Origin of the sequence: Kitasatospora sp. NPDC127035 (genome assembly GCF_042726075.1) — a bacterium.
Taxonomy (GTDB): domain Bacteria; phylum Actinomycetota; class Actinomycetes; order Streptomycetales; family Streptomycetaceae; genus Kitasatospora.
Window position 1 is genome coordinate 68,462 of record NZ_JBHXDN010000006.1, and the last position, 55,756, is coordinate 124,217.

A 55,756-nucleotide genomic window follows, 5' to 3' on the forward strand; every position below is an offset into this window, starting at 1 on the left:
GGGGCGTGGGCCGTTTGCTTTGGTTCCCCCACGTGCGCTCCGGGGGTTGGGGCGGGCCGGCGGCGGGGTCCGCGGTGTACCCCCCCCCCCCCCGCCGCCTCCTCACCGGTCCAGCAGGTACTCCACGGCGACCCGCACGACCAGCAGGTCCTCCTCGGCGGGCAGCAGCTCGCCGAGGAATTCCGCGTGCGACTTCCCGGTGTACCGGCGCGACATCTCGTCCATCAGCCCGTCGTGCAGCTTCACCGGCTCGATCGACGCCGTCCCGCGCACCGCCAGGTAGGTGTACGGGGCGTCGGCCGGGTGCAGCAGCACCGAGATCCGCGGATCGCGCCGCAGGTTGCGCTCCTTGTGGCTGCCCCGCTCGATCCCGAAGAGCAGGTCGGTGCCGTCGTGGCCGACCCAGACGACGGACTGGTGCACCGTGCCGTCCGCGCGGAGGGTCGCCACCACGGCGAACACCGGCGCCGCCAGCACGGCCCTGGCGTGTTCGGTCAACGGGACGCGGGCCATCACGCCTCCCGCCGGGGAGCGGTGCGCCGACGGCGCAGCGAGGGGTCGGTCAGCGACTGCGGCACCCAGTGGTGGTCGGCGCGGTTGAGGTCGACGCCGGGCGGCACGATCGCGTCGATCCGGTCGAGCACCCCGTCGTCGAGTTCCACCCCGGCCGCGCCCAGCAGGTCGGTCAACTGCCCCGGCGTGCGCGGGCCGAGGAGGACGGAGGTGACGGCGGGATGGGACTGGACGAAGGCCAGCGCGAGGTGCGCCGGCGACAGCCCCGCGTCGGCGGCCACCTTGCGCAGCTCGGCCACCGCCTTCGCCTTGGCGGCGTTCTCCGGGACGGAGAGGTCGAACTTGCGCTGTTCCAGCACGGCCCGCCCGACGCCCGGCCGGATCTCCCGGCCGGTGAGCCAGCCCGCCCCCAGGGGCCCCCAGGGCAGGACGCCCATGCCGTGCCGCTGTGCGGTCGGCAGGACGTGGGTCTCCGCGGAGCGGGCGAGGGCGGAGTACTGCGGCTGCTCGCTGCGGAACCGGACGTGTCCGCGCCGTTCGGAGACCCACTGGGCCTCGACGATCTGGTCCGCAGGGAAGTTGGAGGTGCCGACCGCGCGGACCTTGCCGGAGCGGACGAGGTCGGAGAGCGCGGAGAGCGTCTCGTCGATGTCGGTGTCCGGGTCGATCCGGTGCACCTGGTAGAGGTCGATGTGGTCGGTGTCGAGGCGGCGCAGCGATCCCTCCACCGCCCGCGTGATCCAGCGCCGGGAGTTCCCGCGGTGGTTGGCGTCCGGGCCCATCGGGCTGTGGAACTTGGTGGCGAGGACGACGTCGTCCCGGCGGCCCCGGATCGCCCGGCCGACGATCCGCTCCGATCCGCCGTCGCCGTAGATGTCGGCGGTGTCCACGAGGTTGATGCCCGCGTCCAGGGCCAGCCGGATCGTCCGGACGCCCTCCTCCTCGTCGGTGTTGCCCCAGGAGCCGAACATCATGGCCCCGAGGGCGAATTCGCTGACCGATATGCCGGTGCCGCCCAGAATCCTGTGTCTCATGCGACGTGTGCCCTCCGTCGTCGGACCGGTCGGATGAACGGTTCCACTCTGACCCAGCGGCCACGGGCACGCCAGGGGACGTGTGCGAGATGTCCGTTTTCTCTCCAGGTCGGCTGGTATGGTACTTCTCGCCCGATGACTGACGCTCCGTCAGTACCCTTTCTGCACAACCTCGGGAGGCCCCGCGTGCGTACCGTCCTCGAACGCGCCGAATGGTTCGTCTGGCTCTCCGCCCGTCCGCTGGAGCAGCACCGCTTCGCCCACCACTTCCTCGGCGGCGGCGCCGACGCCGTGGAGACCGCGCTCGCCGCCTACGTCCGCCCCGACGGCGGCTACGCGTACGCGCTGGAGGCGGACGTGCGCGGGCCGTCCTCGCAGCCGCTGGCCGCGGCCGCGGCGCTCAACGTCCTGGACGAGATCGGCCGGTGCGACGCCGCCCGCACGGCTCGGCTCCGCAGTCACCTGCCGAGTCTGACCTCGCCCGACGGGGGCCTGCCGACGCTCCATCCCGGCATCGCCGGCTACCCGTCCTCGGCCGTCCTCACGGTGCGGCCGAACCCGCCCGGCAGCCTGCTGGCCACCGGGGTGATCGTCGGCCGGCTGCACCGCAACGGCATCGAGGACCCGTGGCTGGACGCCGCGACCGAGTTCTGCTGGCAGGCCGTCGACGGTCTGACCTCCTCCCACCCGTACGAGGTGGAGGCCGCCCTCGCCTTCCTGGACGGCGTTCCGGACCGGGGGCGGGCCGCCAAGTCCGCCCAGCGGCTCGGCGAACTCGTCCGCGACCAGCGGCTGGTGGTGACCGACCCGGCGCGGGCCGAGGAGTTTCCGGTCCACCCCGCGTACGCGGCGGGGGAGTACCACTACGTCACCGACGTCCTGCGGAGCCCCCGTTCGCTCGCCCGGGAGTGGTTCACCGAGCGGGAGGTGGCGCGTTGCCTGGACCACCTGGCCGCCGTGCAGCAGGAGGACGGCGGCTGGCCCGTGCTGTGGCGGCTCTGGGCCCCGGGCTCGGCGGCCGAGTGGCGCCCGATCGTCACCCTGGACGCCCTGCGCACCCTGCGGGCCCACGGCCGGCTCTGACCGTTCCCGCCGGACGGACCCCGGACCCGGACCCCGGATCTCGGATCCCTGATCCCGGACGCCGCCGGGTCCGCCGGTGTCCGGGGTCCGCCGGTCCGCCGGCGCCTAGGGTCCGTCGGGCGCGGCCGGGCGGCTCCCCTCCGGCTCGCGCTCCATCGCGTCCAGGGTGCGGGCCACCACCTGCTCGGGCACGTCCGGCACCAGCTCGACACCGCGCGGCCCGTCCAGCACGAACGCGAGCCCCGTGCCCGACAGGGCCTTCTTGTCCTGCCGCATGAGGGCGATCAGGGCCGCCGTTTCCACTCCGGCCGGCAGCCGCTCGCGCAGCCCGTACGCGCGCACCGTCGCCAGGTGCTCGGCCACCCGCTCCGGGCCGATCCGGCCCAGCGCACCGGCCAGCCGCCCGGCGAACACCGTGCCGATCGCGACGCCCTCGCCGTGCCGCAACGCGAAGTCGGTGGCCCGTTCCAGGGCGTGGCCCAGGGTGTGTCCGTAGTTGAGGATGTGCCGCAGCCCGCCGTCCCGTTCGTCGGCGGCCACCACCGAGGCCTTCAGGGCGACGCTCGCGGCGATCTGCTCGTGGACGGGCAGCCCGCGCAGGTCGCCGGCGCCGATGAAGTGGCAGCGGGCGATCTCGCCGTACCCGTTCGCCCACTCCACCGGCGGGAGGGTGCGCAGGTGGTCGGTGTCGCACAGCACGGCCCGGGGCTGCCAGTAGGCGCCGACCAGGTTCTTCGCCTCGGGCAGGTTGACCGCGGTCTTCCCGCCGACCGCCGCGTCCACCTGCGCCAGCAGGGTGGTCGGCAGATGGATCACGGCCACCCCGCGGTGGTACAGCGCCGCGGCCAGGCCGACCGCGTCGGTCGTGGTGCCGCCCCCGCAGGAGACCACCACGTCGTGGCGGGTCAGGCCGTATCCGGCGAAGGCCCGGCAGAGCTCCTCCACCGTGGCCAGGGTCTTGCGGTGCTCGCCGTCCTGGGCCGGGACGAGCAGGGACGGCACGCCCGGGTCCGGGACTTCCTCCGGCGGGCGGGCCGACACCACCACGGCCCGGGCCGCGCCGGTGGCGGCCACGACGGAGGGGAGCAGGTGCCGGACCCCGGGGCCGATGTGCACGGGGTAGGAGCGGTCACCCAGCCGTACGTCGATCCGTCGAGGAGTCGTCATGTCCACAGGGTGCCGACTCCGGATGCCCGTGAACAGAGCGCCTCCCGGGTGCCTCCCGGGTGCCTCCCGGGCCCCTTCCGAGCCCCTCGCCCGACCGTCCGCGCTCGGGAGGCGGGGCCGCACGGCCTGTGTTTGTGTGGGGGCGCAGCCCGCTCGGGAGAGGTGAACCACCGTGACCATGCCGCCGTTCGGATCGAACGACCCGTTCTCCGACCTGCTCAGCCGGTTCTTCGGCATGAGCCCGATGGCGTCCCCACCCAACGTGCAGCGGGTGCCGATCGGTCGGCTGCTCAGCGAGTCGGCGCAGGAGCTGCTCGGCCTGGCCGCGCAGCGTGCCGCCGAGGACGGGAGCAGCGATCTCGACACCGCGCACCTGGTGTGGGCATCCACCCGGGTGGATCCGTCGCGCCGGATGCTGGAGCGGGCCGGGATCGACCCGGACCGGCTGGCCGGCGACCTGGCGGAGGCGCTGCCGGTCGGCGCGGAGACGCCCACCGGGGACGGCCGGCCCGCGTTGACGCCGGCCGCCAAGCGGGCGCTGCTCGCCGCGCACGCCCGTTCGCAGGCGGCGGGTGCCTCGTACATCGGGCCCGAGCACATCCTCGGGGCGCTGCTGGAGGAGGACCGGTCGGGCGCGGGGGCGGCCCTGCGGAACGTGGCCCCGTCGCGGGAGGCGCTGCGCACGGTGCTGGACGGCCGCAGCTCCGGTGGCGAGCGCAGCTCCGGCGGTGCGCAGCCGAGCCGGACGCCCACCCTGGACGAGTACGGCCAGGACCTCACCGAGGAGGCGCGGGCGGGCCGGCTGGACGCGGTGGTCGGCCGGGCCGAGGAGATCGAGCAGACCGTCGAGATCCTGTCCCGCCGGACCAAGAACAATCCGGTGCTGATCGGCGAGCCGGGCGTCGGCAAGACGGCGATCGTGGAGGGGCTGGCGCAGCGGATCGTCTCCGGTGACGTGCCGCAGAGCCTGAAGGAGAAGCGGGTCGTCACCCTGGACCTCACCGGGCTGGTGGCCGGCTCCAAGTACCGCGGCGAGTTCGAGGAACGGCTGAAGAGCGTGATCGACGAGGTCACGGCGGCCGAGCAGAGCGTGATCCTGTTCCTCGACGAGCTGCACACGGTGGTCGGGGCGGGCTCCGGCGGCGAGGGTTCGATGGACGCGGGCAACATCCTCAAGCCGGCCCTGGCCCGCGGCGAGCTGAGCGTGGTCGGCGCCACCACCCTGGACGAGTACCGCCGGCACATCGAGAAGGACGCCGCCCTGGAGCGCCGCTTCCAGCCGGTGCTGGTGCCCGAGCCGACCGTCGAGGAGACCGTCGAGATCCTGCGCGGCCTGCGCGACGCGTACGAGGCGCACCACCAAGTGCGCTTCACCGACGAGGCGTTGGACGCCGCCGCGACGCTCTCCGACCGCTACGTCAGCGACCGCTTCCTGCCGGACAAGGCGATCGACCTGCTGGACCAGGCGGGCGCGCGGGTCCGGCTGCGCAGCCTGAGCGGATCGACGACGGCGATGCCGGTGCAGGACCGGATCACCAAGCTGCGACGCGAGCTGGAGGAGGCGGTGGCGGACGAGGAGTTCGTCCGGGCCGCCAACCTGAAGGCCGAGCTGCGCCAGACCGAGGACGAGCTGGCCGCGCTCGCCGAGGACCGGGAGGAGGTCGTCGCCGTCACCGCCGAGGACATCGCGCAGGTGCTCTCCCGCCGTACCGGCATCCCGGTGGCCGAGTTGAACGCCACCGAGCGTGAGCGGCTCCTGCGGCTGGAGGAGCACCTGCACGAGAAGGTGATCGGGCAGGACCAGGCGGTCACGGCCGTCGCCCAGGCGGTGCGCCGCGGTCGGGCCGGAATGGGCGACCCGGACCGGCCGACCGGCTCGTTCCTCTTCCTCGGGCCGACCGGTGTCGGCAAGACCGAGCTGGCCAAGGCCCTGGCCGCGCTGCTCTTCGGCGACCCGGACCGGATGATCCGCTTCGACATGAGCGAGTTCCAGGAGAAGCACACGGTCTCCCGGCTGGTCGGCTCCCCGCCCGGGTACGTCGGCTACGACGAGGCGGGCCAGCTGACCGAGGCGGTGCGCCGCAAGCCGTACAGCGTGCTGCTCTTCGACGAGGTGGAGAAGGCCCACCCGGACGTCTTCAACCTGCTGCTCCAGGTCCTGGACGACGGACGGCTGACGGACGCGCAGGGCCGCACGGTCGACTTCCGCAACACCGTGGTGATCATGACCAGCAACATCGGGTCGCAGCGGATCCTCGACCACGCCGGCGACGTCGACGAGATCAAGGACGACCTGATGCGGGACCTGCGGACGCAGTTCCGGCCGGAGTTCCTCAACCGGATCGACGAGGTGATCGTCTTCCACGGGCTCACCCGCAAGGACCTGCTCCAGGTGGTGGGCCTGCTGCTGGACCGCAGCCGGCGCCGCCTGAAGGCGCAGGACGTCCGGCTGGAGGTGACGGACGACGCCAAGGAGTGGCTGGTGAACCGGGGTTACCAGCCGGAGTTCGGGGCCCGGCCGCTGCGCCGGACGATCCAGCACGAGCTGGACAACCGGATCTCCAACCTGCTGCTGGACGGCAGCGTGCAGGAGGGCGACACGCTGGTGGCGAAGGTGTCGGGCGGCGAACTGGTGGTGGTGACGGAACGGCCGGAGCCCTCGGCGACCTTCGCGGAGGCCGAGGAGAAGGCCGAGGAGAAGGCCGAGGGGAAGGCGCCGGAGTAAGGGCGGCAGGGTCGGGAGGCGGCGCGTCGGGAGTGACCGGCGCGCCGCCCGCGCGTTCAGGACTGCGGGAAGACCTCGCGCAGCAGCGGGTCCGGCAGGCCGCGCTTGCCCCACTCGCGCGGGTAGCCGAGCGAGACCTCCTCGAACCTGACGCCGTCGTAGCTGGTCCGCCGGGGGATGTGCAGGTGGCCGTAGATCATCGCGGCGGTGTTGAAGCGGCGGTGCCAGTCGGCGGTCAGCTCCGTGCCGCACCACTGGGCGAACTCGGGGTACCAGAGGATCTCGGTGGGTTCCCGGACCAGCGGGTAGTGGTTGACCAGGACGAGCGGCAGCTCCGGGTCGTGCCCGGCCAGCCGCTTCTCGGTGAGCCGGACGCGCTCGCGGCACCAGGAGTCGCGGTCCGGGAACGGGTCCGGGTGGAGGAACCGCTCGTCGGCGCAGACCACGCCGGACTCGTAGGCGGCGGCCAGCGACTCCTCCTTGGTCGTGGTGCCGGGGGCCCGGAAGGAGTAGTCGTACAGCACGAAGAGCGGCGCGACGGCGACCGGGCCGCCGGCGCCGGTCCAGACCGGGTACGGGTCCTCGGGGGTCACCACGCCGAGTTCGCGGCAGAGCCGGACCAGGTACTCGTACCGGGCGACGCCGCGTAGTTGGACCGGGTCGTTGGGGTGCGTCCACAGCTCGTGGTTGCCGGGCGCCCAGATCACCTTGGCGAAGCGCTCGGCGAGCAGGCCCAGCGCCCAGCGGATGGTGGTGGTGGACTCGGCGACGTCACCGGCGACGATCAGCCAGTCGTCGGGGGATTCCGGGCGTAGCTGCTCCACCAGGTCGCGGTTCTGCTGGTAGGAGACGTGCAGGTCGCTCACGGCGAGCAGGCGGCCGGCCCGCCCGGGCCCGGTGTCGCCGCGCCCGGCGGTGGTCCTGTCGGTCGCTCCGGTCACTTCGGTCACTTCAGCCCCCATGTCGTCACCCGGCCTCCGGCCAACAGTACGGGGGGCGGACGGGTGTGTGCCCGCAGAGTGGCCGGATCTCGACCACCGGAGGCGGGGACCGGACCCCGGAGGACCCCGGTCGGCGCCGGGTCGGACCCCGGAGGACCCCGGCCCGGCGCCGACCCGAGCCCGGTCGACCCCGGCCCGGCGCCGGAGGCCGAACCGCCGGAGCACGCCGTGGTCGGCCGACCCGGGGCGCGAGCCGGCGGGTTGCGGCCACGGCCCGGCTCCGGCCGCGGCTGATCAGCGTCGGCCGCCGGCACTGTCCGGTGGACGGCGCCGAGGCCAATAACCCTCAGGGGTAGGCGAGTTGACGCTACGGCCGTTCGGCCGGTGCGTCGGGGTCGGTCGGGGCGGCCGAAATCGTCGCCCCGGTCGGGGCGTCCGGATCCGGACGCGGCGCGACTCTTGACAACACGTCATGTCCGCGACAGCTTTGGTGCACCCCCACACCGAGAGGTCTCTCATGAAGAAGCCGCTCATAGGCACGCTCGCCACGCTCCTGTTCGCCGGGGCCACCGCCCTGGCCGGAGCCCCCGTGGCGACCGCCGCCCCCTCCGTGACCGCCCCGACCGTCGCGACCGCCGAAGCCGCGGCCCGGACCGTCGCGGCGGCGCCCGAGGGTCAACAGGCGCTCGCCGCGGTCACCTTCGCCGGTACCGTCGCGCTCAACAACTGTTCCGGCTCGCTCGTCCGGCTCCCCAACTCCACCGCCAACGACCCGGCCCTCGTGCTCTCCAACGGCCACTGCCTGGAGACCGGCATGCCCGGCCCCGGCCAGGTGGTCGTCAACCGGGCGTCCAGCCGCACCTTCACGCTGCTCAACGCGAGCGGCGGATCGCTCGGCACGCTCCGTGCCACCAAGATCGTGTACGGCGCCATGACCGACACCGACGTGTCGATCTACCAGCTGAACACCACCTACGCCGCGATCCAGTCGCAGTACCGGATCGCCCCGCTGACCGTCGCGGCCACCCACCCGGTCCAGGGCACCCCGATCAAGGTCGTCTCCGGGTACTGGAAGAAGATCTACTCCTGCTCCGTCGACGGGTTCGCCTACCGGCTGAAGGAAGCCGAGTGGACGTTCAAGGACTCCGTCCGCTACACGTCCAGCTGCAACGTCATCGGCGGCACCTCGGGCTCGCCGGTCGTCGACGCCAACGGCACCGTCGTCGCCGTCAACAACACGATCAACGAGTCCGGCCAGCGGTGCACCCTGAACAACCCCTGCGAGGTCGACCAGAACGGCGCGGTCACCGTCCGCCGGGGGATCGGCTACGCCCAGGAGACCTACACCATCCCGGCCTGCTTCGCCTCCGGGAACCGGCTCGACCTGACCCTGCCCGGCTGCACCCTGCCGCGCCCCTGACCAGCACGTTCACCCCGATGGGCCATCCGCGACCTGCGGGTGGCCCATTCGGCCGTCTACCGGACGGCCGGTCCGTACGGCAGCCGCCCGCCGGCTGTCGGAGAGTACGGACAGAGCATCGAACAGTTCCGTTGACCCGATGGAGAGTTGATGACCAAGAAGCTCAGAGGGCTGCTGGTGGCCGTCCTGCTGATACCGCTGTTCGGCCTCGGCCTGGCCACCCCGGCGCTCGCCGAGAGTGCCGCCGCGGGCGCGTCCTCCGTCGCCGACGACCCGTCGGCCGACATCAAGGACCGCCTGGCGGCGATCCGCGGACTGACCGTGACCGAGGAACGGCCCACCACCACCGGCCACCGCTACTTCCTGCTCACCTACACCCAGCCGATCGACCACGACCGCCCCTGGCTGGGCAGCTTCCAGCAGCGGCTGAGCGTGCTGCACCGCGGCTACGACCGCCCGACCGTCTACTTCACCAACGGCTACGCGCTGCGCACCACGCCCTCGCGCACCGAGCCGGCCCGGCTGGTCGACGGCAACCAGGTCTCCGTCGAGTACCGCTACTTCACGCCGTCCCGTCCCGTGCCCGCCGACTGGAGCAAGGCCGGCATCCGTCAGGGGGCCACGGACTCGCACCGGATCATCACCGCGCTGAAGCGGATCTACCAGGAGGAGTGGCTCTCCACCGGCGGTTCCAAGGGCGGCATGTCGTCGACCTACCACCGCCGCTTCTTCCCGGACGACGTGGCCGGCACCATCGCCTACGTCGCGCCGAACGAGGTCGACGACCGTGAGGACTCCGCCTACTCCCGGTTCTTCCGGAACGTCGGCACGCCCGAGTGCCGGGCCGCGCTGACCGCCGCCCAGCGCGAACTGCTGGTCCGCCGCGACCGGCTGTTCGCCCGCTACACCGCCGACAACGCCGCCGCCGGCTCCACCTTCACCACCACCGGCAGCGCCGACCGGGCGTACGAGTCCGGCGTGCTCGACACGGTCTGGGCGTTCTGGCAGTACAGCCTGGCCGCCGACTGCGCCAAGGTCCCGGCCGCCACCGCCACCGACGACGAGCTGTACGCCTGGTTCGACGCCCAGTCCGGCATCACCGGCAACAGCGACCAGTCGCTCGCCAACTACACGGCGTACTACTACCAGGCCGGCACCGAGCTGGGCGCGCCCAGCTTCGACGTGTCGCACCTGAAGGGCCTGCTGCACTACGACTACAAGGAGCTGTACTCGCCGCGCACCTACGTGCCGAAGAACATCGCGATGCGGTTCGACCCGTCCGCGATGCGCGACATCGACCGCTGGGTGCGGAACTCCGCCGAGCGGATCATCTACGTCTACGGCCAGAACGACCCGTGGGGTGCCGAGCCGTTCCGGCTGGGCCGGGGCAGCGAGGACAGCTACGTCTACACCGTGCCCGGCGGCAACCACGGCGCCAACATCGAGAAGCTGCCGGCCGCCGAGTCGGCGGCGGCCACCGCCAAGGTGCTGGAGTGGGCCGGACTCGGCGGGGACGCCGCGGCCCGTTCGCTGAGCGGGCAGTACCGCGTCCCGCCGATCGGCCCGCTCGACGAGGAGGGGCTGAAGCAGGACCGCGTCCGCCTGTAGGGCACGCGCCTGACCGCGTCCGCCTGTAGGGCGCGGTGGCCGAGCACCACCCCCGGGGCCGCGCGCCTCTCCCCGAAGCAGTGAATCGGTGCTTCAATTCTTTCATGGCCTACCGACGCACGCCCGCCGTACAAGCCCGCCTGGACGCCCAGCGCGAGGCGGTGCTCCAGGCCGCGGTCGGGCTGCTCGCCGAGCGCGGCTACGGCGGCTGCACCATGGCCGCGGTCGCGGACCGCGCCGGGATCGCCACCGGCTCGATGTACCAGCACTTCGCGAGCAAGGCCGAGCTCTCGGTCGAGCTGTTCCGCCGGGTCGTCACCCGGGAGGTGGCCGCCGTGCACGAGGCCGTCGCCCGGCACGACACCCCCCGGACGCGCATCGCGGCCGTGGTCGAGACCTTCGCCGCCCGCGCCCTGCGTGCGCCACGGCTCGCCCACGCGCTCCTGGTCGAGCCGGCCGACACCGTGGTGGACGCGGAACGCCTGGTGTTCCGGCGGGCCTTCCGCGACGTGATCGCCGCCGAGATCACCGCCGCCCTCGCCGCCGGCGACGTGCCCGGCCAGGACCCGGAACTGACCGCCGCCGCGATCGTCGGCGCGGTCGGCGAGGCGCTCGCAGGTCCGCTCGCGGCGGCCCGACCGCCGGACACCCGGACCGCCCCGCCCGAGGTGGTCCCCGCCCTGGTCTCCTTCACCCTGCGTGCCCTGGGAGGACGCGATGACAGCGACGCATGAGGTCACCAACCAGGTACCCCTGCCGTACGGACACGACACCGCGGCCGATCCGGCCCTGCTCGCCGCCCTGCACCGGGCCGGCGCGGGCTGGGCCGAGCCGGAGCTGCACGAACTCGGCCGGCTGGCCGGCTCCGAACAGGCCGCCGAGTGGGGCCGGCTGGCCAACGAGCACCCGCCGGTGCTCCGCACCCACGACCGTTTCGGCCACCGGATCGACGAGGTCGAGTTCCACCCGTCCTGGCACGAGCTGATGCGCACCGCCGTCGGCCACGGCCTGCACGCCGCGCCGTGGCGGGACGACCGGCCCGGCGCGCACGCCGCCCGCGCCGCCAAGTTCCTCGTCTGGGGCCAGGTCGAGGCCGGTCACACCTGCCCGGTCTCGATGACCTACGCCGCCGTGGCCGCCCTGCGCGCCGCCCCGGCGCTGGCCGCCGAGTTCGAGCCGCTGCTGACCTCCACCACGTACGACTTCGGGCTGCGGGCACCGCAGGGCAAGCGGGGCCTGATCGCCGGCATGTCGATGACCGAGAAGCAGGGCGGCTCGGACGTCCGCACCAACACCACGGCCGCCGCCCCGCGGCCGGACGGCAGCTACCGCCTCACCGGCCACAAGTGGTTCACCTCGGCGCCGATGTCCGACCTCTTCCTGACCCTCGCCCGGGCGCCCGGCGGGCTCAGCTGCTTCCTGCTGCCGCGGGTCCTGCCCGACGGCACCCGCAACCGGATCCACCTCCAGCGGCTCAAGGACAAGCTGGGCAACAAGTCCAACGCCTCCGCCGAGATCGAGTACGACGACGCGGTCGGGTGGCTGGTCGGCGAGGAGGGCCGGGGCGTCCCGACCATCATCGAGATGGTCAACATGACCCGCCTCGACTGCACCACCGGTGCCGCCTCCGGCATGCGGCTCGGCGCCACCCGGGCCGTCCACCACGCCCTGCACCGGCGGGCGTTCGGCAGGGCACTGGTCGACCAGCCGCTGATGCGCAACGTGCTCGCCGACCTCGTCGTCGAGTCCGAGGCGGCCACCACGGTGGCGATGCGCCTCGCCCAGGCCACCGACGCGGCGCTCGCCGGGGACACGGGCGAGGCGCTGGTCCGCCGGCTCGGCCTGGCGGTGGCCAAGTACTGGGTCTGCAAGCGCGGTCCGGCGCACGCCGCCGAGGCGCTGGAGTGCCTCGGCGGCAACGGCTACGTCGAGGAGTCCGGGATGCCCCGGCTCTACCGCGAGGCGCCGCTGGTCTCGATCTGGGAGGGATCCGGCAACGTCGCCGCCCTGGACGCGCTGCGCGCCATGGCCCGGCGCCCGGAGACCGTCGAGGCCCTCCTCGGCGAGCTGGACGCCGCCGCCGGCGCGGACCGCAGGCTGGACGCCGCCGTCGCCGGGCTGCGCAAGGAGCTGGCCGGCCCGGAGGACCCGGAGTTCGGCGCCCGCCGGCTGGTCGAGTCGATGGCACTGGCCTTCCAGGGTTCGCTCCTGGTCCGGTACGGGGACCGGGCGGTGGCCGACGCGTTCTGCGCCTCCCGTCTCGGCGGCGACCACGGAGCGGCCTTCGGCACGCTGCCGGCCGGCGTCGACGCGGGCGCGATCATCGACCGCGCCCGCCCGGTGCCGGCATGACGGGTCCGGCCGAGCAGGCCGAGCAGGCCGTGCAGGCCGCTCGGGAGGCCCGGGACGCCGAGACGGCCGGGGTCCGCGCCTTCTGGCAGGGCCTCGGCCTGCCCGGACTGATCGACGTGCACACGCACTTCATGCCGCAGAACGTCCTCGACAAGGTGTGGGCGTACTTCGACGCGGCCGGTCCGCTGGTCGACCGGCCGTGGCCGATCACCTACCGCGAGGCCGAGGACCGGCGGGTCGGGTGGCTGCGGGAGTTCGGTGTCCGGGCGTTCACCGCGATGCTCTACCCGCACAAGCCCGGCATGGCCGGGTGGCTCAACGGCTGGGCCGCCGAATTCGCCGCCCGCACCCCGGACTGCCTGCACACCGCCACGTTCTTCCCCGAGCCCGGGGCACCCGGGTACGTGGCCCGGGCGATCGAGGGCGGCGCCCGGGTCTTCAAGGCGCACCTCCAGGTCGGCGGCTACCACCCGGCGGACGAGCGGCTCGACGAGGTCTGGGGCCTTCTCGCCGAGACCGGTACGCCGGTGGTGACGCACTGCGGATCGGGGCCGGTCCCCGGCAAGCACACCGGTGCCGGGCCGATCGGCGAGGTGCTCGCCAGGCACCCCCGGCTCGTCCTGGTGGTCGCCCACCTCGGCCTGCCCGAGTACACCGACTTCCTCGACCTCGCCGAGCGGTACCCGGAGGTCCGGCTCGACACCACCATCGCGTTCACCGACTTCGTCGAGCGGGACACCCCCTTCCCGCCCGCCGAACTGCCGCGCCTGGCCGGGCTCCGGGACCGCGTCCTGCTCGGCAGCGACTTCCCCAACATCCCCTACCGGTACGTGCACCAGCTGGACGCGCTGGAGCGGACCGGGCTGGGGGAGGACTGGCTGCGCGCGGTCTGTCACGACAACGCGGCCCGCCTCTTCGGCATCTGACGATACGTCAATACACGGCGCGGGCTGCGGCGCGGCCCTCCCCGGGCGGCCGGGCCCGACCGGCGGGGAGGCCATGACCTCGGAGGTAATCGACGCCTTCCGGGCGGCCCGCCAGAGTGGGCGGTACCGGGTCGCGGGACCGCGGCCCGGGATCCGTTCCGACCACCGGAGGCCGATCCGCCATGTCCGCGAACACCCTTGCCGCCGCCCGTCCGACCGCCCCCGCCTCCCCGAAGGCCCTGCGCGGCTACCTCGCGCTGGACGCCGTCGTGACCGGCGGCAACGGCCTCGCCTACCTGGCCTTCTCCGGCCCGCTCGGTGACCTGCTCGGCGTCGGCCGCTCGACGCTGGTCGAAATCGGTGTGCTGCTCACGGTGGTCGGCCTCGCCGTCGGCCTGCTGGCAGCCCGTCCGCAGCCGCCGCGGCTCGCCGTGCAGGCGGTGATCGAGGTCAACCTGGCCTGGACGGTGCTCAGCGTCCTGGCGATGGAGCTCTGGCTGGAGCCGACCACCGCCGGTCTCGTCTGGATCCCGCTTCAGGCCGGCACGGTGCTCCTCTTCGCCGTCCTCCAGTTCACCGCGCTGCGCCGCCGGGCCGTCGCCCGCTGAGGGGTCACCGCTCCGGTCCCACGGCGGCCTGGAGGAACGCGACCGTCTCCGCGTCGGCCGGGAGGAAGGCCTCCAGGGCGAGTTCGGAGACGGTCACGTCCATCGGGGTGTTGAACGTCGTGATCGTCGACAGGAACGACAGCACCCGCCCCCCGAAGGCGATCCGCAGCGGCAGCGCGAAGGGGAACAGGGCGGTGGCGTCGTCGTCCGCGCCGTCGTCCGCCGCGCCGCCCACCGGGTCCGGATAGGCGCCGACCTCGTCGAGCAGCGCCCGCAGCGGCTCGGAGCGGACCAGCCCGACCTGCTGTTCCATGCGCTCCAGCAGGTGCCGCCGCCACTGCCGCAGGTTGACGATGAGCGGGGCCAGGCCCTCGGGGTGCAGGGTGATCCGCATCGCGTTGAGCGGCGGTTCCAGCAGGTGCGGGGCGACCCCGGCGAGCAGCATCCCGAGCGAGCGGTTGGCCGCCAGGACGCGGAAGGTGCCGTCGACCACCAGCGCCGGGTACGGGTCGTGCGAGGCCAGCAGCCGCTCCATGCCGGAGCGCAGCGCGTCCATCGCGGGGTCGTCCAGCTGCTTCTCGGGGTAGTGCGGCGCGTACCCGGCGGCCAGCAGCAGGGTGTTGCGCTCGCGGACCGGGACGTCGAGGTGCTCGGCGAGCCGGAGCACCATCTCCTGGCTGGGCCGGGCGCGTCCGTTCTCGACGAAGCTGATGTGCCGGGCCGAGGAGTCGGCCAGCAGGGCCAGTTGCAGCTGGCTGAGCCGGCGCCGCTCCCGCCAGCCGCGCAGCAGGACGCCCACGCCCGAACCGGTCTCCGGCCCCATCCCCGCGATGATCGTCATGGGCGGGACAGTAGTACGGAGGCCGTACCGGCGGGGGTGGCGGGGTCAGGCGCCGGTGGTCGATCCCGGTCGGATGATCATCAGGACCACGACCACCGCCCAGAGCAGGTTGAACACGCCGGCGGTCATCGGAAGCAGCTTCAGTCCCCGGACGGCCCTGCCGTGCTCGGCCGTCTCGGCGTCGAGGTCGAGCGCGTCCACCGCGGCCTGCTGCGCGGGCAGGACGAACAGCAGCAGGGACAGCGCCGCGACCGCGGTGAGCACCATCGAGACGATCAGCCAGGACTGGTCCAGCACGTCCATCACCTGGGCGACCCCGATGCCGAGCACCGGGACGGCTATCCCGAGCAGCGCGTAGACCTGGGTGATCCGGTGCAGCATCCGGAGCATGCCGGCGTCGGCCGCCTTGTCCGGGCCGCCGGCGAGTGCCGCCGACGCCCGGCGGGGGAACATGCTGACGGCCACGGCCACCGGACCGATGAACAGCACCGAGGCGAGGACATGCAGGCTCAGCAGGAACTTGGCCATGGCGGGGCACCCTAGGGACTCAACGGGGGCTGCGCGGGCGATCGCGGCGCGGACAGCCGGGGCGTCCGGTTCCTCCGCCCTGGTCAGGACGCTAACACCGCTTATCCGGAGCCCCTCCGGGCGGGTGGATCCGCGGCCGGTCAGCCGGCCGGCGGCGCCAGCACCACCACGCGGGGCGGCACGGCGCTCACCGCCGCGACGGCCGCGCCGTGCGCGTCGTCCACCCAGTCGAGCAGGTACAGCTCCTCGAATCGGCTGAGCAGCGGCCCGCCGGCGGGCAGGTCCAGGGCGAGGCCGGAGAGGTCGACGCCGGCGAGTTCGTCCAGGCTGGTGCGGCCGATCTTGATCAGCGACTCCTTCCGGACCCAGAACCGCAGGAAGGCCGACGCCGGGTCGGCGTGCGCCTCGACCTGCCGCAGCTCGGCGGCGGTGAGCACCCGCCCGGCCACGTCGAGCAGGCTGCCGCTGCGGGCGTTCAGCTCGACGTCGACCCCGATCGGCCGGTGTCCGGCGGCGGCGGCGACCACGCCCTTGGTGTGCGAGAGGCTGACCGAGACGTCCGGGTGGTCGGGCAGGTACGGCTTGCCGTGGTCGCCCTTGCCGCAGTCGGGGCAGTTCTGCGCCAGGGTCAGCCCGGCGGCCGGGACGCCGAGCAGCCGGGCGGCGCAGAGCCGGACCAGGATGTGCGCGGCGGTGAAGTCGACGCGCGCGGCCTCGTGGCGGAACCGGGCGGCGCGCTCCTTCTCGACGGCGGTGAGCAGGTGCTCGCCGGCCTCGGGGTGGCGCAGCACGTCGGCGCTGGCCGCGACGGTGGCGAGTGCGGCGTCCGTGCCCGTGTCCGCCCCCGTGCCCGTGCCCGTGTCCGCGTCCGGGCGGGTGTCCGGGTTCTCGTGCGTCTGCTGGGGCTCGGAAGTCATGGTCACAACCTAGCGGGGAGGGGCGGCCCACGGGGCCGGTCGGCCGTTCGACGGATTGTCGGATCGCTACTGATGGTCTGTAGGGTGTGGATCGTCCGATTTGATATTTGATGTCCCGGATCTGAGGGAATCAGGTGGGATGATCCTGTATCAAACGGAACGAGGCAGGTTGTGCAACCTGCCCTTTTCTCTGCGCGGAGGAATGTGTCGATGGATCAGGGCACCGGTACGCCGGATCACAGAAGAACCGCCGTGGAGCGCGCGCCGGCCGCCGGCCGGCGACGGACCGTCCGGGTCGCGGTGGCGACCGCCGTCGCGGCACTGCCGCTGGCGGCGGTGCTGACGGTCGGCTCCGCCGCGCCGCTGGCTCCGCCGCTGGGCGCCTGCAGCGGGCCGGACTGCCCGGCCACCTGGCCGCCGCCGAACAACGGCGACTTCCCCGGCCGGGACGCCACGATCAACGTCTTCACCGGCGGCGACTACACCGTGAACGGGCGGGCCGCCGAGGCCGAGGGCAAGATCGTCGCGCTCGGTGACTTCACCGTCGACAAGAGCGAGGGCGGTGGCGCCTACAACGCGGGCGTGGTCGGCGTCGGCTCCCGCGTCGTGCCGCCGAACGGCAGCGACTTCCTCACCGTCGGCGGCAACGTGACCATGCTGCCCGGCAACTCGCTGCTGATCGGCGGCAGCGACTCGCAGGGCCAGGCCTTCGGCAACCTGCGCTACGCGGGCACGCTCACCGGCACGGTCTCCATCGACCCGACCGGTCAGGCGATCCAGGACGCGAACGCCGCCGCGCCGTACCAGTCGGTGCTCACCCAGATCGAGGACGTCTCCGCCTGTGTCGGGCGGGCGACGGCCACCGGCACCGTGGCGGTCACCATGACCGAGGCGACCTTCACCGGTGACGGCACCAGCATGAAGCAGGTCTTCAACGTCACCGGGAGCCTGGGCGCGGCGGCCCGGCAGATCGGCCTGGTGTTCAACAACATCCCGGCCGGTGCCACCGTCGTGGTCAACATGCTGTCCGACGACGCGAACATCAACACCTACACCGGGACGGGCCTGCCGGGCGACCCGACCACCGAGATGCGCTCCAAGCTGTTGTGGAACTTCCCCACGGCCACCTCGGCGCAGATCCTCGGCAGCGCGCAGTTCCAGGGCTCGGTGATGGCCGGCAACCCGGCCGGCACCACCACCATCGCCATGCCGGGCATGAACGGCCGGGTCTACCTGGCGGGCAACCTGATCCAGACCGGCAACGGCGGCTACGAGATCCACAGTTACCCGTTCGACGGGGACCTGCCGGACTGTGAGGTGACGCCGAGCCCGTCGCCCACCTCGCCGACCTCCTCCCCGACGTCGCCGACCGCGAGCCCCACGTCCCCGACCGCGAGCCCGACCTCGCCGACGGCCTCGCCGACGTCCCCCACCGCGAGCCCGACGTCGCCGACCGCGAGCCCCACGTCCCCGACCGCGAGCCCGACGTCGCCGACGGCCTCGCCGACCTCGCCCACCTCCTCGCCGAGCTCGTCCAGCGCGGCGCCGACCAGCCACGGGCCGACGAGCCACGGGCCGGGCGGCCACGGATCGGGCAGCCACGGTCCGACCGGCCACCACCCGGCCCCCGGCAAGCCGGGCGGCGGGGGCGGTGAACTGCCGTCGACCGGCGCGGGCAACGGCCCGGTCGTCCTCGGCCTGGCCGGCGTGGGCCTGCTGGGCCTCGGCGGCCTCGCCGTGCTCGCCGCCCGCCGTCGCGGACGCCACAGCTAGCCGCGTCCCGCAGTCGGCCCCGGGCCGCCCGGTCACCTCGACCGGGCGGCCCGGTCCGTTCCCGCCGGGACCGGCGCCCACCCGGGGTGCGCGGCCCGGCGGCCGTTCACCGGGCGGGCGGCCACCCCGCGAGGCCCGACCCCAGCAGGCCGAACCCCGCGGTCACCGCGGCTTCCACCCTCGTGCGGACCGCGTCCACCGGCTCGCCCGCCACCATGCCCCGCCGGATCTCCGCGAACACCGCCCGGTGCGCCCCGGCGATCGCGCCCGCGACCAGCCGGGGGAGCGGGGCGTCCGCGGGTGTCCCGGCCTCCTCGGCCAGTGCCGCCGCCAGCGCCCGCTCGGCGCGCTCGCCCAGATCGAGCAGCCGTGCGCGGAGCGCCGGGCTCTCCGCGACCAACCGCCAGAACACCGCCGCCTGCGGGCTCAGCCCGTACGTCGGCTCGCCCGCGTCCAGCCCGGCCAGCAGGTCCGTCCGGACGGCGTCCACGACGGACGCGCCCGCCGGACGCTCCCGCACCACTCGCGCCAGGTGACCCTCCACCTCGTCCTGCCGGTCGAAGAAGAGGTCCTCCTTGGTGGGGAAGTAGTTGAACACCGTGTTGGGCGAGACCCCGGCGGCCCGGGCCACCTCGACCACGGTCACCTGCTCGAACCCGCGCTCGGCGAACAGCCCCATGGCGGTGTCGGCCAGCAGGGCGCGGGTCCGGTGCTTCTTGTCCTCGCGAAGTCCCATGCCGAAATCATAGTGCCGCACCAAACTTGCAGTGACACCAATAATGTCGGCTACGGTGAGGCATGACCTTCACCTTCGGCATCTATCCCGGCGGCCTGCTCGGCGACGACACCGGCACGGTCGCACCCGTGAGCCCCGACGACCCGGACCGGATCACGGCCGCACTGCGTGACCTCCAGGGCGGGGCGCCCACCCTGCTCGTCCGCGCCTACCGCTCGTACCCGGAGGGGCCGGCCACCCCGCCCACCCCGGCCGGGCCGGAGCGCTACGCCGTCGAGGGCCGCCGGCTCGACCTCGTCCTGCAGTTCCGCGAGCCGACCGGACGGCTGGACGGCTGGCTCGACTTCGTCCGGCGGACCGTCCGCACCGAGGGCCACCGGATCGGCGTGCTCCAGATCTGCGAGGAGCCGAACGCCGACTCGCCGGTGCTCGACGGCTCCGTCCCGAACGTCCGGCAGGCCCTGGTCCAGGGGGTGGTGGCGGCCAAGGAGGAGGCACTGGCCTGCGGCCTCGACCTCGCGGTGGGGTTCAACGCGGTGCTGACCTTCGACCCCGCCGACACGTTCTGGCCGGACCTCGGCGCGCTCGCCGACGAGCGGTTCCACCGCGCGCTCGACTACGTCGGTCTGGACTTCTTCCCCGACGTCTTCCGCCCCGTCCCGGCCGAGCGGCTCGCCGAGGTGGTCGCGGCGGTGCTCGCCGGCTTCCGGAAGGAGAGCGTCGCCGCGGCCGGCATCGGCCCGGCGGTGCCGATCCGGATCTGCGAGCACGGCTGGCCGACCGGGCCGGACCGCTCGGAGGGGCGGCAGGCCGAGGTGGTGGAGGAGGTGGTCCGGACGGTCGCGGGCCTCGCCGCCGAGCTGAACGTCACCGGCTACGGGCACTTCGGCCTCCGGGACGCGGACAGCGCCGGCCCCGGTCCCTTCCACCACTTCGGCCTGCTCCGGGACGACTACACGCCCAAGCCGGCCTTCGGGGTCTACCGGCGGCTGATCGCCGAACTGACGGCGGTCTGAAGCCGGCCCGACGGCGGCCCCGACGGAGGTCCGGCGGCGGCGGCCCCTCGCCCGGTCCTGCGGGGGAGGGGCCGTCCGGGCCGGTCAGGTCACCTCGCCGCGGCGGGCGAAGCGCTCGTCCTTCCACTCGCCGCTCTCCAGCACCTCCGCCAGGTGCCGCGCGGCGTCCCACACGTCGGTGTACGAGAGGTAGAGCGGGGTGAAGCCGAACCGCATGAGGTCCGGCGCCCGGAAGTCCCCGATCACCCCGCGCGCGATCAGCGCCTGCACCACCGGGTAGCCGTCGGCGTGCCGCAGCGCGACCTGGCTGCCCCGCCGGGCGTGCTCCCGCGGGGTCGCCACCTCGATCCCGTCCAGCCCCTCCACGAGCGAGACGAACAGGTCGGTCAGCGCCAGGCTCTTGGCCCGGACGGCGGCCCGGTCGACCCGCTCCCAGACGTCCAGCGAGGACTCCAGCGCGGCCTGTCCGAGCAGCGAGGGCGAGCTCGTCAGGAAGCGGCCGATGCCGTCCTTCGGCGCGTAGCCCGGCTCGAAGGCGAACGGGCGGGCGTGTCCGAACCAGCCGCTCAGGGGCTGCTCCGGGCCGGCCTCCAGGTGCCGGCCGGCCACGTAGAGGAAGGCCGGCGAACCGGGTCCGCCGTTCAGGTACTTGTAGGTGCAGCCGACCGCGAAGTCCGCGCCGCTCGCGCCGAGTTCGACCGGGAGCGCGCCGACCGAGTGGCAGACGTCCCAGATCATCAGCGCCCCGGCGGCCTGCACCCGGGCGGTGATCCCGGGCATGTCCAGCAGCTCGCCGGTGCGGTAGTCGACGTGCGAGAGGACGACCGCGGCGACGTCCGCGTCCAGGTGGGCGTCCAGCTCCGCCGGGTCCACCAGCAGGCTGCGGGCGCCGGGGACGAGCCCGGTCACGCCCTCGGCGATGTACAGGTCGGTCGGGAAGGCCGCGCCGTCGCCGAGCACCGTCCCCCGACCGGGGCGCAGCCGCAGGGCGGCGGTCAGCACCTTGAACAGGTTCACCGAGGTGGTGTCGCAGACCACCACCTCCTCCGCAGCGGCTCCGACCAGCGGCGCGATCCGCCGGCCCAGCCGGTACGGCTGCTCGAACCAGCCCGCGTCGTTCCAGCTGCGGATCAGCTCCCGGCCCCACTCCTCCTCGACGACCTGCCGCACCCGCCCGGGGGTGCGGACCGGCAGCGCGCCGAGCGAGTTGCCGTCGAGGTAGACCACCCCCGGCGGGAGGGCGAACTCCCCGCGGAACGCCGCCAGCGGGTCGGCGGCGTCCAGCGCCCCGCACTCCTCGCGCGTGATCATGCCCAGCCTCTCGTTCGTTCTGCCCGTGCCGCCGGCCGCGCCGGTCACAGCTCGTTCCGGACGGTCCACAGCTCCGGGAAGACGTCCTGCTCGGCCGCGCGGCGCAGCCAGGTCAGGCCGCTCGAACCGCCCGAGCCGGGCTTGGCGCCCATCGACCGCTTCACCGACGCCAGGTGGCGCTGACGCCAGCGGGTCACCCGTTCGGCGACGTCCAGCAGCGCCTCGGCGAGCGGCAGCAGCCCGGCGAACTCCGGCTCCGTGTAGACCCGCCGCCAGGCCGCCGTCACCGCCTCGTCCTCCTGGTACCGCTGGTCGGACGCCTCGTGCGGCACCACCAGGCCGCGCCGGGCCAGCAGCGCCAGCGCGTCGTCGTACAGGCCGGGAGCGTGCAGCGCGCCGGTCAGTTCGGCGAGCGTCTCCGGGGTGTCCCGGTACATCCGCAGCAGCGCGGCGTTCTTGTTGCCGATCAGGAACTCCAGGTGCAGGAAGGCCGACGACTGGAAGCCCGAGGCCTCGCCGAACACCGAGCGGAAGGCGTTGAACTCCTGCGGGGTCAGTGCGGCCAGCAGGTCCCAGGACTCCACCAGCACGTCCTGGGCGTGCGTGCCGCGCCGCAGCGCGGCCAGCGCGGTCGGCAGGTCGTCCTCGCGCATCGCCTGCTGGGCGAGGGTCCACTCGTGCCGCAACAGGTCGAAGAGCAACTCCATCACCTGGGTGGTGACGATGAACGAGAGTTCCGCCGGGACCTTGCTGAGCGGGTGCTGCAGGCTGTGCAGTTCCTCCAGCCGGGCGTAGCGGGCGTACGGGGTGCCCCGACCCGGCTCCCCGCCCCGACCGAACGACAGGCTGGGTGTCTCCACCGTGTCGTGACCCATGCCGATCCCTTCTGGTTCTGCGGCGACGGACATCCAGGGGTCCGACAGCCGGACGGCCGATAACCGGACGGGCCCGGAATTCGGTCCTGCCGCCCCGGACGTCGCCGCGGCCCCATTGTGCGGCGGCCCCGGCCCGCATTTGAATGGGTGGCGGGCACGGCAACCGCGACCGGGCCTGTCGTACGAGAGGCGTTTTCCCGATTCTCCTCACGATCGCAAAGCAGCGGGATCCAGCCACTCGAAACCGATCCGCGAGGAGCCGTGATGGACGCCGTCGACCGCCGTCTGCTGGCCGAGCTGCAGGCCGACGCCCGGCTCTCGTACAACGAACTCTCCCGCCGTGTGAGCCTCTCCGCACCCGCCGTCGCCGAACGCGTGCGCCGTCTGGAGGCCGACGGGGTGATCACCGGCTACCACGCCCACGTGGACCTGACCCGCTCCGGGCTGCCGATCACCGCCCTGGTGCAGATCCAGTGCTACGGACCGCGCTGCCTGCTGCGCGACCCCGCGGTGGCGGCCTGGCCGGAGGTGCTCCAACTGCACCGGGTGACCGGAGGGGCCTGCTGCGTCCTGCTGGTCGCGGTGCCGACGATGGCCGACTTCGAGGCGCTGACCGACCGGCTCGGCGGCTACGGGCAGCCGTCCAGCTCGATGATCCTCTCCAGCCCGGTGCCCTGGCGGCCGGTGGAGGTGCCGTAGCCCGGGGCGGAAGCGGTGCGCAGGCGGCCGGGCGGCGTGAACGGCCCGGCGGCGGACCGGGGCCGGCGGAGGGAGTAGGTTCCTCGCCATGCCGAACGACCCGAACGACCGTCACATCCTGCTGCTCCCGGGCAGCCTGCGCGCCGGATCCGCCAACGAGACGGTGCTGCGCACGGCCGCCGCCGTCGCGCGCTTCACCGAGGGCATCACCGCCACCTACTACACGGGTCTGGGCGGGCTGCCGCACTTCAACCCGGATCTGGACACCGACCCGCTGCCGGAGCCGGTCACCGGGCTGCGGGCCGCGATCGAGGCCGCCGACGCGCTGCTGATCTGCGCCCCCGAGTACGCGGGCACCCTGCCGGGCGCCTTCAAGAACCTGTTGGACTGGACGGTGGGCGGCATCGAGATCGCGGAGAAGCCGGCTGCCTGGATCAGCACGGCCGGGCCGGGCCGGGGGCTCGGTGCGGAGGAGGCGCTCCGGACCGTGCTCCGGTACACCGGGGCGGTCGTGGTGGAGGAGGCCTGCGTGCGGGTCCCGCTGGCGCGCGGGGACGTCGGGCCGGACGGGCTGGTCGCGGACCCGCTGGTGCGGGACCGGATCGGCGAGGTGATGGTCCGGCTGACCACGGCCGGCTGAGCGGGGCGGGCCGACCGCGGCCCCGCCCGCCCGGCCGGCGCCGTGCCGGCCGCCTCCCACGCCGGGCCGCCTCCCACGCCCGGCCGCCGCCCTGCCCGTCGGGGCTCAGTGCCCGTCGGGCAGGTGCAGGCCCAGCCCGGCCAGTCCGTTCAGGAACAGTTCGACGCCGACCGCCGCCAGCAGCAGGCCGAGCAGCCGGGAGACCACCTCCAGCGAGGTGCGGTGGGTGTGGCGCATCAGCGGGGCGAGGACGGACACGCAGACGTAGTTGATCAGCACGACGGCGAGGTACGCGCCGGCCACGGTGACCCGCCAGCCCCAGTCGTCCTTGGTGAGCGAGCCGACCAGCACCGCGGTGACCGCCAGCGGGCTGGCGATGTAGGGCAGCAGCAGTTCGCGGATGCCGTCCACCATCGGGTTGGCGAGGTGCTCGTCCTCCTCGTCGGTGCCCCCGCCCAGGTGGACGCCGAAGACCAGTGCCATCGCGTAGGTGAAGAAGATCGTCCCGCCGGCCAGCTGCAACGACTGGTCGCTGATGTGGAACAGCGACGTGACGAAGTCGGCGCTGAAGGCGAGCACCACGCCGATCACCGCCGAGATGATCGTGCTCCAGGCGGCCAGCCGACGCAGCTCCGCGGTGGACCGGGTGCCGGCCAGCCGGGCGAAGGACAGCAGGACCTTCGGCGGGCCCACGACGGCGAAGAAGGCGATGAAGGCGCTGCTCAGGTTGAAGACGAACATGGGCCAAGCATCCCTTCGGCGGTCGGCGCGGTCCGGCCGCCACGCCCCCGGGCACGGTGTCGTCCGGCGCCGGCCACGCCGGTGGCGGTTCATTCCCGGCCGGGCCTGAAATCGCCCGGATGGCGGTCCCGAGTCGAGCCGTCGGGCGTCGTCCGGTGCTATGGAAACCGGATCGTCCCTCCGCTGGTGACTGGAAGAGGATGCGACATGGCTCTGAACCGTATCGACCTGGGCCTGCTGGCCCTGCGCGGTGCCGTCGGCGGGGTGTTGATCGCCCACGGCACCCAGAAGCTGTTCGGCTGGTTCGGCGGCGGTGGCCTGGACGGCACCGCCAAGGCGATGGAGGCGATGGGCTTCCACCCGGCCCGGCAGAGCGCCCTGGCGGCGGGGCTCGGCGAGGCGGGCGGCGGCGCGCTGCTGGTCGCCGGTCTGGCCACGCCCGCGGCCGGCGCCGTGGTCGCTGGCACCATGGCTGGCGCGGTCGCCGTGCACGCCCCGGCCGGGTTCTTCATGACCTCGGGCGGCTACGAGTACCCGGCCTTCCTGGGGGCGGCCGGTCTGGCGCTGGGGCTGGCCGGCCCCGGCCGGTACTCGCTGGACCATCTGACCGGGCACGTCTTCAACCGGCCGTGGGTCGGCGTGCTGGCCTTCGCCGGCAGCGCGGCCTCGGCGTACGGGGTGGTGGCGCGGCGCCGGCACGTCGTCCGGTTGCAGGAGGAGCGGGCGGCGGTGGAGGCGCAGGAGCAGGAGGGCGCGGGGCTCTCCTGAGCACCTGCGGGCGCTCCCCGGGGGCGTGCCGGGCCGACCCCCGGCCGCCCTCCGGGGCGCGCCGGGCGCCGCTCCGGCCTCCCGCCCGGGCACCGCGGCCCCGGGTCTGCGGCCCCGGGCACCGCCGGGCTCCCGCCCGGGTGCCCCGGGGGCGGCTCCGGAGGGTGCTCACCCGAACGCACCAGCCCTGATGGCAGGCCCGCCCCGGCCCCCGGAGGGTGGGCGGGAGGCGTGCCGGGCCCTCCGGCGCAGGCCAGAATCGAGGACCCCGATGGATCGCCAGCCGCTCAGCCGCACTGCGGCTCCGTCCCGCCGGACCGTCGCCCGGCCCGGGCCGACCGCGCGGGACCGGGCCGCCCCGCCCCGGCCCACCGTCCAGGACCAGGCCGCGCCGGCCGTCCGCCGTCCGCGCCGGGCGCTGGCGGCGGTGCTGGGCGCCGCGGTGCTCGGCGGGGCCGCACTGGCCGGCTGCTCCTCGGACTCCGCGCCGAGCAACGCCGTCTCCTCGGCCGCCGCCGCGGTGCAGTCGGGGATCGCGGGCGCCGCCTCGGCCGCCGCGTCGGCGGCGAGCTCGGCGCTGTCCTCGGCGGCGGGTGGGCTCTCCTCGGCGGCCGCGTCGGTGGCGGGCGGGCTCTCGTCGTCCGCCGCGTCGGCGCAGGCCGCGGCGTCCTCGGCGATCGCCGGGATCAAGGGCGGCCTGGATGCCAAGGGGGACACGTCGCTGGGTGCGGTGACCACCGCCTCGGACGGCAAGGTCGAGGTGCCGGTCACCGTGAACAACCACGAGCAGCAGGCCAACCGGTACGTGGTCCAGGTCAACTTCACCGACGACTCCGGCAACGTGCTGGACGCGGCGGTGGTCAACATCTCGGACGTGGCGGCCGGACAGAGCGGCCAGGGGACCGCGCGCAGCAACCGGGACCTCACGGGCTCGGTCAAGGCCGTAGTCGCCAATGCCGTGCGGTACTGAGCCGCCGGCGGCCGGTACCGGTCGCCTGCTCCGGCCCGGCCGACCCCGCTGACCCGCAGGTCAGCGGGGTCGGCCCGGTCACGGGGGAACCTTAAGGGCGGCTCAAGCCTCAACATCACCCCTTGACGGGGTAGTTGGTCTAGTCCATTTTAGTGCCCAGGTGCAGGGAGCCCCTGAACCGGCGTCAGTGGTTCGCCACTGGCGCCGGTTCGGCTTCTCCCGGCGTCCGTCGAAGGCATGCTCTCGCTCGATTCCCCATCCCGTTCTGTCATGTCCTGGTCGTACGGCCCCACCCCGTACGAGCGCCCGGGACGGACGGAATCCCCCACACCAGGAGTCACGCACCCATGCTCCGTTCACGCATCGAAAGGGCCGGGGCCCCGGTTCAGGAGGGCGGCCGTCGTCGGCGGTCCAAGAGCCTGACCGCGATCGCCGCCGGTACCACGGCCTCCCTGCTGCTCGGCGCGGGCCTCGCCCTCTCCGGCGGGACCGCGGCCAACGCCGCCGTCACCAACACCACCGGCGCGCCCGCCACCAGCGGCGGCATCAAGGTCGCCTACTTCGACCAGTGGTCGATCTACGCGAACGCGTACTACCCCAAGACGATCCAGGACACCGGCGTGGCCGGGAAGCTGGACTACCTGGTCTACTCGTTCGCCAACATCCACCCGACCAACCTCTCCTGTTTCCAGGCCACCAAGGCGGCCAACCAGGACGACAACAACCCGAACGCCGGTGACGGCGCGGGCGACGCGTTCGCGGACTACCAGAAGAGCTTCGGTCCGGACATCTCGGTCGACGGCGTCGGCGACGCCTGGGGCCAGCCGATCGCGGGCAACTTCAACCAGCTGAAGAAGCTGAAGGCGAAGAACCCCAACCTCAAGATCCTGATCTCGCTGGGCGGCTGGACCTACTCCAAGTTCTTCTCGGCGGCGGCGGCCACGGACGCCTCCCGCAAGAAGCTGGTCTCGTCCTGCATCGACATGTTCATCAAGGGCAACCTGCCGGTCGACGCCGGCTACGGCGGCCCGGGCTCGGCGGCCGGCATCTTCGACGGCATCGACATCGACTGGGAGTACCCGGGCGGTGGCGGCCACGCCGGCAACCTGGAGAGCCCGAACGACAAGCAGAACTTCACCCTGCTGCTGAAGGAGCTGCGTGAGCAGCTCGACGCCCAGGGCAAGGCCGACAACAAGACCTACGCCACCGCGGCGGCGGTCGGCGCCGGCCAGGACAAGATCCGGAACGTCGAGACCGACAAGATCGGTCAGTACCTGACGTTCCTGGACATCATGACCTACGACATGCACGGTGCGTGGGACGCCAAGGGCCCGACCAACCACCAGGCCCCGATCTACTCCGGTCCGAACGACCCGATGACCCCGGCCAAGCCGGGCAACGGCAAGTACTCGGTCGACGCGGCGATCAAGGCGTACACCGCGGGTGACCCGGACTACGGCATCCCCGGCGGCTTCCCCGCCAAGAAGATCAACGTGGGTGTCCCGTTCTACTACCGTGGCTGGACCGGCGTCCAGAACAACGGCAAGAACGGCCTCTTCCAGCCCGCCACCGGCCCCGCCGCGGGTGCCGCGCTCTCGGGCAACGTCCCCGGCATCCAGATGTACAAGGAGCTGGCCGGCTTCGTCGACAACCCGGCGAAGACCTTCTGGGACGACACCGCGAAGACCACGTACTTCTACGACGGTTCGACGTTCTGGTCGGGTGAGGACGCCCGTTCGATCCAGGCGAAGATCGACTACGCCCACTGCAACGGCCTCGGCGGCTCCTTCGCCTTCTCGCTGTACGACCTGGGCACCAAGACCGCGCTGTTCGACAAGATGGTCGAGGCCACCAACGGTTCCGCCGCCGCCTGCCCGGCCGCGCCGACCACGCCGCCCACCACGCCTCCGACCACCCCGCCGACCACGCCGCCGACGACGCCTCCGACCACCCCGCCGACGACTCCTCCGACGACGCCGCCGACCACTCCGCCGACCACCCCGCCGGGTTGCGCCGCTGCCCCGAGCTGGGACTCGGCCACCACCTACGCCACCCCGACCAAGGTCTCCTGGAAGGGTCGCTACTACACCAACAAGTGGTGGACCAAGGGCGACGACCCGTCGCTGGCCGGCCAGTGGGGCGTCTGGACCGACAACGGTCCCTGCTGAACCCCCCGGTTCGACCACCTGAGCACCTGAGCACCTGAACGCCCGTGCACCTGGAGATCCGCGGAGCGGAGACCCGAGTGCCCGAGTGTTCGAGGGCCTGACGGACCCTCGCACCGCAGTGCACCGCAGTACACAGCAGTCCGGCCCGCCGGGGGAGTCTCCCCGGTGGGCCGGACTGCTGTCGTTGCGGGCCGTCAGCCCAGGTCGGCGGTGCGGCCGAGGGCGTCCGGCTGGCTCTCCTCGATCCGGCGGAGCATCCGCGCCAGGATCCCGGAGAGGACGGTGCGGTCCTCGCCCACGACGTCCTGGAGCAGTTCCTCCTCGAAGCCGGCGGCCATCCGCATCGACTCCAACCACTTGTCGCGGCCGAGGTCGGTCAGCTCGATGATCACCCGGACCCGGTTGGCCTCGTCCCGTTCCCGGGTGACCAGGCCCTCGGTGACCATGCGGTCGATCCGGTGGGTCATCGCGGCCGGCGTGAGTCCGAGCCGCTTGGCCAGCTCGCCGGGCCCCAGCTGGTACGGACTGCCCGAGACCACCAGTGCCTTGAGCACCTCCCACTCCGCCGAGGTGATTCCCAGCACAGTGAGCTGCCGGTCGTAGGCGACGGTCATCCGCCGGGCGACCCGGGAGAGCGTCTGCACGATGGTCTCCACCTGCGGATCCACCATGGGGAATTCCCGCTGGTAGACGGCCACCTGCTCGGCGATGCCCAACTCGCGGTCGGTGGCCGGCGCGGGCTTCTCTGCAGTCATGCCGACCAGTGTCGCATGAAGAGGTGCACTCCTTAAGCCTTTGACTCAGCACTCTTCCAGTGCTAAGACTTTAGGGTCAAACTTTAGCTCTTAAGTCTTCCGGCCTTAAGAGTATCCAGTGAAAGCCAACGGATCCTTGACGGATCCGGCCTTGGCGGAGCTCGACGAAGGGGTGTGCACGGTGACCGGCACGGTGAAGCAGCAGAGGCAGCAGCGTCGCGGGGCGGGCGGCCCGCTGCGCCGCGTCCAGATCGGCAACGCGCTCAGCGCGTTCGGCAGCGGGTTCACGATGCCGTACATGTTCGTGTACGTGGACCAGGTGCGGGGACTGGGGTCGCTGGCCGCCGGGATGGTGTTCACCGTCTTCGCGCTGGCCGCGCTCGCCGTCCTGCCGTTCACCGGCCGCGGCATCGACCGGTACGGCCCGCGTCCGGTGCTGCTCGCCGGTGCCGCGCTCGCCGCCACCGGCGCGTTCGCCTTCGGTCACGCCACCGACACCCCGGCCCTGCTGGTCTCCTCCTTCCTGTTCGGCGCGGGTGTCACCACCTGCCAGCCGGCGCTCGCCACGATGATCGTCCGCTGCTCGACGGCCGCGACCCGTTCGCACGCCTTCGCTCTGCAGTTCACGCTGATCAACCTGGGCATGGGCATCGGCGCGCTGGTCGGTGGACAGATCGTGGACGTCGCCGACCCGGCCAGCCTGACCCGGCTCTTCACCATCGAGGCCGCGACCTTCCTCGGCCTCGCCCTGGTGACCGGCACCGCCCGGATCCCGAACGCCGCGCCGGTGGCGGTCCAGGGGAAGGCCGGCGGTCCGCAGGGCCTGCGCGCCCTGGTCGCCGACAAGGCGATGTTCCGGCTCTGCCTGCTCGCCGGGCTGATCTTCTTCACCTGCTACGGCCAGTTCGAGTCCGGCGTCGCGGCGTTCGCCACCGACACCGTCGGCACCGCCCCCTCCACCCTGGGCATCGCGATCGGCGCCAACGCGCTGACCATCGTGGTGCTGCAGATGTTCGTGGTGCGGATCACCGCCCGCCGCCGGCGGACCACCGCGATGGCCGCCGCCGGAGTGGTCTGGCTGGGCGCCTGGACGATGGCCCTGGTCGCCGGTCTGATCCGGACCGAGACGATGGCGGCCACCGTCGCGATCGTCTCGATCTACGCCCTGTTCGGCGTCGGCGAGTCGCTGCTCGCGCCCACCCTGGGCCCGATCGTCGCGGACCTCGCCCCGGCCCGGCTGCTCGGCACCTACAACTCCGGCTACGCCCTCGTGAAGCAGATCGCGATCGCCGTCGGCCCGGCCGTGGGCGTGCTGCTGGTCGGCTCCGGCACCTGGCCGCTCTACCTGGCGGCGATGGCCGGCTGCACCGTGCTGATCGTGGTGATGGCGCTGCGCCTGCGGCCGTACCTCACCGCGGCCCAGGACAACGCGGCCCCGGCCGTGGTCCGCACGCCGGTCCCGGTGGTCCGGGAGCTCCAGACCGCGGCGTGACGCCGGGCGCGCGACCGGCGTCCCGACCGCGGGGCGCGGGCCGCGCGCGACGGCAGCGGCGACGGGGGCGGGCGACGGCAGCGGGCGATCACGACGGGTGACCGCCGGGGGAGCCCGCCACCGGGTGGGACAGGTGTACGAAACGGGCGCCGGACCAGGATCGAGCAGGTCACCTGGACGGAGCCCGTCGCGCTTGGCTTCGCGACCACCGGCACATAGTGTCAGTGGCTGTTGACCGCCCGGCCCCGGCCGGCACAGGCGAGACAGGCGAAATCGGCGAGGCTATGACGCAAGTGGCGCTCACGCACCCACCCGCACCACCAGCCCCCGCAGCCCCGGAACCGGGGCGGCGGGGGCTGCTGCGCAAGGCGGCCGACCGGGCCGACTGGCTCGGCCCGATCGGTGTGGCGCTCTTCGCCGGACTCCTGCGGTTCTGGAACCTCGGGTACCCCAACGCCTTCGTCTTCGACGAGACCTACTACCCCAAGGACGCCTGGTCGCTGCTGCGACAGGGCTACGAGGGCACCTGGCCGGAGAACGCCAACTCCGAGATCCTGGGCGTCCCGCAGCACATCCCGCTCACCGCGGCCCCCGAGTTCATCGCCCACCCGCCGCTCGGCAAGTGGGTCATCGCCCTCGGCGAGTGGGCCTTCGGCCTGCACCCCTTCGGCTGGCGGTTCATGACCGCGCTGCTGGGCACGGTCGCCGTGCTGATGCTGGCCCGGATCGGCCGCCGGCTCTTCGGCTCGACCCTGATCGGCTGCACCGCCGCCCTGCTGATGGCGGTCGACGGCCTCCAGCTGGTGATGAGCAGGGTCGGCCTGCTGGACGGCGTCCAGATGTTCCTGGTGCTCGCCGCCTTCGGTTCGCTGCTCGTCGACCGCGACCACGCCCGGGTCCGGTTGGCCGCCGTCCGGGACACCTACGGCGGTGACGCCGTCCGGCTCGGCCTGCGCCCGTGGCGGATCGCCGCCGGCGTGTTCCTCGGCGGCGCCTGCGGGGTCAAGTGGAACGGCGCCATGGTGCTCGCCGCCTTCGGCCTGCTCACCGTCCTCTGGGACCAGTCCGGTCGGCGCTGGGCCGGCGCCCGCCGTCCCTGGCGCTCGATGCTCCGCCGCGACGCGCTGCCCGCCTTCCTCTCCACGGTCGGTGTCGCCTTCGTCGTCTACGTCGGCGGCTGGGCCGGCTGGCTGTTCACCGGCGGCGGCAGGGGCGGCACCGGCGGAGGTTTCGACCGGCACTGGGCCGACGACCGGGCCGGGCTCTCCGCGGACAGCTTCCTCGGCGTCCCCCTCCCGCAGGTCCCGATGAGCTGGGTGCCGGCGCCACTGCGCAGCCTCTGGCACTACCACGCCCAGATGTACGACTTCAATACCGGCCTGAGCACCCCGCACACCTACCAGTCCAACCCGTTCAGCTGGCTGGTCCAGGGCCGTCCGGTCTCCATGTACTGGGAGCAGGTGCCGAACGGGCAGCGCGGGTGCACCGCGTCCGGCGGCTGCGCGTCGCAGATCCTCGGCCTGGGCACGCCGCTGCTCTGGTGGGCGGCCTGCTTCGCGCTCCTCTACCTGCTGTGGCGCTGGTTCTTCCGCCGCGACTGGCGGTCGGGCGCGGTGCTCTGCGGCGTCGCCGGCGTCTACCTGCCGTGGTTCCAGTACCAGGAGCGGACCGTCTTCTCCTTCTACATGGTGGTGCTCGTCCCCTTCCTCTGCCTGGCCGTCGCCCAGATGCTCGGAGCGATGCTCGGGCCGGAGGGGTGCACGCCCGAGCGGCGACGGATCGGTGCGGCCGGGGCCGGGGTGATCGTGCTGGCGATCATGGCCTGCTTCGCCTTCTTCCACCCGCTGTACACGGCGGAGGTGATCCCGATGACGTCCTGGCAGGACCGGATGTGGTTCACCAGCTGGATCTGACCCGTGGCGGCGCTCGCGGCCGCGCAGGACCAACTGCTCCCGGTCACCCCGGTGCTCGGGGTGGTCACCGCGCTGCTGCTGGCCGCGGCCGTCGCGGTCGCGGGGTGGGGTCGGCTCGGGCACGGGTCCGCGGTGCTCCGGGCCGGGCTGCGCGCGGTGGTGCAGCTGGCTGCCGTCGCCGTGGTGATCAGCTGGGTGGCCGGTTCGCTCGGGTGGTCGGTGCTCTTCGTGCTGTTGATGTTCGCGGTCGCGGTGCGGACCGCCGGGCAGCGGATGGTGGACGGCCCGCGCACGGGCGGCGGGCGGCGCGTGCGGAGCGGTCTGCGGGCGGCCGTCGGCCGGTGGATGCCCGGCGGGCGGCGCACGGCGGGCGCGGGCGCCGAGGAAGCGGCGGGCGGAGAGGGGGCGGCCGGTGGAGAGGGGATGCCCGGCGGGGGCGGTCGCGCCTGGATGTGGGCGGCCGCGCCGATCGGGGCCGGGGTGCTGCCGGTGCTCGCGCTGCTGCTCGGCACCGGGCTCCTGCCGCCCGAGGGCCTCTCCGTCATCCCGGTCTCCGGCATCCTGATCGGCGGTGCGCTCACCGCCACCTCGCTCTCCGGCCGGCGCGCCCTGGACGAGCTCCGGCAGCGGCACGGCGAGGTGGAGGCCGCGCTGGCGCTCGGTTTCGAGGAACGGGACGCCCGGCTGGAGATCTGCCGCAGCGCGGCCGCCACCTCACTCGTCCCGGCGCTCGACCAGACCCGGACGGTCGGCCTGGTCACGCTGCCCGGCGCCTTCGTCGGCATGCTGCTCGGCGGGGCGTCACCGGTCCAGGCGGGCGCCGTGCAGCTGTTCGTGCTGGTCGGGCTGCTGGTGGTGGAGGCGGTGGCGGTCGTGGCGGTGCTGGAGCTGGTGGGCCGCGGTCTGGTCCGCGCCGGGCGGCCGGGGGAGGGGATCGGGTAGGGTGGGTGCCGTTGAAGGGGAGTAGCCCTCCACCGGACCGTCGACATACTGGCCCCCTGCGGGGCCCGGCGCCCGGGGCACACCGCACAGGGGTGCCGGCGAGACCTTCGGCCGCAGTGCTGTGATGTTCCAACCAGCGCTGTCGGGCCGAAGCGTCCCCTGACGGAGCCGCGGGAGTCCGGCGGCCCGACCCGAGGGACCGAACCCCCGATGAGCCTGACCGTAGCCGCGATCACCTTCGGCATCGTCTTCCTGTCCGAACTGCCGGACAAGACCGCCCTGGCCAGTCTGATGCTCGGCGCCAAGTACCGCGCCGGCTACGTCTTCGCCGGCATCGCCGCCGCCTTCGCCCTCCAGGTGGGCATCGCCCTGGTCGCCGGGCACCTGCTCTCGCTGCTGCCGCACCGCTGGGTGGAGGGCGTCACCGGCGTGCTGTTCCTGGCCGGCGCGGCGATGCTGCTCTTCCACGGCGGTGGCGACGAGGACGGGCACGAGGCCAAGGAGCCCACCGCCAACAGCTTCTGGAAGGTCGCCGGAGCCAGCTTCGTGGTCGTGGCGATCGCCGAGTTCGGCGACCTCACCCAGATCATGACCGCCAACCTTGCCGCCAAGTACGCCGACCCGCTCGCGGTGGGTCTGGGCGCCTGGCTGGCGCTCTGCGCCGTCGCCGGGATCGCGATCCTGGGCGGGCAGAAGCTGCTGAAGCACGTCCCGATGAAGATGATCATCCGCGTGGCGGCGGGTGTGATGGTGCTGATGGCCGGGTTCAGCATCTTCCAGGCGATCACCGGCTGACGCCCGGAGTCCTGCCGCAGCCGGCCCGGCCCCCGACCGACGGGGTGCCGGGCCGGTTCAGCAGGTGGTGCGCTTCGCCAGGGCGGCGGCCGTGTGGGGCCCGTAGACCCCGCTCTCGTCGCCCTGCACCCCCTGCAGCACCTGGAAGTAGGCGACGGAGCTCTCGGTTCGACGGTCGAAGTTGCTGGTCGTCGGGACGCTCATCCAGCACATGACGACGGCCAGCTTCTTCTGCAGGGTGAGGACCTCCGGCCCGTTCATCCCGTACTTCAGTGGCTGGAAGGTGGGCGTCGGCGTCGAGGTGGCCGTCGGAGCGGGCGTCGGGGTGGGGGTGGGCGTCGTGGCGGGTGGCGTCTCGGCGGAGGGGCTCGGCGCCGGGGGGACCGGGTCGGGAGCCGGTGCCGGAGCCGGGGGCGCGGCGCTCACGGGCGGGGTGATCGGCGCGGGCGCCGCGGTGGTGGCCGTCGACCGGGTCGGGCTCGGCTTGGCGGTCGTCCTGGTCGGGCTCGGGGAGCTGCTGGTGGGCGCCGGCGCGCTCGGGCTCGGCTGGGCCGGGGTGGTCGGGTCGACCGGGGCCGGCGCCGCTGTCGTGGTGGGGACGGGCACCGCCAGACGCTCCGGCTCGGCGGAGGGCGTCACCGCGTACGCGATGCCGACGGTGACCGCCAGCAGCGCGGCGCCGGCCGCGACCAGCACCCCCCTGCGCCGGGCGAGCGGGACCGGACCCGCGTCCTGCTCGGCCGCGCGCCGGGCGGCCCGGCCGCCGGGGGCGGGCGCGGCGCCGTCGGTCGCGGCGGAGTGGGACGCGGAGCCGTGGGCGTCGTGGGCGAACGGGAAGACACCGAGTTCGCCGGCCTCGGGAGCGGCGGGCTCGGCGGGCGGGAGCCCCTCGGGCGGCGACGCGGCGTACGGCTGGTGCTGCGGGGGGAACGGCGGGGGGAACTGGGGGGCCGACGCGAGCGGCGGGAGCACCGTCGTCGCGTAGGCGTCGGCGTCCGGGCCCAGCGGTGGGGCGACCGGAGGACGGTCCGGCGGCGGGGGCGTCGGGGCCGTCCGGGGCCGGGCGGCCGACGGCGGCACCGTGGTGGCGAACGGATCGCCGGCGGTCCCGTCCGACGGGCCGTCCGAGACCTGCCCGACCGCCTGCGGCACGTACGGGCGGACCAGCGGCGGGCCCTCCATGTGCGGCAGGACGGTGGTCTCGTCGAGGGCGCGGTCCGGGAAGCACCTGCACCCGGCGGAGCGCACGGTGCCGCACGTCGGGCAGTGCTGGTCCGGCATCGGCCGGCCCTCCTCGGTTCTCGCTCGGTCTCCCGGACTCGGACTCGTGTTCCAGGTGGCGGACGGGCCTGATTATGCAGGACGTCCCTGAGACGGGACAGGGGCGTCCGGCCCGGTGTGGGGGCCTTGTGCCGGTTGGTGTCGGTTGGGAACTGATGAACGGTCGGTGTGGCAGGCCCGGCGTCCACATGTCGGGCGCATGGCGGTGCCGCTTACGTTCGGCTCAACTGAACGGAGCAAATCCGGGCATTTCTGACAGCATGGTGAATCGGGAGTGATCATCCGAACGGCGCCCCCGGGCGCACCGGGCTGCCGTGACCGCCGCCACCGCTGCCCCCGGCACCACCACTGCCGCCGATACCGCCGACACCGCCGACACCGCTGACACCGCTGACACCGCTACGGAGACGCCATGACGGATCCGATCGCCGCGTCCGACCGAGGCCCCGACCGGGCCCCGGTGAGCGAGCCGGGCCCTCCGGAGGCCAACGCCCCCAACCTCTGGGTGCCGATCGGCGCCCTGCTGCTGGCGATGCTCCTCGCCGCGCTCGACCAGACCATCGTCTCGACCGCCCTGCCCACCATCGTCAGCGACCTCGGCGGCCTCGAACACCTCTCCTGGGTGGTCACCGCCTACATGCTGGCCTCCACCGCGGCCACCCCGCTCTGGGGCAAGCTCGGCGACATGTACGGCCGGAAGGTCTTCTTCCAGGCCTCCATCGTGATCTTCCTGCTGGGCTCGGTGCTCTGCGGCATCGCCCAGAACATGGGCGAGCTGATCGCCTTCCGCGCGCTCCAGGGGTTGGGCGGCGGCGGCCTGATGGTGCTCTCCCAGGCCATCGTCGGCGACCTGGTCGCCCCCCGGGACCGCGGAAAGTACCAGGGCCTCTTCGGCGCGGTCTTCGGCGTCACCAGCGTGCTCGGTCCACTGCTCGGCGGGCTCTTCGTCGACAACCTCAGCTGGCGCTGGGTCTTCTACATCAACGTGCCGGTCGGCGTGGTCGCCCTGGTGGTGATCGCCACCGTGCTGCACGGCTCGGAGGTGAAGCGGAGTCACCGGATCGACTACCTGGGCACGGTGCTGATCGCGTCCGTCGCGACCTGTCTGGTGCTGATGACCTCGCTCGGCGGCACCACCTGGGCGTGGGGCTCGTGGCAGATCGTCGGGCTGGGCGTGCTCGGCGTGCTGCTGCTGGTCGCCTTCGTCCTGGCCGAGCGGGCGGCGGCCGAACCCGTCCTGCCGCTGCGCCTCTTCAGGTCCCGGACGTTCAGCCTGGTGGCCGTCATCTCCTTCGTCATCGGCTTCGCGATGTTCGGCGCGCTGACCTACCTGCCCACGTTCCTTCAGGTGGTCATGCAGGTCTCGCCGACCATGTCGGGCATCCACATGCTGCCGATGGTGCTCGGCATGCTCGCCACGTCGATCGGTTCCGGTCAGATCGTGGCCCGCACCGGCCACTACCGGGCGTTCCCGATCGCCGGGACGGCTGTCACCGTCGTCGGCCTGCTGCTGCTCTCCCGGCTGGACGAGCACAGCAGCACCTTCGAGATGAGCTGCTACTTCCTGGTCTTCGGCCTCGGACTGGGCCTGGTGATGCAGGTCCTGGTGCTGATCGTGCAGAACTCGGTCGGGTACGAGGACCTGGGCGTCGCGACCGCGGGCGCCACCTTCTTCCGCTCGATCGGCGCCTCCTTCGGCGTCTCGATCTTCGGGACGATCTTCGCGTCCGGGCTGAACGACCGGCTGCGGACCGCCCTGGCGGGCGCCACGCTCCCACCCGGTTTCAACCCCGACGCGATCACCTCGGACCCGCGCGTCATCAGCGGCCTGCCGGCCGCGACGCAGGCCGACATCTACCACGCGTACGCGGAGTCGATCACCCGGGTCTTCCTCTACGCGGTGCCGGTCGCCGTGGTGGCGTTCGTGCTCTCGCTGTTCCTGAAGGAGCAGAAGCTGCGGACCACCGTGACCGCTCCCGACCTCAGCGAGTCGATCGGCCTCAACCCGGTGCAGCGCTCCTCGCTGGACGAGATCAGCCGGGCGCTGTCCGTGCTGAGCAGTCGGGAGGCCCGGCGCGACCTGTTCAAACGGATCACCGCCACCGCGGGGCTCGACCTGAAACCCGCGTCCAGCTGGCTGCTGCTCCAGATGCACCACCAGGGGTCGGTCGAGCCCGCCGAACTGGCGGAGCGTCGGATCGTGCCGTTCGCGGTGGTCGAGGAGGCGGTGCGGGAGGTCGAGGGCAACGGCCTGGCGTCCCGCACCGGCGGCCTCCCGCTGCGGCTCACCGAGCCGGGCGAGGAGGTGGCGCTCAAGCTGGTCGCCGCCCGCCGGGAGCAGCTCGCGGACCTGTTGGGCGACTGGGACGAGAAGCAGTTCGACGACCTCGCCGCACTGCTCACCCGGCTCTCCTCGACGCTCTGCGCCGACCGCCGCGACCGCCCGGACCCGGTCGGGCACGAGCTGCCCTACCACGGCGAGGGCCGCTCCTTCTGACGCTCCCTCTCCTCTCTCTTCTTCCTCCCCTCCTTCCCCTCTCTCCCCTTCCTCCCCTCTCTCCCCGTCGCCCCTCGCTACGGGGCCCCGAACCAGCGCGGGGTGTCCAGCCGGAACGGGTCCCCGGGCGCGAGGGTGCGCAGGGCCGCCTCCAGGGCGCGCAGGTGTTCCTCGCCGCCGAGGGTCGCGGACCACTGTCCGCGCAGCTCCTCGAAGATCCGGGCGGAGCGGACGAGGCAGTCGACACCGCGGGGGGTCAACCTGACCACCTTGCGCCGGGCGTCGGCCGGATCGGTCCCGCGTTCGACGTAGCCGAGCTGTTCGAGGTGCTCGACGGTCTTGCCGGCGGCCTGCTTGGAGACGCCGAGGCGCCGCCCCAGCTCGACCGCCGTGGTGCCTTCCGGCCCGATCGCCTGGAAGACGAAGCCGTGCATCGGCCGGAGGTCCGGGTGGCCTTCGCGGGCGATGCGCTCGTGCAGCTCGTCGATGATCACCCGGAAGGCGAGCAGCAGGCGGAGCGGCAGTTCGTAGCCGGGCTGCGCCCGGGATTCGGGCGTGGTCCGGGGGGCCTCGTCCTGCTGCGGGTCGTTCTCCCTTGACACGATCGACAACCTCATTGACTATATAGACAACTTGATTGTCCATTGTAGGGGGTCAACCGCTCTTGTCCGTCATCCGCAGTACCGAGGCCCGTCGTACCGAGACGCCCAACGCCGTCATGACCACCTTCGCCTCGCCCGCCCAGGGCGGTACGGGCCTCGCGCTCTGGAAGGTCGAGATGGCACCCGGGAGCTCGGGCCCCCGCCACGCCATGGACACCGAGCAGGTGTGGACCTTCCTCACCGGCTCCGCCGCCGTCGACCTGGCGGGTGAAGCCCTGGCGGTCGCCGCCGGGGACACCCTCGTCCTGCCGGCCGAGGTCGTCCGCCGGATGAGCTCCGAGGGCGGCTTCACCGCCGTGGTCGCCTCCCCGACCCCGTCACGGGCCGTCAACCCGGAGACCGGCGACCGCGTCGTCCCGCCGTGGATCGCCTGACCTGCGACGGCGATCGACCGGGGTGCTCGCCTGCCGTGCTCGGCCCGCCTTCCCCGACTGAGGGTGCGGAGGTCCGGCTGCTGCGCGGAGGCGTCGGCGGCCGGACCTGTTCCGGGCGGCTACCCGAGACGGTGGCGAAGCCAGGCGAGTCCGTGGGCGCCCAGGGCGTCCCACTGCCGCCCGGGCGTCTCGGCGGCGCGGAGGGTCCACAAGCCGGTGAGGATCGCGACGAAGGCCGTGACGGACCGGTGGGGCGCGGCACGCCACAGGGAGATGCCGTCGGCCCACCGCTCGGCGCGCTCGGGAGTGTGCCCTGCCTCGATCAGCCGGACGACCACGTAAGCCGTGTCGGCCCATGCGGCGCCGGGGGCGGGGAAGGCCCAGTCGACGACGCGCACGGCTGCGCCGTCCACGAGGAGGTTCGGCCCGGTCAGATCGGTGTGGACCAGGGTCCTGCCGTCGATCAGGTCGGGTGCTTCGCGTTCGGCCAGGACCAGCGTGTCCAGCCGTGCCACGGTCCACGGATCGAGTCGGTCCCGGTGCCGGTTACCGAGGTGGTGCCAGAAGTCCTGTCCCGACCACCGATCGGCCAGGCTGAAGGCGCGCAGGGGCGGCGCCGGGGTCAGTGTTCCGGCGAGCGTCTCCAGCGTCCGGGCGACCAACGGCAGGTCGGCGGACCCCGGAGAAAGATCCGCGTGCCTGCCGGGAACGTGCTCGAACCCCAGGGCCAGCCACCCGCCGGCCTCGACCTTCCAGAGCATGCGGGGCGCGATGTGCGGCGGCAGCACGGAGTTCACGACGGACTCCAGGCGGTGCATCCACGCCTTCGGGTTGTCCTCGCGCACGGCCTTGCAGAAGACCGGCCCGCCGGTCGTCTCCAGCGTGGCGGCGAAGTCGGACACCGTTCCCGCCGTGGGAGGCACGGCGGCGGTCACCGTGCCGGTCCGCCCTTCGATGCTGATGCGCAGGGCGTCCGGTAGCTGCTTCCAGATGTCGGTCATCGGGGGTTCCTCGGGGTCGGGCCCGCCCGGTCCCGGACCGCAGGGCTGGGCGGGCGATCTGATCGGCTCCTAGCTGCTGTGGCAACCGCGGTGGCACTGCGAGCAGTTACCGCTGCCGCTGGTGTCGCTTCCGTCTCCTCCGCTGCCCTCGGAACACTCGGCGGACATGCTCCACAGTTCGGGGTCCACGGCGTACCCGCTCGCCCCGATGACGGCCACCGTGGTGGCGATGCCGACGCCTTCGGCGGACTCGCCCGCGCCCTCGGTCGGCACGTGGTGGAGGAACCGGCCGGACAGCGAGCGGCAGAACTCGGCGTAGTCGGTGGTGTGCAGGATGAACGTGTGCCATCCGATGTCCACCAGGCTCGACGGGGCGAGCCTGGCGCCGGGGTTGACTGCGCACGCTCCCAGGAAGGCGAGGGCCTGGTCCATGACTCGCTCGGCGAGCGCGAGGTCCATCTCCTCCTCTCCGGCGATCCGGGTGACCATCCGCTCGAACAGGGCCGGGTCGACGAGGGACCGGCCCGTGATCCGCTCCGTGCTGATCGACATCATGTGGACTCTCCTGACTCTGAGGTCGGACCCGATCCGCTTCTGCGGCCATGGATCCTGCAGTCCGCCATCGGGGACGGACGGGCGGGGCTCTGCGCGGCGGCGGTCCGAGCGGGTCGGCAGTGCCGCCCGCCGTTGACGCTGCCCGGTCGTCAACGGCGCATCGCCGAGCCCTTCGTGGGTGAGGACCGGCCGGGGGCGGTGGGTCCTTCAGGGGGGTGCGGGTGGGCCTTCCGCGTCGGTCGAAGCTCCTTGGCCGGCACGCTATGCCTGCGGGAACCACCGATGGGCCTGTGATTCTCGAATATTCCAGGGCTCGCGGGCCGGATGCGCGAGGATTCCTCAGACGGCTCCGAGTGCCCTACGGCACCGCGCCAGAACCCTGTGGGCGTCCGGTCCGAAGACGGCTGCGCCGGCCATCGTTTCCCAGGCACGCGCGTACAGGGCCACGTTCTCCGCCTGGTCCAGCCACAGTTCCGCGTGCCAGTCCTCGACAATGACAAGCCGTTCGTCATAGATCCAGAAGCCGTTGGCGGGCGGAAGGGTGAGCTGGGCCTCGAACGGCACGATGCCCAGGGTGACGGTGTCCAGACCGATCACGCCGCTGAGCCGGTCCAACTGAGCGGCCATGACGGCGGGCGGGCAGAGCCGGGCACGCAGCGCGGCCTCCCACATGACGATGCGGTACTGCTTGCCCGGCCGGTAGAGGGTTTCCTGCCGTCGAACGCGGGCTCGTACCGCCTCCTCGACATCGCGCGGCGACCGGTGGAGGTCCACGTACGCGTTGAACACGTGTCGGGCGTAGTCGGCCGTCTGGAGCATGCCGACGATCATGGAGCCTTCCCAGGCGCGCATGACCGTCGACCGCTCGTACTCGATCGTCAGCGTGTCCTGCACCGGCCGGTGTCCGGCCGCGAGTTGCCGTCGCCATGACCGGGACTGCGACTCGAACGCCCGCAACCTGGCCGTCAGTTCGGGCCCCGCGCCAGGCCGGCCGACACCCGTTGCCCAAGCCCTGAGGTCGTCGTGGGTGGCGGTCTGTCGGCCGGTCTCCAGCTTGCTGACCTTGGACTGGGTCCAGCCCAGGTGCTCGGCCAGTTGCCGGCCCGTGAGACCGCCCTCGGTGCGCAGCTCGCGGAGCCGTAGGCCGAGGGCGATTCTCGCTTGTCGGAAGTCGGTGGTCACACGCCGGACGGTACCCCGGCGACGAACGCCCGATGCGGCGTGGCGAAGTGCCGGGCAGCGTCCCGGACCTGGCAGGCGCGAGCCACCTGGACCGGGTCGGTGATCAGCTCCACGCCGGTCAGATCGTCGTCGGGGTCGAAGCGCAGCAGGGCGATCACGCGCGAGTCGAACAGCCAGGTGTCCTCCGCCGGAAGGCCGAGATGATCGGCGTCGGCGCGCCAGAGGTACCGGATGTCCTCGCCCACGGCACTGTTCCGTTCGGCGTTGTCGAGCAGGTACCGCTGCCCCGGGGTGGGCGGGCTGTCCATGGCGTTGCGGAGCTGGGCCACTTCGTCGGGGTCGGTGACGGCGTCGCCCTGCACCAGCACCTCTCCGGTCTCGACATCCTCGTAGAGCGTCGGGCATCCGTTGTTCCCCGAGTTGCTTCCGATGTACCGCAGTCGTCGGCTCACAGCCGCTCCCCTCGCTGTCGGTCAGGCCGAATCAGGATGCCGTGGAATCGGTCCGAGGACGGCGTTGATTCTCGAATATTCCCCTGAGGCGACAGAAGACCCCGTCCGGCCGGTGAAGGCCGGACGGGCACGGGCCGCTGCTCGTCGGCGATCCATGGAGACAAGACCGGTGGTGCGCGCCGAACCGGCGACCGCGTCGTCCCGCCGTGGATCGCCTGACCTGCGACGCTTCGTCCGCGTGAGGTGTAGCAGACTGCCTTCTCAGTGAACAGGGCCCGCACCCCGACCTTGCGTCGGGGGCGGGCGGACGAGGAGGTACGGCGTGTCCGTCGTCAAGATCAATGTCCTGACCGTCCCCGCTGAGCAGCGGGAGGTGCTGGAGAAGCGCTTCGCCGCCCGGGCCGGTGCGGTGGAGAACTCGGACGGCTTCGAGTACTTCGAGCTGCTCCGCCCGGTCGAGGGCACCGACCAGTACCTCGTCTACACCCGCTGGCGCGACGAGGAGTCCTTCCAGGCCTGGCTCGCCGGGCCCATGCAGGCGGCCCACCGCCAGGGCCCGCCGGCCGCCGAGGGCGAGGCCCCGCAGCGCCCGGCCGCCAGCGGCTCCACCCTGTGGTCCTTCGACGTGGTGCAGTCCGCCGCCCCGAAGGTCTGAGGCCGGCTGCTCCTGACGGTGCGCCCCGGACGGTTCGTCCGGGGCGCACCGTCGTCGGGTCCCGCTTCGCGGCTGCGGGCGAGGTGCGTGTCGAGCCGGTCGGTGCCGGGGCAGGGCGCGTTGTGGGGTGTCGGCGTGCGCCGGGGTGAGTGCGCGTGCGCCGCCCGATCGGGTGATCCGGATGGGGTTTCCGGGGCGGTCTGCTGGATTAGCGTGATCATTGCGCTCAGCAGCAGCGTTCCAAGGAAAACCCCGGCGGTGCGCCAACACCCCGGGGAACGGCACCAGGAGAAAGCGCTCCACGATGCAGATCAATCGTATCCCCAAGCACGCGCCCGGGTACACGATCCTCGACAACGGGCATGTCGTGCGCAAGCACTCGCTGAGCTGGGCGGCCCGTGGGCTGCTCGGGTACCTCCTCAGCCTGCCCGACGGGGCGCGGGAGGACGTCCGGACCCTGGCCGCGAAGAGCGTCGAGGGCCGGGCGACGGTGGCCCGGGCGTTGCGCGAGTTGGAGGAGGCCGGGCACTACGTCCGCCGGACCTCGCGCGATCCCCTTTCGGGCCGGGTCCGGACGCTGGTCTCGGTGCACGAAGTCCCGGTGGTGGGAAAGGCCGTTCACACGGTGCCGCCGGTTCCCGCGTCCCCGGCCGCCGGGCCCGCCGGAGCCGGTGCGGCAGGTGCCGGGAAGGCGGGAGGCCCTTCCCCGAAGGCAAGGACGACGAGGGAGAAGGAAGCCGGGAAGCCTTCCGTCCTTCCGTCCGGGACGGGCAGGCCGGTCGCGGCGCCGCCCCGGAGGACCGAGGGCCTGGGCCTGTTGATCGAACTCGGCCGCCGGGATCCGCGGTTGGCGCTGGCGGGGAAGCCGTTGACGGACCAGGCCGCCCGGGTGGAGGGCCTGCTGGCGGGCGGCTGGGCGCCGGACGCCCTGGCGGGCATCCTGTCCGCCCCGCTGCCGGAGAAGGTCACCCGCAGCGTCGGGGCGATCCTCGGCGCCCGGTTGCTGGGTGTCCCGCCGGTCCCGCCGGTCTCGCCGGTCTCAACGGGCCTGCGGACGGCGGGTGTCGGGGTGGCCGTGGTCCCGGGTCAGAGGCGGCACCACGAGTGTCCGGGGCGGGGCGGCATGTGCGGGCGTCATGTCGGCGGAGCGGGGAAGCTCTGCGCCGGTTGCCGCGGCTCCCGGTAGCGCGGATCCGCCCCCGGGAGAACCCCGATGCCCTGGGGCGCCGCCGTCAGTCCTCCCGCGGCGGGTGGAAGGCGACCGGGGCGGCGAAGGCTGCGCGGCGGGTGGCCCGGCGCAGGGCGCGCAGGACGGGGGTGCCGAGGGTGAGGCAGAGGGTGACGGTGAGAACGGCGCGGGGGAGGTCCCACCCGAGCGAGGTGGTGAGGCAGTAGACGGCGAACCGGACCAGGTTGTCGGAGAGCGGATCGCCCGGGACGAAGGAGATCGAGCTCGCGAGCCCGGCGATGTAGGGCCAGCCCTGGAGGTTCATGATCATGCCGTAGAGGAGGGACGCCCCCGCCCCGTAGACGGCGAGCATGACGAGCTCGCGCCGGCCGCGCACGCGGTCCGGGCCCGGGAGGAGCCCCGCGCCGAGGCTCACCCAGCCCATGGCGAGCATCTGGAACGGCAACCAGGGCCCCACCCCGCCGGTCAGCAGGGCGGAGGCGAACATCGAGAGCGCGCCGAGCACGAAGCCGAAGCCCGGACCGAGGACCCGTCCGGCGAGCACCATCAGGAAGAACATCGGCTCCAGCCCGGCCGTGCCCGCCCCGAGCGGTCGCAGGGCGGCGCCGGCGGCGGCCAGCACGCCCAGCAGGGCGACCGCCTTCGCGTCCAGGCCGGGGGCGCCGCCGCCCGCCGTGCGGCCCTCGGAGATCTGGGCGACGACGACGGCGAGGAGCAGCGGGAGGAGCAGGGCGAACAGCCAAGGGGCGTCGGTGGAGTGGCCGACCAGGGCCGATTCGGCGGAGGCGAGCAGCGGCCACCCGAACGCGGCCACCCCGACCAGCGAGGTGAGGAGGAGGGCCGTGATCGAGCGACGACCGAGCGGGACGGGACGGTTCAGGCCGTTCTTGCTCATTCCGCGACCTCGGCGAGGGCGCGGGCGACCTGGGGGACGGTGAGCCAAGGGCCCGGAGCGAGCACCTTGGCGACCTGCGGGGCGAACGCCGGTGAACCGAGTACGACTTCGGGCGTCGGGCCGTCCGCGACGATCTCGCCCTCGGCCAGGATGGCCGTGCGGTGGGCGAGTTCGGCGGCCAGCTCGACGTCGTGGGTGGCGAGGAGGACGGCGTGGCCGTCGGCGGCCAGGGCGCGCAGGATCTCGACGAGCCGGGCCTTGGCCGCGTAGTCCAGGCCCCGGGTGGGTTCGTCCAGGAGGATGAGCGGCGGGCGGGCGGTGAGCACCACGGCCAGGGCCAGGGTGAGGCGCTGGCCCTCGGAGAGGTCGCGGGGGTGGGCGGCGCCGGCGAGGCCGGGCAGCAGGCGTTCGACGAGGGCGCGGCAGGTGCCGGGTTCGGCGCCCGCGTCGCCGTCGGCGGCGGCGCACTCGGCGGCGACGCTCTCCCCGTACAGCAGGTCGCGCGGGTCCTGCGGGACGAGGCCGACGTGGCGGATCAGGTCGGCGGGCCGGGTGCGGTGCGGGGTGCGGCCACCGACCGTCACGGTGCCGGAGGCCGGCGCGTGCAGGCCGACCAGGGCGCCGAGCAGGGTGGACTTGCCCGCGCCGTTGCGCCCCATCAGGGCGGTGATCTCGCCCGCGTGGAGGGCGAGGTCGACGCCGCGCAGCGCCGGGACGGAGCCGCGACGGACGGCCAGGTGGCCGGCCTCGGCCAGGACCGTGCCGAGGGGGGCGGGGGATCCGGTGGGGTGGTGGCCGTCCAGGCGGGTGCGGAGGCCGGCGGCCCGGCGGCGGGCGTCGCGGACGGACAGCGGGAGCGGGTGCCAGCCGGCCAGCCGGCCGAGTCCGACCACCGGCGGGTGGACCGGCGAGTGCGCCATCACCTCGGCGGGTTCGCCGAGAACGGGCGGCGCGCCGGGGGTCAGCAACAGGACCTGGTCGGCGTACTGGACCACGCGCTCCAGCCGGTGCTCGGCCATCAGCACGGTGGTGCCCAGGTCGTGGACCAGCCGCTGGAGCACGGCCAGTACCTCCTCGGCGGCGCTCGGGTCCAGTGCGGAGGTGGGCTCGTCCAGGACCAGTACGCGCGGGTGGACGGTGAGCACCGAGCCGATGGCGACGCGTTGTTGCTGGCCGCCGGAGAGCGAGGTGAGCGCCCGGTCGCGCAGGCCGGCGAGGCCGAGCAGGTCGAGGGTCTCCTCGACGCGCCGCCGCATCACGTCCGGAGGGAGGCCCAGCGACTCCATGCCGTAGGCGAGTTCGTCCTCGACGGTGTCGGTGACGAAGTGCGCCAGCGGGTCCTGGCCCACGGTGCCGACCAGGTCGGCGAGTTCGCGGGGGCGGTGCTCGCGGGTGTCGCGCCCGCCGACGGTGACCCGGCCGTGCAGCACGCCGCCGGTGAAGTGCGGGACGAGGCCGCTGACCGCACCCAGCAGGGTGGACTTGCCGGAACCCGACGGGCCCACCAGAAGGCAGAGTTCGCCCTCGGGAACGGTCAGGTCGACGCCGCTGAGCGCGGGCGCGTCGGTGTCGGAGTACTGGACGGTGACCTGCTCGAAGGTGATCACGAGGCCCTCCGGGGCGGGGTCGGTGCGTCGTTCGGGTCGGTGCCGGTGCCGGTGCCGGTGCCGGTGCCGGTGCGGGTGCGGGCCCCGGTGTCCGGTCCGGGATCCGGCGGCGGGCCGGTGTCCGCGCCGGCCGGGCGGGTCACCGTGGTGGGGCGGGGCACCGGGGTGACGAACGCCGGCACCAGACCGACCAGGACGGCCAGGACGGCGGTCAGCGGCAGGACGGGGACGGTCGGCGGCACCACGGTGGGTGCGAAGGCGGCCGGGTAGCCGGCGGCGAGCCACGTCGTCAACGCGGCCACGGCCGTGCCCGATCCGGCGGTCAGCCACTCGGGCAGCGCCCACGGGTCCGGGCGGTAGCGGGTCCGGACGGAGCGCCGGCTGCCCAGCAGGAGTCCGGTGAAGGCGGCGGCCAGGCCGAGGAGGAGCACGGGCGCCGCCCAGCCGGCGCCGCCCGCCGTCAGCAGCCCGTACGCGGCGAGGCAGATGCCGAGCAGCCCGGCCAGGGTGAGTGCGGCCGTGGCCCGGGCCAGCCTGCGCGGAACGTCGGCGGTGCGGCCGAACCCGCGGGTGTCCATCGCGGCGGCCAGCGCCACCGAACGCTCCAACGCCCCCTCCAGGACGGGCAGTCCGACGCTCAGGACGGCGGCGACCCCGCGGTCGCTGCGCCCGCGCAGACGGCGGGCGGCGCGCAGTCGTTGGATGTCGGCGACCAGGTTCGGCGCGAAGGTCATCGCCACCACGACGGCCACGCCCGCCTCGTAGAGCGCACCGGGGAGGGTGCGCAGCAGACGGGCCGGGCTGGCCAGGGCGTTGGCGGCGCCGACGCACACCAGCAGGGTGGCCAGCCGGAGCCCGTCGTACAGCGCGGCGAGGAGTCCCTCGGCGGTGACCCGGCCGCCGATCCGCACCCCCTGCGCCCAGGCGGGAAGGGGCACTTCGGGGAGGGTGAACAGGACGTGGGTGCCGGGGACCGGCGAACCGAGGAGGACGGCGAAGACGAGGCGGATGCCGAGCACGAGGAGGCCGAGGCGGAGGAACGTGCCGTAGGAGCGCGACCACGGCGCGTCGGTGCGGCGGGCGGCGACCACGTAGCCGGCGACGGCGGCGAGGAGGAGCAGGAGGAGGGGGTTGGTGGTCCGGGTGGCGGCGGCGCCCAGGCCGAGTGCCCACAGCCACCAGGCCCCGGGGTGCAGTTGGCGGGGGCCTGGCGCCGGTCGGCGGCGGGCGGCACGGGGTGTGGGCACGGTGGGGTCCTGGGGAGCGGGGGTCGGGGGAGCCGGGGCGGGGTGGGACGGTCCGGGCGGGTCGACGGGTCGGCGGGTCGGCGGGTCGGCGGGTCGGTCCGGTCCGCTCCGGTCTGGTCGACGGACGTCGGTCGGTCTACGGGGCGGGGCGGCGGTGACCCGGTGCGCGGACGGCCGTCGTCCTCATCGGCGGCGGCGCGTCCGGTGGACGGCGCCCGCCACGAGGAGGGCGATGAGGGCGACGCCGGCGATCACGCCGAGGTCGGGGCCGCCGATGCCGGACGAGGCGTCGTCGTGCGAGTCGGTCCCGGAGCCGCTTCCGGCTGCGTTCCCGGACCCGCCGACCGGCGTGGTGCCGGCGGCGGACGGCCGGTCGGCGTTGCCGAGTTGCTCGCCGCAGCCGGTCCGCGGGTAGCCGGCGATGGCGCAGAGCAGCCCGTTGCCGTCGTACCGCAGCGGCGGTGCGACGGTGGCCAGCACCTCCGCCGAGGTGGCCCGGGCGCTGACGACGGCGCAGGCGGCGCGCGGTTCGGGCGGGGTCTCGCGTGCGGGTGCGTCGGCGGGGGTGCCGAAGTCCAGCACTACGGCGACCCGCTTGCGCCCGCTCTGCTCCGGGGTCGCCCCGCAGACGGCCGCGAAGTCCCCCGGGGTGCCGGGTCGCGCGGCCTCCTGGCCGCCGTCCGGGCTGACGGCGAACCGCCAGCCCTCGACGGCGCCGTCCGGCGGGACGTGCACGGCGGGCCCCTGCTGCTGGTAGGCCCAACCGCTGCCGGACCACTTCCAGAACGACCAGTACCGGTACCCGGCCGCCTGTGCGGGAGCCGCTCCGAGCACCAGCAGGATCAGCACTCCGGTAACCAGCCCGGCGAGGAACCGGACGGCCGCGGGCGCCACCCGCCGCCAGCACCGCCGTCGTCGCTCGGCGGCCGAGAGCCCGGCAGCGGGGCCGCCCGCGTCGCCGGACGCACCCGAGCCGGACGCACCCGAGCCGGGCGCATCCGGTGACGGGGAGGAGCCGGCCACCCGGGGGTGGCCGGCCAACGGGGCGGGGTCGGTCACGGCCTGGCGCCGCGCTTGCGCTGGAGGCTCAGCAGCAGGCCGCCGCCGATGCCGATGAGCAGGCCGATGCCGAGCACCCAGTACGTGCTGAGTCCGCCGCCGTCGTCCTTCTTCGCGGTCTCGGACGCGGACGCGGTGGGCGACCCGTTCGCGGCGACGGCCTTGGGAGCCGGGCCGAGGGCGGTCAGCTGGGCGACCAGGTCGCTCCCGCCGAACGTCGCCGGGTCGCGCTGCGCCGCCTGCGCGACCAGCAGCAGCGTGGCGGTGGCGGCGGCGTCGGTACCGCCCTTGGTCCAGGTGCCGCCCTCCTTCGCCAGCCAGTCCACCGCACCGGCGGCCTGCTGCGGGTGCCCGCCCTGGACCAGGCCGAGCACCGCCCAGGCGGTGGCGGTGTAGTCGGGCGTCGGCGTCGCGCCGGCCAGCTTCAGCATCAGGTGCTGCCCGTCGGACGCGAGCTGCGTGGTCAGGTAGGCGGCCACCGCCTCGCCCGAGTCGGCGCGCGGCACGGGCGCGGCCGTGGCGCCGTCGGTGCAGGTGAGGGGCTTGGGGGCGGCGTCGGTCCGGTTGGTGTTGGTGACCGGGAGCTTCCCGCCGGCCGCGGCGAGCGAGGCCTGGCCGGTGGCCAGGGCGTTCGCCTCGCCCGCGGCGTCCGGGGCGGACTGGTAGACGAAGGCGCCGCGCTGGTCGGCGGGGGCGGCGCAGCCGAGCTGGAAGGTCGCCAGTCCGTCGAAGGCGTTCCTGCCGGCCTTGGCGACCCCGGCCGGGTCGGCCTTGGCGGCGAACAGGGCGTTCACGGCGAGGCCGGTGGAGTTGGCGTCCCCGGGGTTGCCGGGGTTGTAGGCCCAGGTGCCGTCCGCGTTCTGGTTGGCCTTGAGCCACTGGACGCCCTTGTCGACGGCGTCCTGGTGCCCGCCGAGGGCGACCAGCGCCTGGATCGCCGCGGCGGTCGCGTTGCTGTCCGCCTGCGTGGGGTCGCAGGCGGCCGAGACGTCGGCCCGGTAGGAGAGCCAGCCGCCGTCGGCGCACTGCCGGCCGGTGAGCCAGGAGACGGCGGAGTCGGCCGGGGTCACCTTCGCGGCGGCGAGCGCGGTGAGCGAGAGCGACTGCCGCCACACCGCGTCGTAGGTCGGGTCGCCCTTGCCGTACAGGCCCTCGGGGAGCGCGGTGGCACCGGCGCCGGGGGTGGGGGTGTCGGCGAGCGCCGGGGCGGCGGCGGTGCCGGTGAGCAGCGCGGCGGTCAGGGCGGCAGCGCCCAGGCGGGCGGCGGTGAGCATGGTGGGAGGTGTGCCTTTCGGTGAGCGGTGTCGGCCTGGACAGGCCGTTCCGTAGCCCTCGACGGTGCCCGGCGGTGGTCCGCCCGGCTGGGCCGCTCGCCTCTCCCCGGGCGCTCCGACTCGCCCGGCAGGCGTGGTGCCGGGCTCACGGTTGCGGGGTCAGTGCCGGATTCGCACCGGCTTTCCCCGGAGGAGAAACGGGATGGAATTGTCCTGCATGCCGACTTTAGCCGCCGCGCCGGGCGGGGTGGATCCGGCGGGGCGAGAACACGTTCCAGTCCTGGAGGGGGTGGAGGGGGCGTGGGGGGAGAGCGGGCGGAGAACGAGGAGGCGGCGGAGGGGGAGCGTGAAGGGAGGGTGTGCGGAGGGGCATGAGGGTGGAGGGGGCGGGTGGAGCGGGGGCCGCCCCGGGGCGGGGCGCCGAGCCCTCAGGGCAGGGTGAGCAGCCGGGCCGCCGTGTGCAGGTCGGCGCGGACCTCGGCGATCGAGGCGCGGCCGGAGAGCCAGGCGACGAGCGCGGCGTGCCAGGTGTGCTCGATCACCCGGACGGCCGCGCGCTGGGCCTCGGTCGGTGGTTCGGACTGGCCGATGGCATCCAGGATCAGCCGGCCGGTGGCGACCGAGACCTGGTCGACCTCGGCGCTCACGGAGCGGTCGGCGAAGGAGAGCGCGCGGACCATGGCCTCCGCGAGCAGCGGTTCGCGCTGGAGGGCGTGGAACGCCCGGGTGAGCGCCTCGGCGACCCGCGGGGCGGGTTCGCGCTCGGCCGGCGGGTGCCGTCGGACCTGCTCCTGGAGGCCGCGCAACTGCTCCAGCATGACCGCCACCAGCAGGTGCACCTTGGACGGGAAGTACCGGTACAGCGTGCCGAGCGCCACCTGGGCGCCCTCCGCGACCTCCCGCATCTGGACCGCCTCGTACCCGCCGCGGGCCGCCAGCGCGGTCGCGGTGCGCAGGATCCGGCGGCGCCGTTCGGCCTGCCGGGCGGTGAGCGGCGGTGTCGGGCCGGCGGCGGTCGCGGGCACGTCGGAGACCGGTGCGGCAGGCGGCGCACCGGGCGGCGTGACGGTCGGCAGAGCGGGGGCGGCGGGGGCGGTGGACGTGGGCGGAGGCATGGCGGACGACGGCAAGGGGGCTCCCGGGGCGCGAGAGTGACGGGCTGCTCCGGCGGTGCCCGGCGGCTCCGGGCGGTGTCCGGGCAGTGCCCGGGCGTCCGCTTCCACGGCCGCTCGGGCGACTGTTCGGGCGGGCTGCTCGGGCATGGTGCTCGGGCGTGGCGTGAATCACCAGCCCTGGCTCCTGAGTGGAAGCTACGGGCCGGTATCTTCGAGGTCTCTCATTGTTCACCTGGTTTCCGGCGAACTCCACACCACACTGAAACCTGATCTACTTTAGCGACCGGCAGCACCGACAGCAGCAGAGACGAGGGCCGACGATGACCGCGCAACCGCTGCGGATTGCCCTGCTCTCGTACCGGGGCGACCCGTTCTGCGGTGGCCAGGGCGTGTACGTGCGGCACCTGTCCCGCGAACTGGCCCGCCTAGGCCACCACGTCGACGTGATCGGCGCCCAGCCCTACCCCGTGCTGGACGAGGTCGAGGGGCCCGGTTCGGTCCGCCTGGTCGAGCTGCCCAGCCTGGACCTGTACCGGACGGACGACCCGTTCCGCACCCCGGCGCTGGACGAGTACCGGGGGCCGGTGGACCTCCTGGAGTACGCCACCATGCGCACCGGCGGGTTCCCCGAGCCGCTGACCTTCTCGCTGCGCGCCCGCCAGTACCTGGCCCGGCACCGCGGCCGCTACGACGTCGTGCACGACAACCAGACGCTCGGCTACGGCCTGCTCGGGCTGGCCCGGCACGGCTTCCCGCTGGTCACCACGATCCACCACCCGATCACCGTCGACCGACGGGTCGAGCTGGAGGCGGCCACCAGCAGGATCAGGCGGCTGTCGCTGCGCCGCTGGTACGCCTTCACCCGGATGCAGCGCCGGGTCGCCGCCAGGCTGGACCACATCATCACCGTCTCCGGCACCTCGAAGCGTGAGATCGCCGAGCACCTGGGCGCCGTGCCGGGCGCCGTCTCGGTGGTGCCGATCGGCGCCGACACCCGCCTCTGGTCCCCGTCGGCGACGGTGGACCGGGTGCCCGGGCGGATCGTCACCACCTCCAGCGCCGACGTGCCGCTGAAGGGCCTGGTGCACCTGGTCGAGGCGCTGGGCAAGGTCCGCACCGAGCGGGACGCGCACCTGGTCGTGGTCGGCAAGCCGCAGAAGGGGGACGGGCCGATCGCCCAGGCGGTGCGCCGGTTCGGGCTGGAGCGGCACATCGAGTTCCGGCACGGCCTGACCGACCGGGAGCTGGTCGACCTCTACCGCTCGGCCGAGGTGGCCTGCGTGCCGTCGCTGTACGAGGGCTTCTCGCTGCCCGCCGCCGAGGCGATGGCCACCGGCACGCCGCTGGTCGCGACCACGGGCGGGGCGATCCCCGAGGTGGCCGGCCCGGACGGCGAGACCTGCCTCGCGGTGCCGCCGGGCGACGCGGGCGCGCTGGCGGCGGCGCTCGGGCGGCTGCTGGACGATCCGGCGCTGCGCGCCTCGCTCGGTGCGGCCGGACGCGAGCGGGTGCTCGCACGGTTCACCTGGGAGCGCGCCGCCGAGCTGACCGTCGAGGGTTACCGGGCGGCCATCGCCACCGGGGCCGGCCGGAACGCCCGGTCCGGTCCGGGCTGGCGCTACGTCGCCTGACGGGCGGCCGTCGGGCGGGTCCGCCGGGCCGCCGGTCCGGCGGCGGGTCGGTCTCCGTCGGTGAGCCGGTCCGTCGGCGAGCCGGTTCGGGGGTGGGCCGGTCCGGGGGTGGGCCGATCGGCCGGCGGGTTCGCCCGACGGCCGCCCGGTTCGTGCAACGCGATATCTCTGACTCGGCGTCAGAAACGTTTCCTACCAAGGAATGGGAGCCCGCAGTGCTGACCGTTGATTTCTCGCGCTTCCCGCTCGCCCCCGGCGACCGGGTGCTCGACCTGGGCTGCGGCGGGGGGCGGCATGCGTTCGAGTGCTACCGGCGCGGTGCCAACGTGATCGCCCTCGACCAGAACGCCGAGGAGATCGCCGAGGTCAGGAAGTGGTTCGCCGCCATGGAGCAGGCCGGCGAGGCCCCCGAGGGCGCGTCCGCGGTCGCGGTGGAGGGCAACGCGCTGGCCCTGCCCTTCGAGGACGAGTACTTCGACAAGATCATCATCTCCGAGGTGATGGAGCACATCCCGGACGACAAGGGCGTGCTCAACGAGATGTTCCGGGTGCTCAAGCCCGGCGGTCTGCTCGCCGTCACGGTGCCGCGCTGGCTCCCCGAGAAGATCTGCTGGGCGCTGTCCGACGAGTACCACGAGGTCGAGGGCGGCCACATCCGGATCTACCGGGGCGACGAACTGCTCGGCAGGCTCAAGGACGCCGGCCTGGAGCCGTACGGGACCCACCACGCGCACGCGCTGCACTCGCCGTACTGGTGGATCAAGTGCGCGGTCGGCGTGGGCAACGACAAGGCGCTGCCGGTCAAGGCCTACCACCAGCTGCTCGTCTGGGACATCGTCGGCACCCCGGTGATCAGCACCCTCACCAAGGCCGCCGAGCGGGCGCTCAACCCGGTCATCGGCAAGAGCTTCGTCGCCTACGCCTCCAAGCCCCGCCGGTCCGGCGTGACCGCCTCCGCCGCTGCGGGCGCGAACACGGACACGGACACGGGCGCGGGCGCGGCGGGCGGCTCGGAGTGACCGCCGCCGTCCCCGAGGTCCTGCTGCTCGACGGCGTGCTCGACGCCGAGCAGGCCGCCGGCACCGTCCGCAGCATCCTCGCCGAGCAGCAACCCGACGGCGCCATACCGTGGTTCACCGGCCACCACCTCGACCCGTGGGACCATACCGAGGCCGCGATGGCCCTGGACACCGCGGGCGAGCACGCCGCCGCCGAGGCCGCCTACCGCTGGCTGGCCGCCCGCCAGAACCCGGACGGCTCCTGGTACGCCGCCTACGCGTACGGCCAGGGCGCCGGGGGTGCGGAGACCGCCGCCGGCGGCTTCGCGGACGGGGAGGTGTGCAACGCCGCCAAGGAGACCAACTTCTGCGCCTACGTGGCCGTCGGCGTCTGGCACCACCACCTCTCCACCGGTGACGACGCCTTCCTGGACTGGATCTGGCCCACCGTCCGGCGGGCCCTCGACTTCATCGTCGCCCGGCGGCTTCCCGGCGGCCCGATCTCCTGGCGGCTCGACGAGCACGGTGAGGCCGCAGGCGAGGCGCTGCTCACCGGTTCGTCCAGCATCCTGCACGCGCTCCGCTGCGGGCTGGCCGTCGCCGACTACCTGGAGGAGCCGCAGCCCGACTGGGAGCTCGCGGCCGGCCGGCTCCGGCACGCCATCTCCCACCACCCCGAGCGGTTCCTCGACAAGGACCGCTACTCGATGGACTGGTACTACCCCGTCCTCGGCACCGCGCTGCGCGGCCCGGCCGCGCTGGAGCGGATCGAGCGGGACTGGGACCGGTTCGTCGTGCCCGGCCTCGGTGTGCGCTGCGTCAGCGACCGCCCCTGGGTGACCGGCGGCGAGAGTGCCGAACTGGCCATGGCCCTCTGGGCGATCGGCGAGTCCGACCGCGCGGTGGACATCCTGCGCTGGATCCAGAAGCACCTGCGGCACAGCGACGGCTCGTACTGGACCGGGTACGTCTTCGAGGACGACGCGATCTGGCCGGAGGAGCGCACCACCTGGACGGCGGGCGCGCTGCTGCTGACGGTCGCGGCGCTGGGCGGGGACCCGGCGACGGTGGCGGTGTTCGGTGGTGACGACCTGCCGACCGGGCTGGTGGTCCAGGACTGCTGCTGAGCCCTGAGCCCCTCGGGGCCGGGGCCTGAGTCGGGCCGGGGCCCGGCCGGTGCTCGGACCGACGACATGCCGAAGGGGCGGGACCGGATCGCGCCGGTCCCGCCCCTTTCGGTGTCGTGCGGGGTGTTCCCGTGCCGCACGCGGGGCGTGCGGCCGGGTCAGCCGCGCTGGATGCCGGCGGTGTCGACCAGCAGGCCCTGGGTGCCGTCCTGGAGCTGGGCGACCAGCGCGGTGCCGCGCTGCTCGACCGCCAGGTACCAGGTGCCCGGGACGAGGTCGCCGACCGGAGCGCCGACCGGGTTGTCCTTCGGGGCCAGCTGGCGCGGCGCCGGGACGGCGAACCAGAACGGCGCGAAGTCGGACGCGGGCGCCTGCTGGGCGGCGGCCTGCGCCGGCCGGGCCTGCTCGGTCTGCGCCGCGTGCTGGGCGGCGAGGTCCTGCGGCTGACCGGCCTGGGACTGGCCCGGAAGCGGCTGGCCGGGCTGGCCCGCCTGCGCGGCCGGGTAGCCGTAGCCGCCGGGCTGGCCGCCGAACGCCGGAGCCTGCGCCTGGTTCGGGTCCTGGCCGGGGCCCGGGTAGCCGTAGTGGCCGACGGGCTGGCCGGGCTGGCCCGCCTGCGGGGTCGGGTAGCCGCCGCCCGGGTAGGGCTGCACGGCCGGCTTGTCGCTGACCAGCGGGGTCTTGAGCACCGGGATCAG

51 protein-coding genes and 1 riboswitch (1 of these 52 only partly in view) are annotated in these 55,756 nt (G+C 73.7%); of the genes, 26 read left to right on the plus strand and 25 right to left on the minus strand.

Features of this window, described 5'->3' with window-relative positions:
• Positions 1–102: 102 nt before the first annotated feature.
• Together ACFWIC_RS05400 and ACFWIC_RS05405 are read right to left on the minus strand one after the other, a co-directional pair.
• On the minus strand, positions 103–513 hold the full coding sequence (locus tag ACFWIC_RS05400; RefSeq protein ID WP_329878911.1) for a PPOX class F420-dependent oxidoreductase: 411 nt from the start codon (positions 511–513) through the stop codon (positions 103–105).
• A complete protein-coding gene (locus tag ACFWIC_RS05405; protein WP_380516033.1) occupies positions 513–1,547 on the minus strand; it encodes an aldo/keto reductase in 1,035 nt (344 codons plus the stop codon). The genes ACFWIC_RS05400 and ACFWIC_RS05405 overlap by 1 nt, the downstream gene beginning before the upstream one ends.
• Before the next feature lie 135 nt (positions 1,548–1,682).
• Here ACFWIC_RS05405 and ACFWIC_RS05410 point away from each other — a divergent pair, with 135 nt between their 5' ends.
• Positions 1,683–2,630 (plus strand): hypothetical protein, encoded by a 948-nt coding sequence (locus tag ACFWIC_RS05410; protein WP_380516036.1) that lies wholly within the window; start codon positions 1,683–1,685, stop codon positions 2,628–2,630.
• A gap of 105 nt (positions 2,631–2,735) precedes the next feature.
• Here ACFWIC_RS05410 and ACFWIC_RS05415 read toward each other — a convergent pair whose 3' ends face one another.
• Positions 2,736–3,797, minus strand: coding sequence for a 3-dehydroquinate synthase family protein (locus ACFWIC_RS05415; protein WP_380516038.1), 1,062 nt, complete (start codon positions 3,795–3,797; stop codon positions 2,736–2,738).
• Between the two features lie 178 nt (positions 3,798–3,975).
• Between ACFWIC_RS05415 and ACFWIC_RS05420 the strand changes: the two genes are divergently transcribed.
• Complete coding sequence (locus ACFWIC_RS05420) at positions 3,976–6,522, plus strand: ATP-dependent Clp protease ATP-binding subunit (RefSeq protein ID WP_380516326.1); 2,547 nt, start codon at positions 3,976–3,978, stop codon at positions 6,520–6,522.
• Positions 6,523–6,578: 56 nt separating this feature from the next.
• On the opposite strand, the gene ACFWIC_RS05425 is transcribed toward ACFWIC_RS05420, so the two are convergent.
• On the minus strand, positions 6,579–7,463 hold the full coding sequence (locus ACFWIC_RS05425; protein WP_329879031.1) for a metallophosphoesterase: 885 nt from the start codon (positions 7,461–7,463) through the stop codon (positions 6,579–6,581).
• Between the two features lie 517 nt (positions 7,464–7,980).
• On the opposite strand from ACFWIC_RS05425, the gene ACFWIC_RS05430 reads away from it, so the two are divergent.
• From ACFWIC_RS05430 to ACFWIC_RS05455, 6 genes are all read left to right on the plus strand, one after another.
• Positions 7,981–8,883: a serine protease gene (locus tag ACFWIC_RS05430; protein WP_380360329.1), complete on the plus strand. Its 903-nt coding sequence runs from the start codon at positions 7,981–7,983 to the stop codon at positions 8,881–8,883.
• 150 nt (positions 8,884–9,033) lie between these two features.
• Complete coding sequence (locus tag ACFWIC_RS05435) at positions 9,034–10,491, plus strand: S28 family serine protease (RefSeq protein ID WP_380516041.1); 1,458 nt, start codon at positions 9,034–9,036, stop codon at positions 10,489–10,491.
• 104 nt (positions 10,492–10,595) lie between these two features.
• Positions 10,596–11,225 carry a TetR/AcrR family transcriptional regulator gene (locus ACFWIC_RS05440; protein ID WP_329878904.1) on the plus strand — a complete coding sequence of 210 codons (630 nt, stop codon included), beginning with the start codon at positions 10,596–10,598 and terminating at the stop codon, positions 11,223–11,225.
• Complete coding sequence (locus ACFWIC_RS05445) at positions 11,209–12,843, plus strand: acyl-CoA dehydrogenase family protein (RefSeq protein ID WP_380360334.1); 1,635 nt, start codon at positions 11,209–11,211, stop codon at positions 12,841–12,843. Before ACFWIC_RS05440 ends, ACFWIC_RS05445 begins: the two co-directional genes overlap by 17 nt.
• Complete coding sequence (locus tag ACFWIC_RS05450; RefSeq protein ID WP_380516046.1) at positions 12,840–13,769, plus strand: amidohydrolase family protein; 930 nt, start codon at positions 12,840–12,842, stop codon at positions 13,767–13,769. The genes ACFWIC_RS05445 and ACFWIC_RS05450 overlap by 4 nt, the downstream gene beginning before the upstream one ends.
• Positions 13,770–13,951: 182 nt before the next feature.
• The gene (locus tag ACFWIC_RS05455) at positions 13,952–14,377 is read left to right on the plus strand and encodes a hypothetical protein (RefSeq protein ID WP_329951592.1); all 426 of its coding nucleotides are present in this window, start codon (positions 13,952–13,954) and stop codon (positions 14,375–14,377) included.
• A gap of 4 nt (positions 14,378–14,381) precedes the next feature.
• On the opposite strand, the gene ACFWIC_RS05460 is transcribed toward ACFWIC_RS05455, so the two are convergent.
• The 3 genes from ACFWIC_RS05460 to ACFWIC_RS05470 form a co-directional block, all read right to left on the minus strand.
• A complete protein-coding gene (locus tag ACFWIC_RS05460; protein ID WP_380360338.1) occupies positions 14,382–15,218 on the minus strand; it encodes a helix-turn-helix domain-containing protein in 837 nt (278 codons plus the stop codon).
• 45 nt (positions 15,219–15,263) lie between these two features.
• The gene (locus ACFWIC_RS05465; protein ID WP_329951594.1) at positions 15,264–15,746 is read right to left on the minus strand and encodes a DUF2269 family protein; all 483 of its coding nucleotides are present in this window, start codon (positions 15,744–15,746) and stop codon (positions 15,264–15,266) included.
• A gap of 140 nt (positions 15,747–15,886) precedes the next feature.
• Positions 15,887–16,663: a 4'-phosphopantetheinyl transferase superfamily protein gene (locus tag ACFWIC_RS05470; protein ID WP_329951595.1), complete on the minus strand. Its 777-nt coding sequence runs from the start codon at positions 16,661–16,663 to the stop codon at positions 15,887–15,889.
• 252 nt (positions 16,664–16,915) lie between these two features.
• On the opposite strand from ACFWIC_RS05470, the gene ACFWIC_RS05475 reads away from it, so the two are divergent.
• Entirely contained in the window at positions 16,916–18,436 is a 1,521-nt protein-coding gene (locus tag ACFWIC_RS05475; protein ID WP_380360342.1) for a choice-of-anchor A family protein, read from the plus strand.
• Positions 18,437–18,542: 106 nt separating this feature from the next.
• On the opposite strand, the gene ACFWIC_RS05480 is transcribed toward ACFWIC_RS05475, so the two are convergent.
• Complete coding sequence (locus ACFWIC_RS05480) at positions 18,543–19,172, minus strand: TetR family transcriptional regulator (protein ID WP_329878896.1); 630 nt, start codon at positions 19,170–19,172, stop codon at positions 18,543–18,545.
• 62 nt (positions 19,173–19,234) lie between these two features.
• On the opposite strand from ACFWIC_RS05480, the gene ACFWIC_RS05485 reads away from it, so the two are divergent.
• Positions 19,235–20,188, plus strand: coding sequence for a hypothetical protein (locus ACFWIC_RS05485; RefSeq protein ID WP_380354129.1), 954 nt, complete (start codon positions 19,235–19,237; stop codon positions 20,186–20,188).
• 84 nt (positions 20,189–20,272) lie between these two features.
• Here ACFWIC_RS05485 and kynU read toward each other — a convergent pair whose 3' ends face one another.
• Together kynU and ACFWIC_RS05495 are read right to left on the minus strand one after the other, a co-directional pair.
• On the minus strand, positions 20,273–21,499 hold the full coding sequence (gene kynU / locus ACFWIC_RS05490; RefSeq protein WP_380354132.1) for a kynureninase: 1,227 nt from the start codon (positions 21,497–21,499) through the stop codon (positions 20,273–20,275).
• Between the two features lie 44 nt (positions 21,500–21,543).
• A complete protein-coding gene (locus ACFWIC_RS05495) occupies positions 21,544–22,374 on the minus strand; it encodes a tryptophan 2,3-dioxygenase family protein (RefSeq protein ID WP_329951599.1) in 831 nt (276 codons plus the stop codon).
• Between the two features lie 264 nt (positions 22,375–22,638).
• On the opposite strand from ACFWIC_RS05495, the gene ACFWIC_RS05500 reads away from it, so the two are divergent.
• Both ACFWIC_RS05500 and ACFWIC_RS05505 read left to right on the plus strand, forming a co-directional pair.
• Positions 22,639–23,073 carry an Lrp/AsnC family transcriptional regulator gene (locus ACFWIC_RS05500; protein WP_329878892.1) on the plus strand — a complete coding sequence of 145 codons (435 nt, stop codon included), beginning with the start codon at positions 22,639–22,641 and terminating at the stop codon, positions 23,071–23,073.
• An 88-nt stretch (positions 23,074–23,161) separates the two neighbouring features.
• A complete protein-coding gene (locus ACFWIC_RS05505; protein ID WP_329878891.1) occupies positions 23,162–23,713 on the plus strand; it encodes an NADPH-dependent FMN reductase in 552 nt (183 codons plus the stop codon).
• A 105-nt stretch (positions 23,714–23,818) separates the two neighbouring features.
• Here the strand turns inward: ACFWIC_RS05505 and ACFWIC_RS05510 are convergent, their stop codons facing one another.
• On the minus strand, positions 23,819–24,454 hold the full coding sequence (locus tag ACFWIC_RS05510) for a MarC family protein (protein ID WP_329878890.1): 636 nt from the start codon (positions 24,452–24,454) through the stop codon (positions 23,819–23,821).
• Between the two features lie 207 nt (positions 24,455–24,661).
• Here ACFWIC_RS05510 and ACFWIC_RS05515 point away from each other — a divergent pair, with 207 nt between their 5' ends.
• From ACFWIC_RS05515 to ACFWIC_RS05525, 3 genes are all read left to right on the plus strand, one after another.
• Entirely contained in the window at positions 24,662–25,222 is a 561-nt protein-coding gene (locus ACFWIC_RS05515; RefSeq protein WP_329878889.1) for a DoxX family protein, read from the plus strand.
• A gap of 271 nt (positions 25,223–25,493) precedes the next feature.
• Positions 25,494–26,192 carry a hypothetical protein gene (locus tag ACFWIC_RS05520; RefSeq protein ID WP_380516056.1) on the plus strand — a complete coding sequence of 233 codons (699 nt, stop codon included), beginning with the start codon at positions 25,494–25,496 and terminating at the stop codon, positions 26,190–26,192.
• 347 nt (positions 26,193–26,539) lie between these two features.
• Positions 26,540–28,360: a glycosyl hydrolase family 18 protein gene (locus ACFWIC_RS05525; RefSeq protein ID WP_329951601.1), complete on the plus strand. Its 1,821-nt coding sequence runs from the start codon at positions 26,540–26,542 to the stop codon at positions 28,358–28,360.
• A 194-nt stretch (positions 28,361–28,554) separates the two neighbouring features.
• On the opposite strand, the gene ACFWIC_RS05530 is transcribed toward ACFWIC_RS05525, so the two are convergent.
• Positions 28,555–29,115, minus strand: a complete 561-nt coding sequence (locus ACFWIC_RS05530; protein ID WP_329951602.1) for a MarR family transcriptional regulator — start codon at positions 29,113–29,115, stop codon at positions 28,555–28,557.
• A 193-nt stretch (positions 29,116–29,308) separates the two neighbouring features.
• Here ACFWIC_RS05530 and ACFWIC_RS05535 point away from each other — a divergent pair, with 193 nt between their 5' ends.
• The 4 genes from ACFWIC_RS05535 (at position 29,309) to ACFWIC_RS05550 (ending at position 34,257) form a co-directional block, all read left to right on the plus strand.
• Positions 29,309–30,607, plus strand: coding sequence for an MFS transporter (locus tag ACFWIC_RS05535; protein WP_380516329.1), 1,299 nt, complete (start codon positions 29,309–29,311; stop codon positions 30,605–30,607).
• Between the two features lie 284 nt (positions 30,608–30,891).
• Positions 30,892–32,520 (plus strand): dolichyl-phosphate-mannose--protein mannosyltransferase, encoded by a 1,629-nt coding sequence (locus tag ACFWIC_RS05540; RefSeq protein WP_380516060.1) that lies wholly within the window; start codon positions 30,892–30,894, stop codon positions 32,518–32,520.
• A 3-nt stretch (positions 32,521–32,523) separates the two neighbouring features.
• Positions 32,524–33,462, plus strand: a complete 939-nt coding sequence (locus tag ACFWIC_RS05545) for an ABC transporter permease (protein WP_380516063.1) — start codon at positions 32,524–32,526, stop codon at positions 33,460–33,462.
• 210 nt (positions 33,463–33,672) lie between these two features.
• Complete coding sequence (locus ACFWIC_RS05550) at positions 33,673–34,257, plus strand: TMEM165/GDT1 family protein (RefSeq protein ID WP_329878883.1); 585 nt, start codon at positions 33,673–33,675, stop codon at positions 34,255–34,257.
• A gap of 57 nt (positions 34,258–34,314) precedes the next feature.
• Here ACFWIC_RS05550 and ACFWIC_RS05555 read toward each other — a convergent pair whose 3' ends face one another.
• On the minus strand, positions 34,315–35,538 hold the full coding sequence (locus tag ACFWIC_RS05555) for a peptidoglycan-binding protein (RefSeq protein WP_380516066.1): 1,224 nt from the start codon (positions 35,536–35,538) through the stop codon (positions 34,315–34,317).
• 412 nt (positions 35,539–35,950) lie between these two features.
• Between ACFWIC_RS05555 and ACFWIC_RS05560 the strand changes: the two genes are divergently transcribed.
• Positions 35,951–38,035 (plus strand): DHA2 family efflux MFS transporter permease subunit, encoded by a 2,085-nt coding sequence (locus tag ACFWIC_RS05560; protein ID WP_380354149.1) that lies wholly within the window; start codon positions 35,951–35,953, stop codon positions 38,033–38,035.
• A gap of 77 nt (positions 38,036–38,112) precedes the next feature.
• On the opposite strand, the gene ACFWIC_RS05565 is transcribed toward ACFWIC_RS05560, so the two are convergent.
• Complete coding sequence (locus ACFWIC_RS05565; protein ID WP_380354223.1) at positions 38,113–38,637, minus strand: MarR family winged helix-turn-helix transcriptional regulator; 525 nt, start codon at positions 38,635–38,637, stop codon at positions 38,113–38,115.
• Positions 38,638–38,699: 62 nt separating this feature from the next.
• On the opposite strand from ACFWIC_RS05565, the gene ACFWIC_RS05570 reads away from it, so the two are divergent.
• Positions 38,700–39,071, plus strand: coding sequence for a cupin domain-containing protein (locus ACFWIC_RS05570; protein ID WP_380354151.1), 372 nt, complete (start codon positions 38,700–38,702; stop codon positions 39,069–39,071).
• Between the two features lie 119 nt (positions 39,072–39,190).
• Here the strand turns inward: ACFWIC_RS05570 and ACFWIC_RS05575 are convergent, their stop codons facing one another.
• The 4 genes from ACFWIC_RS05575 to ACFWIC_RS05590 form a co-directional block, all read right to left on the minus strand.
• Positions 39,191–40,072 carry a phosphotransferase gene (locus tag ACFWIC_RS05575; RefSeq protein ID WP_380516071.1) on the minus strand — a complete coding sequence of 294 codons (882 nt, stop codon included), beginning with the start codon at positions 40,070–40,072 and terminating at the stop codon, positions 39,191–39,193.
• Positions 40,073–40,141: 69 nt separating this feature from the next.
• Positions 40,142–40,627, minus strand: coding sequence for a hypothetical protein (locus ACFWIC_RS05580; RefSeq protein WP_329951608.1), 486 nt, complete (start codon positions 40,625–40,627; stop codon positions 40,142–40,144).
• 339 nt (positions 40,628–40,966) lie between these two features.
• Positions 40,967–41,809 carry a helix-turn-helix domain-containing protein gene (locus ACFWIC_RS05585; RefSeq protein ID WP_380516074.1) on the minus strand — a complete coding sequence of 281 codons (843 nt, stop codon included), beginning with the start codon at positions 41,807–41,809 and terminating at the stop codon, positions 40,967–40,969.
• The gene (locus ACFWIC_RS05590; protein ID WP_380516077.1) at positions 41,806–42,261 is read right to left on the minus strand and encodes a DUF6879 family protein; all 456 of its coding nucleotides are present in this window, start codon (positions 42,259–42,261) and stop codon (positions 41,806–41,808) included. The genes ACFWIC_RS05585 and ACFWIC_RS05590 overlap by 4 nt, the downstream gene beginning before the upstream one ends.
• 322 nt (positions 42,262–42,583) lie before the next feature.
• On the opposite strand from ACFWIC_RS05590, the gene ACFWIC_RS05595 reads away from it, so the two are divergent.
• Entirely contained in the window at positions 42,584–42,916 is a 333-nt protein-coding gene (locus ACFWIC_RS05595) for an antibiotic biosynthesis monooxygenase family protein (RefSeq protein WP_380354159.1), read from the plus strand.
• A gap of 304 nt (positions 42,917–43,220) precedes the next feature.
• A complete protein-coding gene (locus ACFWIC_RS05600) occupies positions 43,221–44,102 on the plus strand; it encodes a helix-turn-helix domain-containing protein (protein ID WP_380516080.1) in 882 nt (293 codons plus the stop codon).
• A 46-nt stretch (positions 44,103–44,148) separates the two neighbouring features.
• Here the strand turns inward: ACFWIC_RS05600 and ACFWIC_RS05605 are convergent, their stop codons facing one another.
• The 6 genes from ACFWIC_RS05605 to ACFWIC_RS05630 all read right to left on the minus strand — a co-directional run bounded on the left by ACFWIC_RS05605 (position 44,149) and on the right by ACFWIC_RS05630 (position 51,302).
• Positions 44,149–45,000: an ECF transporter S component gene (locus ACFWIC_RS05605; protein ID WP_355406457.1), complete on the minus strand. Its 852-nt coding sequence runs from the start codon at positions 44,998–45,000 to the stop codon at positions 44,149–44,151.
• A complete protein-coding gene (locus ACFWIC_RS05610; protein ID WP_380516083.1) occupies positions 44,997–46,607 on the minus strand; it encodes an ABC transporter ATP-binding protein in 1,611 nt (536 codons plus the stop codon). Before ACFWIC_RS05610 ends, ACFWIC_RS05605 begins: the two co-directional genes overlap by 4 nt.
• Positions 46,604–47,854, minus strand: a complete 1,251-nt coding sequence (locus tag ACFWIC_RS05615) for a CbiQ family ECF transporter T component (RefSeq protein ID WP_380516086.1) — start codon at positions 47,852–47,854, stop codon at positions 46,604–46,606. The genes ACFWIC_RS05610 and ACFWIC_RS05615 overlap by 4 nt, the downstream gene beginning before the upstream one ends.
• Before the next feature lie 183 nt (positions 47,855–48,037).
• A complete protein-coding gene (locus ACFWIC_RS05620) occupies positions 48,038–48,748 on the minus strand; it encodes an SCO2322 family protein (protein ID WP_380516332.1) in 711 nt (236 codons plus the stop codon).
• 161 nt (positions 48,749–48,909) lie between these two features.
• Positions 48,910–50,187: a prenyltransferase/squalene oxidase repeat-containing protein gene (locus ACFWIC_RS05625; protein ID WP_380516088.1), complete on the minus strand. Its 1,278-nt coding sequence runs from the start codon at positions 50,185–50,187 to the stop codon at positions 48,910–48,912.
• Positions 50,188–50,301: 114 nt separating this feature from the next.
• A riboswitch (cobalamin riboswitch) is annotated at positions 50,302–50,368 on the minus strand.
• A 247-nt stretch (positions 50,369–50,615) separates the two neighbouring features.
• A complete protein-coding gene (locus tag ACFWIC_RS05630; protein WP_380516091.1) occupies positions 50,616–51,302 on the minus strand; it encodes a TetR family transcriptional regulator in 687 nt (228 codons plus the stop codon).
• Between the two features lie 320 nt (positions 51,303–51,622).
• Between ACFWIC_RS05630 and ACFWIC_RS05635 the strand changes: the two genes are divergently transcribed.
• The 3 genes from ACFWIC_RS05635 to ACFWIC_RS05645 all read left to right on the plus strand — a co-directional run bounded on the left by ACFWIC_RS05635 (position 51,623) and on the right by ACFWIC_RS05645 (position 55,058).
• Positions 51,623–52,933 carry a glycosyltransferase family 4 protein gene (locus tag ACFWIC_RS05635; RefSeq protein WP_380516094.1) on the plus strand — a complete coding sequence of 437 codons (1,311 nt, stop codon included), beginning with the start codon at positions 51,623–51,625 and terminating at the stop codon, positions 52,931–52,933.
• A gap of 215 nt (positions 52,934–53,148) precedes the next feature.
• Positions 53,149–53,952, plus strand: a complete 804-nt coding sequence (locus tag ACFWIC_RS05640; RefSeq protein ID WP_380354181.1) for a methyltransferase domain-containing protein — start codon at positions 53,149–53,151, stop codon at positions 53,950–53,952.
• Entirely contained in the window at positions 53,949–55,058 is a 1,110-nt protein-coding gene (locus tag ACFWIC_RS05645; protein WP_380516097.1) for a prenyltransferase, read from the plus strand. The genes ACFWIC_RS05640 and ACFWIC_RS05645 overlap by 4 nt, the downstream gene beginning before the upstream one ends.
• Before the next feature lie 158 nt (positions 55,059–55,216).
• On the opposite strand, the gene ACFWIC_RS05650 is transcribed toward ACFWIC_RS05645, so the two are convergent.
• Positions 55,217–55,756: the 3' portion of a hypothetical protein gene (locus ACFWIC_RS05650; protein ID WP_380516100.1), read on the minus strand. Its footprint extends 414 nt past the window's final position; only the last 540 of its 954 coding nucleotides appear in the window; its start codon lies off the right edge, out of view; it ends in the stop codon at positions 55,217–55,219.

Bases quoted from the DNA above. Each gene is read 5' to 3' on its own strand.
- ACFWIC_RS05400 (WP_329878911.1), bottom strand. From the start codon at position 513: ATGGCCCGCGTCCCGTTGACCGAACACGCCAGGGCCGTGCTGGCGGCG.
- ACFWIC_RS05410 (WP_380516036.1), top strand. From the start codon at position 1,683: ATGACTGACGCTCCGTCAGTACCCTTTCTGCACAACCTCGGGAGGCCC.
- ACFWIC_RS05505 (WP_329878891.1), top strand. From the start codon at position 23,162: ATGCCGAACGACCCGAACGACCGTCACATCCTGCTGCTCCCGGGCAGC.
- kynU (WP_380354132.1), bottom strand. From the start codon at position 21,499: ATGATCACGCGCGAGGAGTGCGGGGCGCTGGACGCCGCCGACCCGCTG.
- ACFWIC_RS05575 (WP_380516071.1), bottom strand. From the start codon at position 40,072: ATGACCGACATCTGGAAGCAGCTACCGGACGCCCTGCGCATCAGCATC.
- ACFWIC_RS05430 (WP_380360329.1), top strand. From the start codon at position 7,981: ATGAAGAAGCCGCTCATAGGCACGCTCGCCACGCTCCTGTTCGCCGGG.
- ACFWIC_RS05600 (WP_380516080.1), top strand. From the start codon at position 43,221: ATGCAGATCAATCGTATCCCCAAGCACGCGCCCGGGTACACGATCCTC.
- ACFWIC_RS05500 (WP_329878892.1), top strand. From the start codon at position 22,639: ATGGACGCCGTCGACCGCCGTCTGCTGGCCGAGCTGCAGGCCGACGCC.
- ACFWIC_RS05525 (WP_329951601.1), top strand. From the start codon at position 26,540: ATGCTCCGTTCACGCATCGAAAGGGCCGGGGCCCCGGTTCAGGAGGGC.
- ACFWIC_RS05435 (WP_380516041.1), top strand. From the start codon at position 9,034: ATGACCAAGAAGCTCAGAGGGCTGCTGGTGGCCGTCCTGCTGATACCG.
- ACFWIC_RS05415 (WP_380516038.1), bottom strand. From the start codon at position 3,797: ATGACGACTCCTCGACGGATCGACGTACGGCTGGGTGACCGCTCCTAC.
- ACFWIC_RS05630 (WP_380516091.1), bottom strand. From the start codon at position 51,302: ATGCCTCCGCCCACGTCCACCGCCCCCGCCGCCCCCGCTCTGCCGACC.
- ACFWIC_RS05455 (WP_329951592.1), top strand. From the start codon at position 13,952: ATGTCCGCGAACACCCTTGCCGCCGCCCGTCCGACCGCCCCCGCCTCC.
- ACFWIC_RS05450 (WP_380516046.1), top strand. From the start codon at position 12,840: ATGACGGGTCCGGCCGAGCAGGCCGAGCAGGCCGTGCAGGCCGCTCGG.
- ACFWIC_RS05405 (WP_380516033.1), bottom strand. From the start codon at position 1,547: ATGAGACACAGGATTCTGGGCGGCACCGGCATATCGGTCAGCGAATTC.
- ACFWIC_RS05625 (WP_380516088.1), bottom strand. From the start codon at position 50,187: ATGCTCACCGCCGCCCGCCTGGGCGCTGCCGCCCTGACCGCCGCGCTG.
- ACFWIC_RS05420 (WP_380516326.1), top strand. From the start codon at position 3,976: ATGCCGCCGTTCGGATCGAACGACCCGTTCTCCGACCTGCTCAGCCGG.
- ACFWIC_RS05440 (WP_329878904.1), top strand. From the start codon at position 10,596: ATGGCCTACCGACGCACGCCCGCCGTACAAGCCCGCCTGGACGCCCAG.
- ACFWIC_RS05515 (WP_329878889.1), top strand. From the start codon at position 24,662: ATGGCTCTGAACCGTATCGACCTGGGCCTGCTGGCCCTGCGCGGTGCC.
- ACFWIC_RS05605 (WP_355406457.1), bottom strand. From the start codon at position 45,000: ATGAGCAAGAACGGCCTGAACCGTCCCGTCCCGCTCGGTCGTCGCTCG.
- ACFWIC_RS05495 (WP_329951599.1), bottom strand. From the start codon at position 22,374: ATGGGTCACGACACGGTGGAGACACCCAGCCTGTCGTTCGGTCGGGGC.
- ACFWIC_RS05580 (WP_329951608.1), bottom strand. From the start codon at position 40,627: ATGATGTCGATCAGCACGGAGCGGATCACGGGCCGGTCCCTCGTCGAC.
- ACFWIC_RS05465 (WP_329951594.1), bottom strand. From the start codon at position 15,746: ATGGCCAAGTTCCTGCTGAGCCTGCATGTCCTCGCCTCGGTGCTGTTC.
- ACFWIC_RS05510 (WP_329878890.1), bottom strand. From the start codon at position 24,454: ATGTTCGTCTTCAACCTGAGCAGCGCCTTCATCGCCTTCTTCGCCGTC.
- ACFWIC_RS05445 (WP_380360334.1), top strand. From the start codon at position 11,209: ATGACAGCGACGCATGAGGTCACCAACCAGGTACCCCTGCCGTACGGA.
- ACFWIC_RS05520 (WP_380516056.1), top strand. From the start codon at position 25,494: ATGGATCGCCAGCCGCTCAGCCGCACTGCGGCTCCGTCCCGCCGGACC.
- ACFWIC_RS05480 (WP_329878896.1), bottom strand. From the start codon at position 19,172: ATGGGACTTCGCGAGGACAAGAAGCACCGGACCCGCGCCCTGCTGGCC.
- ACFWIC_RS05635 (WP_380516094.1), top strand. From the start codon at position 51,623: ATGACCGCGCAACCGCTGCGGATTGCCCTGCTCTCGTACCGGGGCGAC.
- ACFWIC_RS05550 (WP_329878883.1), top strand. From the start codon at position 33,673: ATGAGCCTGACCGTAGCCGCGATCACCTTCGGCATCGTCTTCCTGTCC.
- ACFWIC_RS05470 (WP_329951595.1), bottom strand. From the start codon at position 16,663: ATGACTTCCGAGCCCCAGCAGACGCACGAGAACCCGGACACCCGCCCG.
- ACFWIC_RS05530 (WP_329951602.1), bottom strand. From the start codon at position 29,115: ATGACTGCAGAGAAGCCCGCGCCGGCCACCGACCGCGAGTTGGGCATC.
- ACFWIC_RS05555 (WP_380516066.1), bottom strand. From the start codon at position 35,538: ATGCCGGACCAGCACTGCCCGACGTGCGGCACCGTGCGCTCCGCCGGG.
- ACFWIC_RS05460 (WP_380360338.1), bottom strand. From the start codon at position 15,218: ATGACGATCATCGCGGGGATGGGGCCGGAGACCGGTTCGGGCGTGGGC.
- ACFWIC_RS05540 (WP_380516060.1), top strand. From the start codon at position 30,892: ATGACGCAAGTGGCGCTCACGCACCCACCCGCACCACCAGCCCCCGCA.
- ACFWIC_RS05485 (WP_380354129.1), top strand. From the start codon at position 19,235: ATGACCTTCACCTTCGGCATCTATCCCGGCGGCCTGCTCGGCGACGAC.
- ACFWIC_RS05560 (WP_380354149.1), top strand. From the start codon at position 35,951: ATGACGGATCCGATCGCCGCGTCCGACCGAGGCCCCGACCGGGCCCCG.